This window comes from Aliiglaciecola sp. NS0011-25, assembly GCF_040370605.1.
In the GTDB taxonomy this organism is placed as follows: Bacteria; Pseudomonadota; Gammaproteobacteria; order Enterobacterales; family Alteromonadaceae; genus Aliiglaciecola; species Aliiglaciecola lipolytica_A.
In genome coordinates, this window is the sequence record NZ_BAABWR010000016.1 from 1 (window position 1) to 57,671 (window position 57,671).

Annotated in this window: 55 protein-coding genes (1 of these 55 running past the window's edge); 36 read left to right on the top strand and 19 right to left on the bottom strand. The window is 41.3% G+C overall.

Going from position 1 to position 57,671, the window contains the following annotated elements; genetic code table 11:
- The 6 genes from ABWV72_RS14350 to secF all read left to right on the top strand — a co-directional run.
- On the top strand, positions 1–191 hold a 191-nt coding region (locus ABWV72_RS14350), incomplete at its 5' end, for a hypothetical protein (RefSeq protein WP_353371365.1).
- 9 nt (positions 192–200) lie between these two features.
- The gene (gene queA / locus ABWV72_RS14355; RefSeq protein ID WP_353371367.1) at positions 201–1,241 is read left to right on the top strand and encodes a tRNA preQ1(34) S-adenosylmethionine ribosyltransferase-isomerase QueA; all 1,041 of its coding nucleotides are present in this window, start codon (positions 201–203) and stop codon (positions 1,239–1,241) included.
- A gap of 171 nt (positions 1,242–1,412) precedes the next feature.
- A complete protein-coding gene (gene tgt, locus ABWV72_RS14360) occupies positions 1,413–2,525 on the top strand; it encodes a tRNA guanosine(34) transglycosylase Tgt (protein WP_216050023.1) in 1,113 nt (370 codons plus the stop codon).
- Positions 2,526–2,546: 21 nt separating this feature from the next.
- A complete protein-coding gene (yajC, locus tag ABWV72_RS14365) occupies positions 2,547–2,879 on the top strand; it encodes a preprotein translocase subunit YajC (RefSeq protein ID WP_216050024.1) in 333 nt (110 codons plus the stop codon).
- A gap of 61 nt (positions 2,880–2,940) precedes the next feature.
- Positions 2,941–4,785 (top strand): protein translocase subunit SecD, encoded by a 1,845-nt coding sequence (secD, locus tag ABWV72_RS14370; protein WP_216050025.1) that lies wholly within the window; start codon positions 2,941–2,943, stop codon positions 4,783–4,785.
- 9 nt (positions 4,786–4,794) lie between these two features.
- A complete protein-coding gene (gene secF / locus ABWV72_RS14375; protein ID WP_216050026.1) occupies positions 4,795–5,736 on the top strand; it encodes a protein translocase subunit SecF in 942 nt (313 codons plus the stop codon).
- Positions 5,737–6,009: 273 nt separating this feature from the next.
- On the opposite strand, the gene suhB is transcribed toward secF, so the two are convergent.
- Together suhB and ABWV72_RS14385 are read right to left on the bottom strand one after the other, a co-directional pair.
- Positions 6,010–6,783, bottom strand: coding sequence for an inositol-1-monophosphatase (gene suhB / locus ABWV72_RS14380; protein WP_353371371.1), 774 nt, complete (start codon positions 6,781–6,783; stop codon positions 6,010–6,012).
- 133 nt (positions 6,784–6,916) lie between these two features.
- On the bottom strand, positions 6,917–9,424 hold the full coding sequence (locus tag ABWV72_RS14385; protein WP_353371373.1) for a PilZ domain-containing protein: 2,508 nt from the start codon (positions 9,422–9,424) through the stop codon (positions 6,917–6,919).
- A gap of 137 nt (positions 9,425–9,561) precedes the next feature.
- On the opposite strand from ABWV72_RS14385, the gene radA reads away from it, so the two are divergent.
- Entirely contained in the window at positions 9,562–10,926 is a 1,365-nt protein-coding gene (gene radA / locus ABWV72_RS14390) for a DNA repair protein RadA (RefSeq protein ID WP_353371375.1), read from the top strand.
- Positions 10,927–10,942: 16 nt separating this feature from the next.
- Here the strand turns inward: radA and ABWV72_RS14395 are convergent, their stop codons facing one another.
- From ABWV72_RS14395 to ettA, 3 genes are all read right to left on the bottom strand, one after another.
- Positions 10,943–11,821 (bottom strand): GGDEF domain-containing response regulator, encoded by an 879-nt coding sequence (locus tag ABWV72_RS14395; protein ID WP_353371377.1) that lies wholly within the window; start codon positions 11,819–11,821, stop codon positions 10,943–10,945.
- Between the two features lie 163 nt (positions 11,822–11,984).
- Positions 11,985–12,338 carry a PilZ domain-containing protein gene (locus ABWV72_RS14400; RefSeq protein WP_216050031.1) on the bottom strand — a complete coding sequence of 118 codons (354 nt, stop codon included), beginning with the start codon at positions 12,336–12,338 and terminating at the stop codon, positions 11,985–11,987.
- A gap of 115 nt (positions 12,339–12,453) precedes the next feature.
- Complete coding sequence (gene ettA, locus ABWV72_RS14405) at positions 12,454–14,121, bottom strand: energy-dependent translational throttle protein EttA (protein ID WP_216050032.1); 1,668 nt, start codon at positions 14,119–14,121, stop codon at positions 12,454–12,456.
- A 212-nt stretch (positions 14,122–14,333) separates the two neighbouring features.
- On the opposite strand from ettA, the gene ABWV72_RS14410 reads away from it, so the two are divergent.
- From ABWV72_RS14410 to ABWV72_RS14420, 3 genes are all read left to right on the top strand, one after another.
- Positions 14,334–15,326 carry a Gfo/Idh/MocA family protein gene (locus tag ABWV72_RS14410; protein WP_353371380.1) on the top strand — a complete coding sequence of 331 codons (993 nt, stop codon included), beginning with the start codon at positions 14,334–14,336 and terminating at the stop codon, positions 15,324–15,326.
- A gap of 219 nt (positions 15,327–15,545) precedes the next feature.
- Positions 15,546–16,802: a serine hydroxymethyltransferase gene (glyA, locus tag ABWV72_RS14415; RefSeq protein ID WP_216050034.1), complete on the top strand. Its 1,257-nt coding sequence runs from the start codon at positions 15,546–15,548 to the stop codon at positions 16,800–16,802.
- 142 nt (positions 16,803–16,944) lie between these two features.
- Positions 16,945–17,343 (top strand): rhodanese-like domain-containing protein, encoded by a 399-nt coding sequence (locus ABWV72_RS14420; RefSeq protein WP_303499513.1) that lies wholly within the window; start codon positions 16,945–16,947, stop codon positions 17,341–17,343.
- Between the two features lie 15 nt (positions 17,344–17,358).
- Here ABWV72_RS14420 and ABWV72_RS14425 read toward each other — a convergent pair whose 3' ends face one another.
- Positions 17,359–17,832: a DUF6265 family protein gene (locus tag ABWV72_RS14425; RefSeq protein ID WP_303499512.1), complete on the bottom strand. Its 474-nt coding sequence runs from the start codon at positions 17,830–17,832 to the stop codon at positions 17,359–17,361.
- Between the two features lie 68 nt (positions 17,833–17,900).
- On the opposite strand from ABWV72_RS14425, the gene nrdR reads away from it, so the two are divergent.
- The 8 genes from nrdR (at position 17,901) to ABWV72_RS14465 (ending at position 23,784) form a co-directional block, all read left to right on the top strand.
- Positions 17,901–18,356: a transcriptional regulator NrdR gene (gene nrdR, locus ABWV72_RS14430; RefSeq protein ID WP_216050037.1), complete on the top strand. Its 456-nt coding sequence runs from the start codon at positions 17,901–17,903 to the stop codon at positions 18,354–18,356.
- A gap of 32 nt (positions 18,357–18,388) precedes the next feature.
- Entirely contained in the window at positions 18,389–19,510 is a 1,122-nt protein-coding gene (gene ribD, locus ABWV72_RS14435) for a bifunctional diaminohydroxyphosphoribosylaminopyrimidine deaminase/5-amino-6-(5-phosphoribosylamino)uracil reductase RibD (protein WP_353371383.1), read from the top strand.
- 39 nt (positions 19,511–19,549) lie between these two features.
- A complete protein-coding gene (locus tag ABWV72_RS14440) occupies positions 19,550–20,212 on the top strand; it encodes a riboflavin synthase (protein ID WP_216050039.1) in 663 nt (220 codons plus the stop codon).
- A gap of 48 nt (positions 20,213–20,260) precedes the next feature.
- Positions 20,261–21,358, top strand: a complete 1,098-nt coding sequence (gene ribBA / locus ABWV72_RS14445) for a bifunctional 3,4-dihydroxy-2-butanone-4-phosphate synthase/GTP cyclohydrolase II (RefSeq protein WP_303499510.1) — start codon at positions 20,261–20,263, stop codon at positions 21,356–21,358.
- A 65-nt stretch (positions 21,359–21,423) separates the two neighbouring features.
- Positions 21,424–21,897 (top strand): 6,7-dimethyl-8-ribityllumazine synthase, encoded by a 474-nt coding sequence (gene ribH, locus ABWV72_RS14450; protein WP_008845708.1) that lies wholly within the window; start codon positions 21,424–21,426, stop codon positions 21,895–21,897.
- A gap of 3 nt (positions 21,898–21,900) precedes the next feature.
- Positions 21,901–22,332 (top strand): transcription antitermination factor NusB, encoded by a 432-nt coding sequence (nusB, locus tag ABWV72_RS14455; RefSeq protein WP_216050041.1) that lies wholly within the window; start codon positions 21,901–21,903, stop codon positions 22,330–22,332.
- Position 22,333: 1 nt separating this feature from the next.
- Complete coding sequence (thiL, locus tag ABWV72_RS14460; RefSeq protein WP_216050042.1) at positions 22,334–23,299, top strand: thiamine-phosphate kinase; 966 nt, start codon at positions 22,334–22,336, stop codon at positions 23,297–23,299.
- The gene (locus tag ABWV72_RS14465) at positions 23,296–23,784 is read left to right on the top strand and encodes a phosphatidylglycerophosphatase A family protein (protein ID WP_303499506.1); all 489 of its coding nucleotides are present in this window, start codon (positions 23,296–23,298) and stop codon (positions 23,782–23,784) included. Before thiL ends, ABWV72_RS14465 begins: the two co-directional genes overlap by 4 nt.
- Positions 23,785–23,928: 144 nt before the next feature.
- On the opposite strand, the gene dxs is transcribed toward ABWV72_RS14465, so the two are convergent.
- The 3 genes from dxs to ABWV72_RS14480 are packed head-to-tail and all read right to left on the bottom strand — an operon-like array spanning position 23,929 to position 26,971.
- Positions 23,929–25,791: a 1-deoxy-D-xylulose-5-phosphate synthase gene (dxs, locus tag ABWV72_RS14470; RefSeq protein ID WP_342807278.1), complete on the bottom strand. Its 1,863-nt coding sequence runs from the start codon at positions 25,789–25,791 to the stop codon at positions 23,929–23,931.
- 38 nt (positions 25,792–25,829) lie between these two features.
- Positions 25,830–26,723 (bottom strand): (2E,6E)-farnesyl diphosphate synthase, encoded by an 894-nt coding sequence (ispA, locus tag ABWV72_RS14475; protein WP_216050045.1) that lies wholly within the window; start codon positions 26,721–26,723, stop codon positions 25,830–25,832.
- Positions 26,720–26,971, bottom strand: a complete 252-nt coding sequence (locus tag ABWV72_RS14480) for an exodeoxyribonuclease VII small subunit (RefSeq protein ID WP_216050046.1) — start codon at positions 26,969–26,971, stop codon at positions 26,720–26,722. The genes ispA and ABWV72_RS14480 overlap by 4 nt, the downstream gene beginning before the upstream one ends.
- Before the next feature lie 313 nt (positions 26,972–27,284).
- Here ABWV72_RS14480 and pomA point away from each other — a divergent pair, with 313 nt between their 5' ends.
- Complete coding sequence (gene pomA, locus ABWV72_RS14485; RefSeq protein WP_216050047.1) at positions 27,285–28,049, top strand: flagellar motor protein PomA; 765 nt, start codon at positions 27,285–27,287, stop codon at positions 28,047–28,049.
- 3 nt (positions 28,050–28,052) lie between these two features.
- Positions 28,053–28,982: a flagellar motor protein MotB gene (locus ABWV72_RS14490; RefSeq protein WP_216050048.1), complete on the top strand. Its 930-nt coding sequence runs from the start codon at positions 28,053–28,055 to the stop codon at positions 28,980–28,982.
- Positions 28,983–29,008: 26 nt separating this feature from the next.
- Here the strand turns inward: ABWV72_RS14490 and ABWV72_RS14495 are convergent, their stop codons facing one another.
- Genes ABWV72_RS14495 through ABWV72_RS14525 form a run of 7 tightly spaced genes read right to left on the bottom strand, consistent with a single transcriptional unit; the run spans position 29,009 to position 34,489 of the window.
- Entirely contained in the window at positions 29,009–29,557 is a 549-nt protein-coding gene (locus ABWV72_RS14495) for a DUF3833 domain-containing protein (protein ID WP_342807280.1), read from the bottom strand.
- A gap of 2 nt (positions 29,558–29,559) precedes the next feature.
- Complete coding sequence (locus ABWV72_RS14500; protein WP_252729369.1) at positions 29,560–30,015, bottom strand: chalcone isomerase family protein; 456 nt, start codon at positions 30,013–30,015, stop codon at positions 29,560–29,562.
- A 54-nt stretch (positions 30,016–30,069) separates the two neighbouring features.
- A complete protein-coding gene (locus ABWV72_RS14505; protein WP_216050050.1) occupies positions 30,070–31,323 on the bottom strand; it encodes an SAM-dependent methyltransferase in 1,254 nt (417 codons plus the stop codon).
- Entirely contained in the window at positions 31,313–32,056 is a 744-nt protein-coding gene (locus ABWV72_RS14510) for a DUF1365 domain-containing protein (RefSeq protein ID WP_216050051.1), read from the bottom strand. The genes ABWV72_RS14505 and ABWV72_RS14510 overlap by 11 nt, the downstream gene beginning before the upstream one ends.
- The gene (locus tag ABWV72_RS14515) at positions 32,056–33,345 is read right to left on the bottom strand and encodes an NAD(P)/FAD-dependent oxidoreductase (RefSeq protein WP_353371390.1); all 1,290 of its coding nucleotides are present in this window, start codon (positions 33,343–33,345) and stop codon (positions 32,056–32,058) included. The genes ABWV72_RS14510 and ABWV72_RS14515 overlap by 1 nt, the downstream gene beginning before the upstream one ends.
- A complete protein-coding gene (locus tag ABWV72_RS14520) occupies positions 33,342–34,070 on the bottom strand; it encodes an SDR family NAD(P)-dependent oxidoreductase (protein ID WP_353371392.1) in 729 nt (242 codons plus the stop codon). Before ABWV72_RS14520 ends, ABWV72_RS14515 begins: the two co-directional genes overlap by 4 nt.
- On the bottom strand, positions 34,067–34,489 hold the full coding sequence (locus ABWV72_RS14525; protein ID WP_216050054.1) for a nuclear transport factor 2 family protein: 423 nt from the start codon (positions 34,487–34,489) through the stop codon (positions 34,067–34,069). The genes ABWV72_RS14520 and ABWV72_RS14525 overlap by 4 nt, the downstream gene beginning before the upstream one ends.
- A gap of 182 nt (positions 34,490–34,671) precedes the next feature.
- Here ABWV72_RS14525 and ABWV72_RS14530 point away from each other — a divergent pair, with 182 nt between their 5' ends.
- From ABWV72_RS14530 to ABWV72_RS14540, 3 genes are read left to right on the top strand one after another with little or no spacing between them, the layout of a single operon-like run.
- Positions 34,672–35,253, top strand: coding sequence for an LON peptidase substrate-binding domain-containing protein (locus ABWV72_RS14530; protein WP_216050055.1), 582 nt, complete (start codon positions 34,672–34,674; stop codon positions 35,251–35,253).
- A 56-nt stretch (positions 35,254–35,309) separates the two neighbouring features.
- On the top strand, positions 35,310–35,924 hold the full coding sequence (locus ABWV72_RS14535; protein ID WP_216050056.1) for a sigma-70 family RNA polymerase sigma factor: 615 nt from the start codon (positions 35,310–35,312) through the stop codon (positions 35,922–35,924).
- Positions 35,917–36,588 carry a ChrR family anti-sigma-E factor gene (locus ABWV72_RS14540; protein ID WP_353371396.1) on the top strand — a complete coding sequence of 224 codons (672 nt, stop codon included), beginning with the start codon at positions 35,917–35,919 and terminating at the stop codon, positions 36,586–36,588. The genes ABWV72_RS14535 and ABWV72_RS14540 overlap by 8 nt, the downstream gene beginning before the upstream one ends.
- A gap of 95 nt (positions 36,589–36,683) precedes the next feature.
- Here ABWV72_RS14540 and ABWV72_RS14545 read toward each other — a convergent pair whose 3' ends face one another.
- The gene (locus tag ABWV72_RS14545; RefSeq protein ID WP_216050058.1) at positions 36,684–37,451 is read right to left on the bottom strand and encodes an outer membrane protein assembly factor BamD; all 768 of its coding nucleotides are present in this window, start codon (positions 37,449–37,451) and stop codon (positions 36,684–36,686) included.
- 232 nt (positions 37,452–37,683) lie between these two features.
- Between ABWV72_RS14545 and rluD the strand changes: the two genes are divergently transcribed.
- The 3 genes from rluD to clpB all read left to right on the top strand — a co-directional run bounded on the left by rluD (position 37,684) and on the right by clpB (position 42,182).
- On the top strand, positions 37,684–38,667 hold the full coding sequence (gene rluD, locus ABWV72_RS14550) for a 23S rRNA pseudouridine(1911/1915/1917) synthase RluD (protein WP_216050059.1): 984 nt from the start codon (positions 37,684–37,686) through the stop codon (positions 38,665–38,667).
- Positions 38,660–39,415, top strand: a complete 756-nt coding sequence (gene pgeF, locus ABWV72_RS14555; protein ID WP_216050060.1) for a peptidoglycan editing factor PgeF — start codon at positions 38,660–38,662, stop codon at positions 39,413–39,415. Before rluD ends, pgeF begins: the two co-directional genes overlap by 8 nt.
- Positions 39,416–39,611: 196 nt before the next feature.
- Positions 39,612–42,182 (top strand): ATP-dependent chaperone ClpB, encoded by a 2,571-nt coding sequence (clpB, locus tag ABWV72_RS14560; RefSeq protein WP_216050061.1) that lies wholly within the window; start codon positions 39,612–39,614, stop codon positions 42,180–42,182.
- 111 nt (positions 42,183–42,293) lie between these two features.
- On the opposite strand, the gene prsT is transcribed toward clpB, so the two are convergent.
- Positions 42,294–45,059 carry an XrtA/PEP-CTERM system TPR-repeat protein PrsT gene (gene prsT, locus ABWV72_RS14565; protein ID WP_353371399.1) on the bottom strand — a complete coding sequence of 922 codons (2,766 nt, stop codon included), beginning with the start codon at positions 45,057–45,059 and terminating at the stop codon, positions 42,294–42,296.
- A 201-nt stretch (positions 45,060–45,260) separates the two neighbouring features.
- Positions 45,261–46,061: an exosortase-dependent surface protein XDP1 gene (gene xdp1, locus ABWV72_RS14570; RefSeq protein WP_216050063.1), complete on the bottom strand. Its 801-nt coding sequence runs from the start codon at positions 46,059–46,061 to the stop codon at positions 45,261–45,263.
- 457 nt (positions 46,062–46,518) lie between these two features.
- Between xdp1 and pssA the strand changes: the two genes are divergently transcribed.
- The 10 genes from pssA to ABWV72_RS14620 all read left to right on the top strand — a co-directional run.
- Entirely contained in the window at positions 46,519–47,313 is a 795-nt protein-coding gene (gene pssA / locus ABWV72_RS14575; RefSeq protein WP_216050064.1) for a CDP-diacylglycerol--serine O-phosphatidyltransferase, read from the top strand.
- Positions 47,314–47,517: 204 nt separating this feature from the next.
- On the top strand, positions 47,518–48,111 hold the full coding sequence (locus ABWV72_RS14580; protein WP_342807292.1) for a PEP-CTERM sorting domain-containing protein: 594 nt from the start codon (positions 47,518–47,520) through the stop codon (positions 48,109–48,111).
- A 296-nt stretch (positions 48,112–48,407) separates the two neighbouring features.
- Entirely contained in the window at positions 48,408–50,504 is a 2,097-nt protein-coding gene (gene flhA, locus ABWV72_RS14585; RefSeq protein ID WP_342807294.1) for a flagellar biosynthesis protein FlhA, read from the top strand.
- Positions 50,505–50,558: 54 nt separating this feature from the next.
- Complete coding sequence (flhF, locus tag ABWV72_RS14590; protein ID WP_342807296.1) at positions 50,559–51,917, top strand: flagellar biosynthesis GTPase FlhF; 1,359 nt, start codon at positions 50,559–50,561, stop codon at positions 51,915–51,917.
- Positions 51,914–52,780: a MinD/ParA family protein gene (locus ABWV72_RS14595; RefSeq protein WP_216050067.1), complete on the top strand. Its 867-nt coding sequence runs from the start codon at positions 51,914–51,916 to the stop codon at positions 52,778–52,780. Before flhF ends, ABWV72_RS14595 begins: the two co-directional genes overlap by 4 nt.
- Positions 52,777–53,508 carry an RNA polymerase sigma factor FliA gene (locus ABWV72_RS14600; RefSeq protein WP_216050068.1) on the top strand — a complete coding sequence of 244 codons (732 nt, stop codon included), beginning with the start codon at positions 52,777–52,779 and terminating at the stop codon, positions 53,506–53,508. Before ABWV72_RS14595 ends, ABWV72_RS14600 begins: the two co-directional genes overlap by 4 nt.
- A 38-nt stretch (positions 53,509–53,546) precedes the next feature.
- Complete coding sequence (cheY, locus tag ABWV72_RS14605) at positions 53,547–53,930, top strand: chemotaxis response regulator CheY (RefSeq protein WP_216050069.1); 384 nt, start codon at positions 53,547–53,549, stop codon at positions 53,928–53,930.
- A 34-nt stretch (positions 53,931–53,964) separates the two neighbouring features.
- Positions 53,965–54,732 carry a protein phosphatase CheZ gene (locus tag ABWV72_RS14610; RefSeq protein WP_353371404.1) on the top strand — a complete coding sequence of 256 codons (768 nt, stop codon included), beginning with the start codon at positions 53,965–53,967 and terminating at the stop codon, positions 54,730–54,732.
- 13 nt (positions 54,733–54,745) lie between these two features.
- Entirely contained in the window at positions 54,746–56,944 is a 2,199-nt protein-coding gene (locus tag ABWV72_RS14615) for a chemotaxis protein CheA (RefSeq protein WP_353371406.1), read from the top strand.
- Between the two features lie 32 nt (positions 56,945–56,976).
- On the top strand, positions 56,977–57,671 hold the 5' portion of the coding sequence (locus ABWV72_RS14620) for a protein-glutamate methylesterase/protein-glutamine glutaminase (protein ID WP_303499480.1). It continues 457 nt past the right edge of the window; the window shows 695 of its 1,152 coding nt (coding positions 1–695); it begins with the start codon at positions 56,977–56,979; its stop codon lies off the right edge, out of view.

The window sequence follows — 57,671 nt, forward strand, 5'->3', positions numbered from 1 at the left end:
AACACACAAAAAAAAGCCCAGCTAGGGCTGCTGAGCAAAAAACTATGTTTGGGAGAAACATCGAAATCTTTAATGTGATTATAATTTATACTATGACGGCTATAACTCAAGGGAAGCAGGGTATAGAGAAAGCGTTGCAGGTATATTTTTTAATACGTAAAATAATTAATATTAACTTACAGTTGGGCTAACCAAACTTCATGAAACTATCTGATTTCCATTTTGATTTACCTGAGCGGCTAATCGCTCGATACCCTACAGAACAAAGAACCGCCAGTAAATTACTGTGTTTAGATGGTAAGAATGGAGGTTTAAAACACACTCATTTTTCTACTTTCATCGATTTTATAGATGAAGGTGATTTACTTATTTTTAATAATACCCGAGTGATCCCCGCGCGTTTGTTAGGGAAAAAGTCAACCGGCGGAAAAGTAGAAGTGTTGGTTGAGCGAATTATCGATGAAAATACGGTTTTAGCCCATGTTAAATCTAGTAAGTCACCAAAACCGGGAGCGCTTCTAATATTAGAAGAACATATTCAAATGGAAATGGTGACTCGTCATGAGCAATTATTCGAATTAAACGTTGTAAATGATGAACCTGTGCTCAGTTTACTGGAAAAGTTTGGGCATATGCCGCTTCCACCTTATATCGATCGACCCGATGAAGATTCAGATAAAGAACGTTATCAGACCGTTTACTCTGAAAAACCTGGTGCCGTTGCTGCGCCTACGGCAGGCCTGCACTTTGATGAAGCAACTATCGAGGCGCTAAAACAAAAAGGTGTAAATACTGCTTTTGTTACGCTGCACGTAGGGGCGGGTACCTTTCAACCAGTGCGCGTCGATAATATTCAAGATCATCATATGCATTCTGAATATGCAGAAGTCGCTCAAGATGTTGTCGATGCAATTAACGAAACTAAATCAAAAGGCAAACGTGTTATTGCCGTGGGAACTACATCTGTTCGTTCATTGGAGTCTGCCGCTGCTGCAACCATTAAAAAAGGTAAACCATTAACAGCCTTTTTTGAAGATACCGATATCTTTATTTATCCCGGTTATCAATTCGAAATAGTGGATGCCATGTTGACCAACTTCCATTTACCAGAGTCAACCTTAATTATGTTGATTAGTGCTTTTGCTGGTAGAGAAAACGTGATGAATGCTTATCAGCAAGCAATTACTAACGAATATCGGTTTTTTAGTTACGGTGATGCTATGTTTATCGAAAAATCTTAGCTGTTACTGTTGAAATTTGAGATATAAATCCTTCCTTTTCGCTTATTAATGTAACTTTCAAGCTGAAATCTCCCTTAGATGATTTCAGCTTGCTCATTATTCCTTTATAATCCCCGCTGTTTTTCAGCACTGGACTGTTTTCCGGTATGCAGAAATTTTAAAAGGTTAAAAATGAAATTTGAATTAGATACAACCGATGGTAAAGCTCGCCGCGGTAGATTAGTGTTTGACCGAGGCATTGTTGAAACGCCTGCATTTATGCCCGTGGGCACCTATGGCACGGTTAAAGGCATGACACCGGAAGAGCTAGAAGAAACCGGTGCACATATTTGTCTAGGTAATACCTTTCATTTGATGTTACGTCCTGGTACTGAAATCATGAAGCAACATGGTGATTTACATGACTTTATGCATTGGGATAAGCCGATTCTGACTGACAGTGGCGGCTTTCAAGTATTTAGTTTGGGAGATTTACGTAAAATCACTGAAGAAGGTGTGACTTTTAGATCACCAATTAATGGCGAGAAAATTCTCCTTACTCCTGAAAAATCCATGGAAGTACAACGGGATTTGGGTTCCGATATCGTTATGATTTTTGACGAATGTACCCCTTATCCAGCCACTGAACCTGAAGCTCGACGTTCAATGGAATTGTCCTTACGCTGGGCTAAACGCAGCAAACAGGCCCATGAAGGTAACCCGTCGGCATTATTCGGTATTATTCAAGGCGGTATGTACGAAGGTCTGCGGGATCAATCTTTGAAAGGTCTTGAAGATATCGGTTTCGATGGTTATGCCATCGGCGGATTATCTGTTGGCGAGCCGAAAGAGGATATGATTCGTGTTTTGGATCATACCGCAGATAAAATACCTGCTGAAAAGCCACGTTATTTAATGGGTGTAGGGCGACCAGAAGACATTGTTGAAGCCGTACGACGTGGAATTGACATGTTCGATTGTGTTATGCCTACACGTAACGCGCGCAATGGTCATTTATTTGTTACCGATGGTGTCATTAAGATACGTAACGCGAAACATAAAACAGATACAGGGCCTTTAGATGAGAAATGTGACTGTTATACTTGTAAAAATTATTCACGGTCATATTTACATCACTTGGACAAATGTAATGAGATACTCGGTGCAAGATTAAACACCATTCATAACTTGCGTTACTATCAAAGAGTTATGCAAGGTTTACGTGATGCCATTGCTGAACAAAAACTTGATCAGTTTGTTGAACAATTTTACGCACAAAAAGACATGCCGGTACCGGCTTTATAACTAAAAATATATGAGGAATTTATGAGTTTTTTTATTTCTAATGCTTATGCACAAGACGCTGGCGCACAAGGCGGTGGCTTTGAAATGCTTATTTTATTGGGTGTTTTCGGATTAATCTTCTATTTCATGCTGTATCGTCCACAGGCGAAACGGGTTAAAGAACATAAAAACCTAGTTGCCTCTATTGGTAAAGGTGACGAAGTCCTTACTCAAGGCGGTATGGTTGGCAAAGTTTCAAAAGTTTCTGAAGAAAAGGACTTTATTGAGATTTCGTTAAATGACAGTACAAATATCGTGATTCAAAAAGGCGCAGTTACAGCTGTGCTACCTAAAGGTACAATGAAATCAATCTAACTAAATTGAAAACGGCAAACGGTAGTTTGCCTTTTTCGTTTAAGTAGGAAAGGAATAGCAAGTGTTAAATAAAACTCCCCTGTGGAAGTACATTTTAGTGTTGATGGTCGTTGCCGTTTGCGCGTTATACGCTTCCCCTAATCTTTATGGTGAAGATTATGCAGTGCAAATATCTGCTGGTCGTGATGCAGTTCTAGATTTGTCTTTGGTAGATAAAGTCAATCAAGACTTAGCCGATGCAGGTATCGAAAAAAAGTCGATTGTACTTGAAAATGAGCAAATATTGGTTCGTCTTTACGATGACAGTGCACAAAGATTAGCTAATGAAACCCTCGCCGAATCACTAGGCAAAGACTACACAGTAGCGATGAATTTAGCCCCTGATACTCCTGATTGGTTGGACAGCTTAGGCGGTACACCAATGAAATTAGGTCTAGATTTACGTGGTGGTGTTCACTTTTTGATGGAAGTGGATATGAACTCTGTAATCACCAAGTCATTGACAGACATGGAAGGGGATTTTAAAACCTCTTTACGTGAAGAGAAGATTCGTTATTCACGAGTGAGTATTGTCGATGAATCTGTTCATGTGCGTTTTCGTGATCAAGAAACATTAGAAAAAGCCGAATTTTTCCTCAGAAATCGCAATCGTGATATTACTGTTGTTGATCAAGGTGATTTGATTTTAGTGGCCAAAATGTCAGAGCAGAAACTGTCTGAGATTCGGGATTATGCAGTAAAACAAAATATCACCATAATGCGCAACAGGGTAAACCAACTTGGTGTTGCTGAACCGGTTATTCAGCGTCAAGGTGCAGATCGCATTGTTGTTCAATTACCCGGTATTCAAGATACGGCTCGGGCAAAAGAAATATTAAATGCCACAGCTACCCTAGAATTTAAAATGCTAGATCAAGAGCATGACATTCGTGATGCTTTAAATGGTCGTATTCCTCCAGGTTCTGAAATTGTAGAAGACCAACAAGGTGTTCCACAATTACTACTTAAAAAAGTGATGTTAGAAGGTAGCCATATCATTGATGCGAATGCTGGTGTCGATGAATACGGTATGCCAAAAGTATCCATTTCTTTAGATTCTGCTGGTGGCAGTAAAATGTCTTTGGCGACTAAAGGTAATATTGGTAAGCCAATGGCAACCGTATTTATTGAATATCAAGCAACTGGCGAGAAAAATGAGAAAGGCAAACTAATATTTGTTCCTGAGAGAGAAGTCGTCAGTGTTGCTACTATTCGCGCTCAATTAGGCAGTCGCTTTGAAATTACCGGCCTAGACTCACCCAAAGAAGCTCGTGACTTGTCATTGCTTTTACGGGCGGGGGCTTTGATAGCACCTATTTCCATCGTCGAAGAACGCACGGTAGGTCCAAGTTTAGGACAAGAAAATATCAATCTTGGCATGCAAGCCATCCTTTGGGGCTTTAGTTTAGTACTGTCATTCATGCTGTTTTACTACCGCGCGTTTGGTTTGGTTGCAAACGTTGCACTAGCAGCGAACTTAGTGATGATTGTTGGTGTGATGTCAATGATACCTGGGGCAACTTTGACTCTACCAGGAATGGCTGGAATTGTATTAACAGTTGGTATGGCTGTAGATGCTAATGTCTTGATCTTTGAAAGGATACGGGAAGAAATGCGCGAGGGCAGAAGTCCTCAACAAGCCATTCATCATGGTTATGACAGCGCATTTTCAACTATCTTGGATGCGAATATAACCACCTTCATTGCTGCTATCATCTTATTCGCAGTAGGTACTGGTCCAATTAAAGGCTTCTCTATCACGTTAATGATAGGTATAGCTACTTCGATGTTTACAGCCATTATTCTAACCCGTGTGATAGTGAACGGTGTTTGGGGTGGTAGACGTCTTCAGAAATTGTCGATTTAGGAGCGGGACATGCGATTTTTTAAATTAAAAGAAAGTATTGATTTTATGTCAATGCGCATTCCCGCCATGATTATATCGGGAATACTCATTATTGGTTCATTGGTATCTTTAGGGGTTAATCAGCTTAATTGGGGATTAGATTTCACCGGCGGTACATTGATTGAAGTAGGCTACGATAAACCTGCAGAATTAAACCAAATTCGACAGCAACTCGAAGCTGCAGATTTTGGTGACGCCATTGTGCAAAACTTTGGTAGTAGTGAAGATGTGTTGATCCGTCTAGCTCCTCGTGAAGGTGTAAAAGCTGAAGAAGTGGGCGATCAGGTTCTTAGCACTTTACGTGCAGGCGGTGATAACGTTGACATGCGCCGGATTGAGTTTGTTGGGCCAAATGTGGGGGAAGAACTGACAGAGCAGGGCGGTCTTGCAATGTTAGTCGCGTTGATCTGTATTCTGATTTACGTGGCTATGCGATTTGAGTGGCGATTTGCATTGGGTTCAGTTATCGCTTTGGCCCACGATGTCATTTTAACCTTGGGTTTATTCTCGGTATTGCAGCTTGAATTTGACCTAACGGTTATGGCTGCGGTATTGGCGGTTATCGGTTATTCATTGAATGATACTATTGTTGTTTCGGATCGTATCCGTGAAAACTTCCGTAAAATTCGTAAAGGTGAGCCGATCGATATCATTAATACATCTTTGACGCAGACCCTTAACCGCACAATTATTACTTCATTAACCACTATTTTAGTATTAATGGCGTTATTTTATAAAGGTGGGGCATTGATACATGGTTTTGCAACGGCGTTATTGTTTGGTGTGATAATCGGTACTTATTCTTCAATTTATGTGGCAAGTCTGGTGGCATTAATGCTGGGAATAAGTCGCGAAGATTTAATGCCTACAGTAGTAGAAAAAGAAGGTGCGGATCTAGACCCTCTTCCTTAGTCTTTTCTGTTTCGAAAGCCGGGTTTATCCCGGCTTTTTTATGCCTCAAATTTAGCTGCCAGCGTCGCGATTATTTCCATACATGTAAAGGTAAGGTATTCAGCCTTTAAACGACAGATGAAGGGGGAACATCTACTCAGTTACATGGCTGAACGCGGCTGGGGGTATATGAGGTTTAATAAACTCAAGCCATTAAAAAAGGAAGCTAAGCGCTTCCTTTTCACATAGATAAAAGACCAAACTATAACAATCTTTTAGTCAATACAGCGGCAACTATTTCAAATGTCTTACCAATGACTGAACAACACGAGGGTTACCCGCGACTATTTCGCCTTTATCAAGGGGATCGTTTCCGCCTTTATAATCGGTAACTAATCCACCAGATTCACGCACTAAGAGTTCACCCGCGGCAACATCCCAAGGTTTGATACCACGCTCCCAGTAACCATCGTAACGGCCGGCAGCAACATACGCTAAATCCAATGCGGCAGAACCACAACGGCGCACATCACCACACTGTTTAAAAATATTTGAAAAACGCTGAATGGCATCGTCTGAAGTTTCTTTCGTTTTAAAAGGGAAAGCCGTCGCTAGCACAGTATTGTTTAAGTCTTTTGCTTTTCCGGTACGAATTCTGAAACCATTTAATTGTGCTCCGGCCCCTTTACTTGCAGTAAAAAGTTCACCGCGAATTGGATCAAATACCACTGCCTGATCGATTCGGCCTTTGTGCATGAGTGCTATTGAAACGGCAAAGTGAGGAATGCCTTTGATAAAATTAGTAGTACCGTCGAGTGGGTCAATGATCCATTTAAATTCGTCACTGCCTTCAACTATGCCGCCTTCTTCACCTAGAAATGAGTGTTCTGGGAAAGATTGCTGAATTTTTTCAATAATGACTTTTTCGGCTTCTTTGTCGATTTTGGTGACAAAGTCGTTCTCACCTTTTTTTTCTAACAACAAATCATTACGATTTTCAAAACCACGAGTTATCACATTTCCAGCAGCGCGAGCAGCGCGCACCGCAATATTCAGCATAGGATGCATAAGTTACCACCAATTTTTAAAAGAACGGACGAGCAGTCTTGAACAATTATCACTTTCAAAACCGCACAAAATTTCGCCGCGCAGTCTACCAGTTTTACCTGCAGATGCAATCAAATTCTAGTATTAGTGTCGGCTAGGCCTTTAACAAATCTTCGATTTTGTCGGAATTTACCTTGTGATAAGCCGGCATCTGTTGGTTATCAAAAATCTGTTGCTGGCTAAAGTTATGTCGAATCATCACTTCGTCGGTGACATCGATCAAATCACCTACGCCAATAATATTCCAAAGTTGTTCTTCGAGTATTTTGGCACGATGTATTGCGTAAATACCTACGTAACTAATTTCTGCTTGCAATCGTTCAATATCAGGCCGTCCTGCTCTGGCTAAAAATACTTTAACCGCTATAAATTGGCCCGATTCGCGTGCTTGATTAATGAAGTTTTTGCGTTCTTTATCACCATGAAACTGATCTGAAAAACGGCTCTTAATTGCCTCATTGATGAATTCACGGCTTGGGTCGAAGGCAACAAATATTTCTCGCATTACAGGTTTGTTATTTGTTTTGATCTTTTTCAAGGTGTACTGAATAAAGTCGAGTTCAACGCCGTAAGTTGAATATAAAAAATGCATATTGTATTGGCCGCTTTCAGCATCAAAAGCCAATAGATTATTTAACCGACTATTCGGATTGCTAGTAACTATCGCATCAGGTAGAAAATCAATCCCTTCTTTACGGATAAAAAAGGCGGTATTGAGCACATTCTTAGCAAACAGATTGCGCAATGCTGAGCCCATCCCTGGAATTTCCTCTTCTTCACTATGGGCCTTTAATTTGCCTCGGTTATTGCGTATCAGCTCGTCAAAAAAGCGTTGTGCCGTCTTGTTAACCGAATCTACTACAGCTTGTAAATGCAGTACGTTTCGATCGTATGAAATGCCTTTCACTTTGTATGGTAAGTTGGCAAGGTTAAATTTTTTGGTGACATTTTGTAGTAGCGGGAAACTGAGTTTCACGAGATCGTTTTCTTCGCCATGGAAAAAGTCATTCAACTCAACGCGCATTCCTCGTGTAGACACATCTTCACTGCTTCCTTCGATGGTCATGTCACCAAAATTTAATTGCACTTTTGTGCGCAGTTGATAGCGAGTTTCTTTGCGTTGGTTATGGTATTTAAATCGAAACATTTGCACCGCTGGTGGCAGTTTGTTTCGAGGATGCCCAAACACTTTAAGCTGTGATATTTCGCCACGGCGAATGGGGATTTTTTCGTAATTTTGGGTGCCCACTTCATCGGTTATATCTGTTAATAGGGCGATATGTCTGACATTTTTAAGGCGCGACATTAATCTTGGTGCCGGTGGATGATTTTGACGCTTCACAGCACTGCTGACAGTGTCGGGCAAAGACAGTGGCATGTGTACCTGATTTAAATCTAGGTTTGTAATTTGTAATTTGAAAACCCGCCAACTGGCTTTTCTGCCGCCATAACCAATGAAAACCTTCATTAAATCAGGACGCTCAAACAATTCTTCTTGGGTGGCTGAATAAAAGTAAACTTTGTCATCTTTAACGTGATTAAAAGAATACACAATGGTTTCCTGAAAGTGCTCAGGCAAGGTTAACAGCCGTGCAATACGTTGATGTCCTAAAACATAACCTAAACGCAGCTCAAATAACTCATCGCTCCAGTAATATAATGGGTCTTTATTACTGTCATTAATTAATGCGTATTTGGGAACATAGATATTGTTTATTTTTTCGATATAAATCGGCACAGAGGTGACATTGGGAATGAAATACTGCTCGTAGGTTTTTAAATGTATCGCCGTGAGCGTGTTGTCCATATTTACTTTATAGCGACGTTTATTGCCATGGATAAACTTTTCAAAAAAATCTTTAAAGGAGTGGGGAGCATGCTCATCATTCTTCTGTAATGAAATACGTTGTTCGCGCTGACTGTTTTCTACATCGACTATGTTGTAACCAACCCCAACCTTCCGATCAATAGTGTATTCGCCTTCCAAGCCTCTGAATTGGACTGTTATACGTTCGCCAACTTTGAACAGATGTTCGTTGGCTACTTTCACTTTTAAACCACTCACTGAAACGTCAATGGTAGTCGCTTGGATGCTCTTATTCAACTCGGTAAACAACTCAATATTCACCGCAAAATTCATCCGCTCTTCACTGCGTTTTGCATATTCACCAAAGCGCAGAACTTCAGCATGGTGGGGTTTTCGTTCTTCTACTACGACCCCTTCTTTCTCAGCTTCTTCTCTTTGCTTTTGATAAATAACTCGATAACTGTTTTCGGTATTTTTGACCGCCTCATAAACGCCCATGGTATACTCACCAAAAAGCCGTACCTGCTTTTCGAACACATCAATGGCAGTATCATCTAGAAAGTGGGTTTTATCTTGATAGGTAAATTCTCGACAGTCACCGGCCACTTGTCCTCTGAGATCGATAAGCCGCAGGCAGGGGCGGGATAGGCGCTTTAATTCCATTTTAATTAAAAAACGTTTTTGTTTGGGGATGCCTGAAGCCACCTGCGATAGAACCTGATTAAATTCAGGTTCATTTATCATTGGTTTTAACTGTTCTATAATGTCGTGGTACTTTTCTAAATCTTGACTCATGCCAATCAAATGTTCGCTATGGTTAAGGCGTCGTTATGATATTCTTTTATCGGCAACGAATAAATAACCTTTGATCCCAACTTACCGGTTTAGTTGATTTACTCAACTAGCCCTAATTTAATGTAGTTCAACAACTTATGGCTAAACGTAAAATTGCTTTTGTATGTACCGATTGTGGAGCAGAGTTCCCTCGCTGGCAAGGACAATGTAACGATTGTCAGGCATGGAACACTATTTCTGAAGTGGTTCTCAGTTCTGACAAACATTCACCAGAACGAAATTTAAAAGGTTATGCAGGGCAAACTCATGCCAAGGTCGAAACCTTAGATAAAATAGACTTACAAGCGCTGCCGCGCTTTAGTGCTGGTTTTAAAGAGCTAGACCGAGTACTCGGAGGCGGTGTTGTGCCTGGTGCAGCAATGCTTATTGGTGGTTCTCCTGGAGCGGGTAAAAGTACCTTATTATTGCAAGTAATGTGTCACTTGGCTCAAGGACGGAATACGCTTTATGTGACCGGCGAAGAATCGTTGCAACAAGTTGCGATGCGCGCTCAACGTTTAGGATTACCTACTTCGAAATTAAAAGTGCTAGCCGAAACCAATGTCGAAACGATTTGTGAATTAGCATTAGTACATAAACCAGACATCATGGTGATTGACTCTATACAGGTTATGCATGTGAGTGATATTCAATCTGCACCGGGCAGTGTTTCTCAGGTGCGCGAAAGTGCAGCTTTTCTCACACGTTTTGCTAAACAACATCACATTGCCATGTTTTTAGTGGGGCATGTAACCAAAGAAGGCAATTTGGCAGGCCCTAAGGTATTGGAACACTGCATTGACTGTTCAATGATGCTCGAAGGCGAAAGTGATAGCCGATACCGAACATTACGAGGTAATAAAAATCGTTTTGGCGCAGTAAATGAGTTGGGTGTGTTCGCGATGACAGATAAGGGATTGAAAGAAGTAAGCAATCCATCTGCCATCTTCTTGAGTCGCGAAGAGCAACAATCACCAGGCAGCATTGTAATGGTGGTTTGGGAAGGAACCCGTCCTTTGTTGGTGGAGATTCAGGCGTTGGTCGATTATTCTCAAATGGCAAATCCTAAACGTATCGCGGTGGGCACTGAAGCTAATCGTTTGGCTATGTTACTTGCGGTTTTACATCGACACGGCAACGTGCAAATGAATGATCAAGATGTGTTTGTCAATGTCGTCGGAGGGGTGCGTATAGCCGAAACCAGTGTCGATTTAGCCCTGTTGTTGGCAATGATATCCAGTTTTAGGAATCATACTCTATCGCGAGAGCTTATTGCGTTTGGTGAGGTAGGGTTAGCGGGCGAAATACGTCCGGTACCAAATGGAACTGAACGTATTCAAGAGGCTGCCAAACATGGCTTTAAGCGAGCAATCGTACCTAAAGGAAACAAACCTAAACAGGTGATTCCGGGCATTGAAGTCGTAGCGGTTTCGCGATTATCTGAAGCATTAGAGGCGTTATAGTGGAGTCTATGCAGGCCTACTCAATAATGAATTGATCACGGCCTGCATCTTTCGCTGCATATAATTTTTGATCTGCTTTTTGGATAAGTTCATTCGGGGTTAGATCCTGAGGAGAAAGACAGATACCGCCTGCACTGATTGTTATCCGACTAAAACTCGATAGCTTATGTGGTAAATTCAAGTTTCGAACAGCGTTAAGCATGCTATCGGCAATATATTGTACGCCGCTCAAATCAGTATGAGGCAGCACTATCGCAAATTCCTCGCCTCCGTATCTGGCTAGACAGTCTGTGGGACGTTTTAAAACTTTACCCAATGCATCTGCTACTGCCCGTAAACAATAATCTCCCTTGATATGACCGTAAGTGTCGTTATAAAGCTTAAAATTATCGATATCGATTAGGATTAATCCAATATGATGTTTCATTCGCGTGCACAGCTTCATCTGATTGCCCAAAAAGCCATCAAAATAGTGTCGATTTTGCACCTCTGTTAATCCATCGACAGTAGCCAATCGCGTAAGTTTATCCGCCATTAATTTAGCGGCTAAATGTGAATTGACTCTATGCCGCAGTGTGGTCACAGAAAAAGGTTTGGTTATAAAGTCGGTGCATCCTGCTTCCCAGCATTCATCTTCTGCTTCTGGCGAGTTGTGGGAGCTAACAAAAATGATCGGGATCTCTTGCGTGCTTTCGCTTTCTTTTAGCTTTCTACACGCAGTCAAACCGTCCATAACGGGCATGTTGATATCCATCAATATGATGTCAGGTAGCCTATGGCTGCAAAAGTCTAAAGCTTCTTGCCCAGAGGCTGCATGATGGGTTATAAAATTATCTGAAAGCGCTTTAGCTGCAATTAATGCACTAATTGGTTCATCTTCCACTATCAGAATCAAAACTTTCTCTTTTTCAAATAATTTGTCAACTACTTTGAAGATAACTCAAACTCCTGTCTTAAGCTTTTCAACAAAACACTTATATAAAGTTCGTTTTTGAGCTGGGTATGTTAAGTACCAAGAGTGTACATAAAATTTATACTAATGTTTATTATACTTAGGATTAAGAAACCAAAGAAGTTATGTCTCTTTGCAGCAGTGAAGCATCACCTAAATTTAGTTCAACTAACCTGCGTAAATCTGAAATGCTGTCTATGTCCATACATTTAATATGAAAGCCTAAACAATGATTTGCACAATGCACGATTTCACCAAACATTTTAATTACTTGGTTAGTTCCTTCGATCTCTATATTGAGTTCAAATTCTTGCTCTAGGTCAGCCTCAAATTCATCGGGATATCCAATAAGTGCGCCATTTAAAGAAATATCAATAATGCTAGTTTGCCAATGACGATTTTGTTGGAACAAAATGGCTGGCGCTGAAAAATCAACGCGGTTAAATTGACGTTTTTCCATAGTAAGTCCCAAAGTTGCCATCAATGGCCATAGTTAAGCATAAAAAGCGTGTGAATGCGCCCAAGATTTTACCCGGACACATCATTCACACACTGATATTCGCGCGTCTAACTGACTATTTACTGATTTTCTTGTATTTAAGTCTGTGGGGTTCTACCACATCTTCTCCAAGGGTTTCTTTTAACCAAGCTTCGTAATCGGTGTAATTACCTTCATAGAAGTTGATTTTTCCCTCATCACGGTAATCCATAATGTGAGTGGCCACTCTGTCTAGAAACCAACGGTCATGGGAAATAACCATAGCACAACCAGGGAATTCCAAAATTGCATTTTCCAAGGCTCTCAAGGTTTCAACATCTAGGTCGTTGGTTGGTTCATCTAACAGAAGTACGTTGCCACCTGCTTTAAGCAATTTCGCTAAATGAACTCGATTACGTTCACCACCAGAGAGATCTTTAATAAATTTCTGTTGGTCAGTACCTTTAAAGTTAAAACGACTACAATATGCTCGACTGTTTAGTTCGAAATTACCAATTCGGATAATATCCGAGTCATCGGATATCTCTTTGTAAACGGTGTTTTTCTCGTTCATATGATCGCGAAACTGTTCGACACTTGCCAGTTGCACTGTATCGCCTAAAACGATTTCTCCCGAATCCGGCTGCTCTTGTCCGGTGAGCATACGAAACAGGGTTGATTTACCTGCACCGTTAGGGCCAATAATGCCGACAATCGCGCCTTTTGGCATGCTAAAAGATAAATTATCGATTAACAGTCGATCTCCATAAGACTTAGATAACCCCGTAACTTCAATAACTTTGTCGCCTAGCCGCTCACCGGGCGGAATAAACAACTCATTGGTTTCATTACGCTTCTGGTAATCACCAGTGGTCAATTCGTCAAACCTAGCCATTCTTGCTTTGCTTTTGGCTTGACGGCCTTTGGGGTTTGAACGAACCCACTCTAATTCTTGTTTAATGGATTTTTGACGGGCGCTTTCTGTGCGCTCTTCTTGGGCAAGACGCTGGTCTTTTTGTTCAAGCCAAGAGGAGTAATTACCTTCCCACGGAATACCTTCGCCGCGGTCAAGTTCTAATATCCAACCTGCGACATTATCAAGGAAGTAGCGGTCATGGGTAATCGCCACTACTGTGCCTTCATAGTCGTGTAAGAAACGCTCGAGCCAAGCGACTGATTCAGCATCCAAGTGGTTAGTAGGCTCATCAAGAAGCAGCATGTCAGGCTTTTCTAATAATAACCGACACAGAGCCACTCGTCGTCTTTCACCACCAGACAATTTACTTACATCTGCATCCCAAGGTGGTAGACGAAGTGCATCTGCAGCTCGTTCTAAAGAATTCTCCAGATTATGGCCGTCTTTGGCTTGAATTATTGCTTCTAATTGGCCTTGTTCTTTTGCCAAGGCATCGAAGTCTGCGTTTTCTTCTGCATATTCAGCGTAGACTTCATCTAAGCGTTTAATAGCGTGGGCAACGTCTGCAACGGCTTCTTCAATATTACCGCGCACATCTTTACTTTCATCTAATTGGGGTTCTTGGGGGAGGTAGCCAATTTTTAGCTCTGGAGAAGGCCTAGCTTCCCCTTCTATATCTTTGTCAATTCCAGCCATAATGCGCAGTAATGTTGATTTACCTGCGCCGTTTAAACCTAAAACGCCAATTTTAGCGCCCGGGAAAAAACTCAATGAAATGTTTTTAAGTATGTGTCTATTGGGTGGGACAATCTTGCCCACTCTGTGCATGCTATATACGTATTGTGCCATAGTACCGATTTAATAAAGGGTAAAACATTAGTGTAATCCAGACCGAGCCACAGTCCAATGCTGATGTGATATTTTTTGCCACAGATTACGGTATTTGCTGATAAGTACTAGTTAGTTGAATCGTTTTCGTGTTTAAAACTATCGCTTTGCCCCTTGTATTTTTATTTACCTTCTGCAGAATAAATTTAACGGAAATGAAATTAGGAATAGTTATGTTGAATTGGGGTCTTATTGGACCAGGGGTCATAGCCCATCAATTTGCTACGGCACTAGCAAGTTCGGTTCAAGGAATATTATATGCTGTGGCAAGTCGAAATATTGATCGTGCCAAAGCGTTTGCAGAGCAATATCGCGCGCCTGTGACATTTGATGATTATCACGCTTTAATTGCCGATCCAAACGTTGATGTGGTCTACATTGCCACTCCACATTCCCATCATTTTCCGTTAGCCAAAGCGTGCCTAATGGCTGGGAAACACGTGTTGATGGAGAAACCGCTTACGGTAAATGCCCAGCAAACTAAGCAATTGATAAGTCTTTCTCAACAACATCAATGTGTATTTCAAGAGGCTATGTGGAGCCGCTTCATGCCGTGCTTTGAACAGGTTAAAGAGTGGATAGAACAACAACAAATTGGTGAGGTTGAATATATTACTTCGCAAATTGGTTTTGCTTTTTCAGACCTAGAAAATCACCGTATATCCGATCCTGCGTTGGCTGGCGGAGCCTTATTGGACCTGGGAATTTACAGTGTTAGTTTGAGTCAGTATTTGTTAGCCGAAAATCCATCTGAGATACAGGCAACAGCCAAAATAAACAAAGATGGAATTGATCACAATACAGCGGTGAATTTAACTTATCCGTCCGGCGTCATTAGTCAATTTACCTGTACCATGGCTGCCCAATGCTCCAATGTTATGAGCATTCATGGAAAAGATGGTTACATTTCTTTGCCGGCATATTTTTGGAACGGACGGCAAGCGCAATTATTCAAAAATGAAAAATTGCAACAAACCTTGGATTTCCCTCATCCAGTTAATGGCTTTGAATATCAAATCGAATCAACCATGGAGTCAATATTACTGGGGCGTTCTTGCGATTCTAGAATGAACCATGCAGACAGTCTCAGTGTGATGCTCACCTTAGATGCGATTCGCCAACAAATAAATCTAAGGTTTCCAGAATTTATCGAGTCTGTTGATTAAATATTCAGCCGTATTTGGGCAACAGTTTAGATTCTCGTAAATAATCACAATAGCCCTCTCTAACAGGTATAAATTATACTTAAGGGTTTGGATCATTTTTCAGTAAAAGTATGTACAAAACGATCAAAATGACTAGAATAAGCGCTCATTTTTTATCCCTGCGAAGGTGAAATTATGCGTTATCACCTGAACGTTGTGCCGAGTTGTTGAGGAGACACCATGCTGAAACGTAACATGAATATTGCTGACTTTGACCCCGAGTTATACGATGCGATCGTAAAAGAAACTCAACGCCAAGAGCATCACATCGAGCTTATTGCCTCGGAAAATTATTGTAGTCCGCGAGTTTTGGAAGCCCAAGGTTCTCAACTTACCAACAAATACGCAGAAGGATACCCTCACAAGCGTTACTACGGTGGATGTGAGTATGTTGATATCGCAGAAGATTTAGCGATTGAGCGAGCCAAACAGCTATTTGGTGCTGAGTATGCCAATGTACAACCGCATTCAGGATCGCAAGCAAACTCTGCTGTCTTTATGGCGTTACTTGACGCTGGGGATACCGTTCTAGGAATGAGTCTAGCTCATGGTGGACACCTTACTCACGGTGCACATGTTAGCTTTTCAGGCAAAACCTATAATGCTGTTCAGTATGGTCTAAATGAAGCGACTGGCGAAATTGATATGCAGCAAGTGGAAGATTTAGCACTTGAGCATAAACCGAAAATGATTATTGGTGGCTTCTCTGCATATTCAGGTATTGTTGATTGGCAGAAGTTCCGTGAGATTGCCGATAAAGTGGGTGCTTTCTTGTTGGTTGATATGGCGCATGTTGCTGGTTTGGTGGCTGCTGGGATTTATCCTAATCCATTACCCCATGCACATGTCGTAACCACTACTACCCATAAAACGTTAGCTGGTCCTCGTGGTGGATTGATTCTATCTGCTTGTGGTGACGAAACTATTTACAAAAAATTGAATAGTTCTGTATTTCCGGGTAATCAAGGTGGTCCTTTGTGTCACGTGATTGCAGCAAAAGCAGTTGCCTTTAAAGAAGCCCTAGAACCAGAATTTAAAGAATATCAAAAGCAAGTTGTCGTAAATGCCAAAGCTATGGTTAGCGTAATGCAAGAGCGTGGCTATAAAATTGTTTCGGATGGAACAGATAACCATCTGTTTTTGTTGGATTTAATTGATAAAGATATTACTGGTAAAGATGCCGATGCTGCATTGGGTAGTGCCAATATCACAGTCAACAAAAATTCGGTACCAAATGATCCTCGCTCTCCTTTTGTAACCAGTGGCTTGCGTATTGGCTCTCCAGCAATTACCCGTCGCGGGTTTGGCGAACAGGAAGCTAAACAAGTGGCAAATTGGATTAGTGATGTGCTTGATGATATTGAAAGTGCGGAAACTATTGCTAGAGTTAAAAAAGAAGTGATTGAATTATGTGAGAAATTCCCCGTTTACGGTTAATTTCTAACACTCTGCTACATATAGCCGCTGTTTATCAGCGGCTTTTTTTGTCTTAGAATCATCGAATATTGGCTTACTAGCTACTTTGCCTTTGCCCTTAAGTTGCTGATAATAAAACTCACTTTTGTTAGAGGAGTAATATATGTCATCAGTAGTATCACGAATACCTGCCGCGTCAGCTGACATCGCAAAGGCCCATTTTGCACACTTATTAAGTTTAGAAACGGATTGTTGGGATACACATTTTGCCATCAGCAATAACCGTCAAGATTTTGTGTTGTTGGATGTGCGAAGTTTAGTGCTTTTCAAACAAGGCCATTTACCCAACGCGATAAACTTACCCCACAAAAACATCAACTCTGAGACAATCCAAACTTACCCTAATGAAACCTTATTTGTGGTGTATTGTGCTGGCCCTCATTGCAATGGCGCTGACAAGGCCGCTCTTAAATTAGCTGAATTGGGGCGACCAGTGAAAAAACTCATTGGTGGGGTAACTGGTTGGTTAGACGAAGGATTTGAATTAGTCACTGAAGAGTAAATCACTGGCCAAAGACTAATTGGCACTTGGTTTTAATTGGTAGTGCACCTTAAACCCTCTGCCATTGTTACCTGATACATTTACTAACAGGGTGTTTTCCGTACGTAAATATTCTATTTGCTTTGGAAAATCGTGATTTGGATTTTCAAAGGTAACGGTATTTGCTGTGCAGTTTTTCGCTCTAAAGGCCACTGGTAAGCTATTGTGGCCAACTTTTGCTAAATAAAATATCTCTGTTTGCATTTGTACTAAACGCATACTTTCTTGTTGCTGGAGTTTTCCTGATGCATCTCGGCTGCTGCCTGTTCCTGTTAAGGTGTCGTCGCTTATTTTCAACCAACTTTCTTGGGTATTGCCATCAGGCGTCGTTTGCCAGTTCCCCACAAGCCATTGCAGTTGGGTTAGGGAAACACATTTCGAATCAGCAGCCTCTACGTGCGCATTAAATATAATTATCACTATTGATAATAGATAAATTAGACGTTGCATATATCACCTTTTGACTTTTTTATGCTAGTTTAGCGAGCATCTGTAGATAGTGAAAAGAAAATAAGTCTATGTTTTGTCCTTTCTGCTCTGAACAAGAAACTAAAGTTATCGATTCCCGATTGGTTGCCGAAGGTCATCAGGTGCGCCGCAGACGAGAGTGCACCGCTTGTCATGAGCGCTTTACTACCTTTGAAATTGCAGAGTTAGTGATGCCTAGAGTGGTTAAGCGCGACGGTTCAAGAGAGCCGTTTAATGAAGATAAATTGCGCGCTGGTTTATTGCGAGCATTAGAGAAACGCCCCGTAAGCACTGAAAAAGTGGAACATTGTATTAGTCAGTTGAAGTCATCTTTGCGCGCAACAGGAGAGCGGGAAATTAGCAGCGAATTCTTGGGCAGCTTGATCATGGATGCGCTCAAAGAGCTAGATAAAGTCGCCTACGTGCGTTTTGCATCGGTTTACCGTTCATTCGAAGATATTCGTGAGTTTGGTGAAGAAATTGCCAAATTAGGTGAAAAGCCTTAATTTTTTTATCCGCTTAGCGAAATTGGTACAAAATGTCTGCCTATAATTTTTCAAATTTAGACCATCATTTGATGAGCATCGCTCTAAAGTTGGCCAGCAAAGGTCAATTTACTACGACACCAAATCCCAATGTCGGCTGTGTTATTGCGAATCAAAATGGGGATGTACTAGGTCAAGGATGGCACCATAAAGCAGGCACTCCTCATGCTGAAGTACATGCTCTTAAACAAGCAGGTGACAAAGCACTAGGCGCGACCGCTTATGTTACTTTAGAGCCTTGTAGTCATTTTGGCAAAACTCCTCCTTGCGCTGATGCGTTAATTTACGCCGGTGTGAAACGTGTGGTTGCTGCTATGGTTGATCCCAACCCGAAGGTCGCGGGAAGTGGATTAAAACGTTTATCTGAACAAGGTATCGATGTCTCCCATGGTCTAATGACAGAGCAGGCTGAACTATTAAATCGCGGTTTTATAAAACGGATGAAATATAATCGTCCGTGGCTCACAGTGAAACTAGCCGCAAGCCTTGATGGTAAAACAGCATTAGCGAATGGTCATAGTCAATGGATTACAGGGGCGGCGGCGCGCTCTGATGTGCAAGAACATCGAGCTAGGAGCTGCGCCATATTGTCTGGTTCCGGAACGGTTTTAGCCGATAATCCAAGTCTAAATGTAAGATATAACGAATTAAGTCATGCCAAAACGTGGATAACTGAATCTGAACTTCGGCAACCCCTGCGAATTATTTTAGATGGTAAAAACCAACTTACTGATAATTTAAAAATGTTTGATCTTGATGGTCGAAATCTAATTATAAATCGCAAACATAACCCTTCAATAAGAGCCAGCGTAGAACAAGTCCAAATAAATAGCCTAGGCAATAAACTTGATTTACAGGCCATGTTACAAATTTTGTCTGAAAGACAATTAAATGAAGTTTGGGTAGAGGCTGGTGGCCGGCTTGCAGGGGCGTTAGTTCAACAAGACTTAGTTGATGAGTTGATTTTATATCAAGCGCCCAAACTATTGGGGGATAAAGGTCAAAATTTGTTTGTGATGGATGAACTGACACAAATGAATCAAGCTAAAATGTTACGATGGTCCACTGTTCGTATGGTCGGTAATGATTTGAAAATGGTCGCACATTTTAAATAACTGACTCAATTGAAATTTTTGCAAATATCGGATGACAAAATGTTTACTGGAATAATAGAAGATGTAGGTCATATCGCAAAATTGCAACCCAAGGGTGATGATATTCGCCTTACCGTTGCAGTGAATAAGTTAGATATGTCAGACGTGGCATTAGGTGACAGTATCGCCACCAATGGTGTGTGTTTAACCGTTGTGGATTTTTCAGATAAACATTACAGCGTTGATGTCTCTCCTGAAACCATCAAACGTTCTGGTTTTGCTAACTACACTGTGGGCGACAAAGTAAACCTTGAGAAAGCCATGCAGGCAAGCTCTCGCTTTGGCGGCCATATTGTCAGTGGTCATGTGGATGGTGTGGGAAAAATCGTGGCCATTAATCCGATTGACCGTTGGTTAGAAATCTGGATTCAAGCACCCGATGAATTAGCTAAATACATATCTGAAAAAGGCTCCATTACAATTGATGGTGTTAGCTTAACTGTCAATGATGTGGATGGAGCTAAGTTTATGCTCACGTTAATTCCACATACCTTACAAGAAACAATTATCGGTAATTACCAAGTTGGAAGTTTAGTTAATCTAGAAGTGGACTTGATTGCTCGCTATCTGGAGCGTTTGATATTAGGTGATAAAGCCGCACACAGTCAGAATAAATCAGGCATAGATCTGCAATTTTTGGCTGAAAACGGCTATTTGAAGTAAACCAAATTTAATCTATTAAAATACACAAAATACAGAGTACCCTACACAATGGCATTACATAGCATCGAAGAAATAATCGAAGACATCAAACAGGGCAAAATGGTGATTCTGATGGATGATGAAGATCGTGAAAATGAAGGCGATCTGATTATGGCCGCAGAATATGCGACTCCTGAGGCTATCAATTTTATGGTCACCCATGCTCGAGGCTTGGTGTGTTTGCCAATGACAGCAGAACGCTGTCAGCATTTGAATTTACCATTAATGGTCGATAACAATAGTGCCCAATTTTCTACTAATTTCACCGTTTCAATTGAAGCCGCTAAGGGAGTTACTACTGGGATTTCTGCGGCGGATCGAGCGCAAACTATTTTGGCTGCCGTCAACAAAAATGCAAAAGCAGAAGATATTGTTCAGCCTGGCCATATTTTTCCGTTAATTGCCAAAGAGGGTGGTGTACTCAATAGAGCGGGCCACACTGAAGCAGGAGTAGACTTAGCAAGATTAGCTGGTGCAGAACCTGCTTCGGTTATCGTCGAAATCTTAAATGAAGATGGCACTATGGCACGAAGACCTGAACTAGAATTATTTGCTGAAAAGCATAATTTGAAAATGGGTACCATTGCCGATTTAATCGAATATAGAAACCTCAATGAAACGACCATAGAACAAGTCGCTAGTTGCAAATTGCCCACTCGCTACGGCGAGTTTGATTTACATACCTTTAAAGATGTCATTGATGACCAAGTGCATTTTGCTTTATGTAAAGGCAAAATCGACAGTGACAATCCTACCTTGGTTAGAGTGCACTTACATAATACGTTTAACGATTTATTTGCATCTGAACGCTCTGCCCAGCGCAGCATGGGGTTGCACGAGGCGATGCAAAAAATCGCCGATGAAGGAGGCGTTTTGGTGCTATTGGGTAAGCAAGAAGATCTGATTGCGCAGGTAAAACAATTTGAAGCCGAAGATCAAGGCAGAAGTGCGGCTGCAGCTAAATATCAAGGCACTTCACGAACCGTTGGAGTGGGAAGTCAAATTCTCGCTACCCTAGGGGTGCGTAAGATGCGTTTGCTAAGCAAACCTAAGAAATATCACGCCTTATCGGGTTTTGGTCTAGAAGTTGTAGATTACGTATATTAATCCATTTGGGTTTCCATGGCGTTGTGCTATAATCCGCGCCGTTTTTCTTACAGGGCTTCACAAACATGAATATCATTGAAGGTAATGTTCGCGCAACCGGCAAAAAGTTTGCGCTGGTTGTATCTCGGTTTAACAGTTTTGTTGTTGAGAGCTTAGTTGACGGGGCATTAGACACTCTAGAACGTGTGGGTGAAGTGAGTGATCAAGACATTACTTTGGTTCGAGTTCCCGGTGCTTATGAGCTTCCCATCGTAGCTAAAAAATTAGCTGAGCAAAAAAAATACGATGCTATTATTGCCTTAGGTGCTGTTATCCGTGGCGGTACCCCCCATTTTGATTTTGTTGCTGGCGAATGTAATAAAGGTCTAGCACAGGTTTCATTGGAATACGGCATACCGGTTTCTTTCGGTGTAATCACTACTGACAGCATTGAACAAGCAATCGAACGTTCAGGCACCAAAGCAGGTAACAAGGGCGCTGATGCGGCCATGGGTGCACTGGAAATGGTAAATGTCATCGCGCAAATTGAAGAGGCATAATCCGTGAAGCCATCTGCACGTAGAAAAGCAAGAGAGCTTGCGGTACAAGCCGTTTACTCTTGGCAAATGAGCAAAAACCCAGTGGAGCAAATCGAACTGGGAATTGCCACAAGCACAAATATGGAAAAAGTCGATATGGCTTATTTCCAAGAATTGTTGCGAAATGTTGTCAAAGATAGTGAAAACCTTGATAAAACGATCAAACCATACCTTGGGCGTTTACCAGAAGAACTTGATGTGGTGGAAAAAGCTATTCTGCGCATTGCAACCTATGAACTTACCGCACGTATTGATGTCCCTTACAAGGTAGTGATAAACGAAGCTATCGAATTGGCGAAATCTTTCGGTGCGGACGAAAGCCATAAGTTTGTAAACGGTGTGCTTGATAAAGCAATTAAAACCCTCAGAAAACACGAATTATCTTCAAAAGAGTAACGTGAAAGAATTTGATATTATTGATCGCTTTTTTAAACAAGAGCGAGAGTCGCGTAAAGACGTAATTCAGGGCATTGGGGATGATTGTGCAATCACTCGTGTGCCTGAAGGCCTTAACCTTGCCATCACCACTGATACATTAATTAGTGGCGTGCACTTTCCCGTGGATACGCCACCTGAAGCGATTGCGCATAAAGCATTGGCGGTTAATTTAAGTGATCTGGCGGCTATGGGGGCGGAACCAGCTTGGTTTAGTTTGTCCCTATCTCTCCCTAATATAGACGAAGCTTGGTTAGAGGCTTTTTCACAATCCCTATTTGAAGTATCTAAATATTACTCAATACAATTAATTGGCGGTGATACTGTACAAGGTCCATTGGCAATTACCATTACAGCTCAAGGCTTTGTTCCGAATGAACATGCGTTAATGCGCAGCACTGCTAAACCTGGCGACTTAGTATATGTTACTGGCACCATAGGTGATGCAGGAGCCGGACTAGATATTAAATTGGGCAAACTCGATAGTTCTGAACTTGCTGCTAATTACCTTTTAAACCGACTGAATTATCCTGCACCAAGATTGCTGGCTGGAACGGCGTTACGACGCACGGCAAGCTCTTGTATTGATATATCTGACGGCCTAGTGCAAGACCTGCAACATATTCTTAATGCATCTGAATGTGGTGCTAAAATCCACGTGAAAAATCTTCCCTTATCAGTGGCCCTCAAAGAAACGGTCGATTTAGAGCAAGCAATCCAATATGCACTCAGTTCAGGTGATGACTATGAGCTTTTGTTTACTGTTAATGAAGAACAAAAGGGCAATTTAGAAACTGCTTTGGCTAACGCAAATATTAATGCAACTTGCATTGGTCAACTTACCGGCGTAAAACGAAAGCTTGAATTGGTTTTTGATGATGAGCCTTATGAGCAACAGGGTGCATGTTTTGAGCACTTTAGCGTTTGAACGCTGAACAACGAAGCCGAGTTACGCTGAGTAACCCAGCACATTTTTTGGCTTTAGGAGCAGGGTCAGGCCTTGCCTCTAAAATGCCTGGAACATTTGGTACCCTTGCTGCTGTACCACTTGTTTGCTTGCTGCTAGAAACCGTCTCCTTGAATGTTTATCTATTTCTATGTCTGATAGCCAGTGTTGCCGGTATCTGGATTTGCGGCAAAACTGCCGATGATATGGGTGTACACGATGATTCATCTATCGTTTGGGATGAAGTGGCAGGCATGATGATTACTATGATTGCGGTGCCTTTGAGCTGGCAGACTATGCTGGTGGGGTTTGTATTGTTCCGTGTTTTCGATATTCTCAAACCATGGCCAATAAGCTACTTAGATAAACATGTTCACGGTGGTTTTGGTATTATGGCCGACGATGTGTTGGCGGGAATCGCTGCTTTTGCTAGTCTACATTTGTTACTGCACTTCGGGGTTCTATAGCTCGTTACTTTTAACGTCTTGTTCTTCCACTATTTCCAGCTTCTATAAATTTATCTGAATCTTTGCCGCCACTGTCACTTAGCTTATAAGACCCTAGCAATATCAAATGACTGGCTAATTAAATAGCCAGTTAAAAGTCAGTGATTAGTCTAAAAATTCTCTTACTTTGGCAACAATACCAGCACCGTCTAACTGCAACTCTTTATACATCTCTTGTTGCGTTCCTTGCATGATGAACTCATCAGGTAAGCCTATTTGCAGTAACTTGCTCGTGTACTTTTGACTGAGTAAATATTCTGCCACTGCACTGCCTGCACCACCCGTAATTGCGCCATCTTCAAGGCTTACAAATAGCTCAAAATCCTTGGCTAATGAATCGATTATGTTGCTATCCAAAGGTTTTACAAAGCGCATATCTACCATAGTCGCTCCTAATTCTTCCGCCGCTTCAATAGCATAGGGCAGCAAGGTACCGAAATTCAAAATAGCTACTTTATTACCATGTCTGAGCGTCCGCGATTGACCAATTTTAATTTCGCTCATGGTTTTTTCAATTTTAGCACCAACCCCAGTACCTCGCGGATAACGTACCGCCGCGGGTTGATTTAGTTTGTGGCCGGTGTACAGCATTTGACGGCACTCGTTCTCGTCAGAAGGGGCCATAATAATTAAGTTCGGAATACAGCGCATAAAGGGGATATCAAAAGCGCCCTGATGGGTTGGACCATCGGCACCGACCAAACCAGCGCGGTCTACGGCAAAAAGCACCGGAAGGTTTTGCAATGCTACGTCATGAATTAACTGATCATAAGCTCGTTGTAAGAATGTTGAATAAATTGCTACAACTGGATTGAGACCTTCTTTGGCTAAACCTGCTGCGAAGGTCACTGAATGTTGTTCGGCAATGGCCACATCAAAGTACTGTTCTGGAAATTCTTGAGAGAATTTGACCATACCCGAGCCTTCACGCATTGCCGGAGTGATGGCCATCAATTTTGAGTCCAAAGCGGCCATATCACATAACCATTCGCCAAATACGTTTGAAAAAGTAGGACCACTGGGAGCTGATTTTGGTAAGCCATTGTCTGCAGGGTTGAACTTAGGCACGGCATGAAATTTAATCGGATCTTTTTCCGCTAACTCAAATCCTTTGCCTTTTTTGGTTACCACATGAAGAATTTGTGGGCCTTTAATATTTCGCATGTTACGTAAGGTTTCAACAACCCCTTTCACATCGTGGCCGTCGATAGGACCGATATAATTAAATCCAAGCTCTTCAAATATGGTGCCTGGAACCACCATACCTTTTATATGTTCTTCTGCTCGACTGGCAAATTCTTTTATAGGCGGTACATTGCTTAATAATTTTTTGCCGCCATCGCGAATCGAATTGAAGAAGTTTCCCGTTAACAGGCGCGCTAAATGACTATTGAGTGCGCCAACATTTTCTGAAATCGACATTTCGTTATCGTTCAGAATAACCAACACATCTTTATTGATGTCTCCGCCATGGTTTAGAGCTTCAAAGGCCATACCTGCGGTCATAGCGCCATCACCAATTACCGCGACTACCTTACGATCTTTACCTTCTTTTTCAGCAGCCACAGCCATGCCCAGGGCTGCGCTTATTGACGTTGAAGAGTGACCTACAGCAAAGGTATCGTATTCGCTTTCTAACGGCCAAGGAAACGGATGTAGGCCATCTTTTTGACGAATGGTCGTCATTAGTTCTCGACGACCTGTCAGAATTTTATGGGGATAAGCCTGATGACCCACATCCCAGATGAGGCGATCAAAAGGTGTGTTATAAACATAATGAAGTGCGACCGTTAGCTCAACAGTGCCTAGTCCAGAAGCGAAATGCCCACTACTTTTACTGACGCACGACAAAAGGTATTGACGCAATTCATCTGCACACTGTCTTAATTGTTCTTGTGGAAGTTTACGCAAATCTTCAGGCGTATTGGCCTTTGCCAAGATAGGATAGTGAGCTAAATCAAGTGTCATGTTTTGCCTAGTATTATTTATGTTTGTGGCTTGCGAGTCTAAAAACGTCGATTAACAACAAAATCGGAAAATTCGCGTAATAACGTTGTATTGTATGGCAAAGCGTCTAATGCGTGAAGTGCTTGTTGATGAAGTTGCTGCAAATATGTTTTTGCACCTTCTAATCCCAACAACGAAGGGTAGGTGGATTTGTTCTGAGCTTGATCAGAACCTTGCGGTTTACCAATCACCTTGGAGTCACCTATTATATCTAAAATATCGTCTTGAACCTGAAAAGCTAGGCCTAAAGCTTCACTATATTGATCAAGCAGTTGACTCACTTCTGGAGCAAGATCTTCGGCCAAAATTGTGGCCATGGAAACCGATACTTTAAACAATGCACCTGTCTTGAGATTATGCAGTTGTTGCAACTCTGATTGGGAAATCGGTTTATTGGTGGCTGCTAAATCAAGGGCTTGCCCAGCACACATACCGTGAATTCCAGAAGCTTGAGAGAGCAATTTAACCAGCTTCAACTGTTTAATTGGATTGTTTATCGCAGAATCTGCTGAGCTAAGTACATCAAAGGCGAGAGTTTGCAATGCGTCACCGGCCAAAATAGCAGTTGCTTCATCAAACGCAATGTGACAGGTCGGCTTACCCCGCCTCAGTTCATCATCATCCATCGCAGGTAAGTCATCATGGATCAGCGAATAGGCATGAATACATTCAACTGCAAAGGCTGGCACATCCAATTTATCTATAGAAACACCCAGCATTTCACCAGTAGCATAAACCAAAAATGGTCGTGTTCGTTTTCCGCCATTGAGTAATGCGTATTGCATCGCTTGTGTTAAGCGTGTCGCAGGGGACGAATGCTCGACAAAATATTGATTGAGTAAATTGTCAATGCGCAGGTGAAAGCGCTTTTGGTTTTGAACTAAAGCGGTCACTCATCTATCCGTTGTTGGTCTAGCTCCTGAAGCACATCTTCTTGATCTTGTTGCATCAAAATCTGCACTCTTTGTTCAGCCGCTTTGAGCATTTTTTGGCTATTTCGAGCAAGTGATATGCCCCTTTCAAACTTAGCTAATGCTTGTTCTAAAGGAATATCTCCCTGTTCCATTTCTGCAACCAGTTGCTCTAATTCCTGCATTGTGTCTTCAAACGAATTGTCACTTAGTTCGTTGTCTTTACTCATCTGGTACAGTGTCCTTAATAGCGAATATTTTAAAAGTTGGGAACGATACCTGAGGCACCATTTTTGGTCAATGGATTTTACTCCACCTAGGTACATAGCGGGCAATAAACTTGATAATTTTAGTAGTTCATTTGTGCCAAACTGTAATTGTATATGCTATGTTTTCCTATAACTTGGATATAACTCCTTTAGAATCGGCTTCAACAGTCGATAAAATGGAATAATTCAGTGACTTATCCGGGTAAATACCTTAAAAAGAGTAAGGTATTCGGGTCTTTTTTCGATTAGCTTATCGAATCCTTGGGAGGACAATGTGGATTTAGCGACCCTTATAGGTATGCTTGGTGCAATCGGTTTCGTCGTCATGGCCATGGTTATGGGTGGCGACATTAGTATGTTTATGAACGTGCCATCTATCCTTATTGTATTTGGTGGTACATTGTTTGTGGTGCTATCTCAGTACACACTTGGGCAGTTTTTCGGTGCGGGTAAAATCGGCGGAAAAGCATTCATGTTTAAGATTGAATCGCCTGACGACCTAATTCAGAAAATTGTAGAAATGGCTGATGCAGCTAGAAAAGGTGGCTTTTTGGCCCTTGAAGAAGCTGAAATAGAAAATGCATTCATGCAAAAAGGCGTCGATATGTTGGTAGATGGCCACGATGTCGATGTGGTCAGAGATACCCTTGCTAAAGACATTGCGATGACCACTGAACGTCACGAGTTTGGTGCCACAATTTACAAAGGTATGGGAGACGTTGCTCCTGCAATGGGCATGATCGGTACTTTAATTGGCTTGGTTGCTATGCTTTCTAACATGGATGATCCAAAAGCAATTGGACCCGCAATGGCAGTGGCACTATTAACCACCCTATATGGCGCTTTTTTTGCGAATGTTATTTGTTTGCCGATGTCAGTTAAATTGCTAAACCGTGCGAACGAAGAAAAACTTAATCAAAGCCTGGTGTTAGACGGCATAATAGGTATCGCAGACGGACAAAATCCAAGAGTTATCGAAGGAATATTGAAAAGTTATCTTGCTGCGAATAAGCGCGGTGCGGCGACAGAGGAAGAATAGTCAATGGCAGAGCAAGAATGCCCAAAATGTCCTCCTGAAGGACTCCCTGCGTGGATGGGGACTTTTGCGGACTTAATGTCTCTGCTGATGTGTTTCTTTGTGCTGTTGCTGGCCTTTTCTGAAATGGATGTGCTTAAATTTAAGCAAATTGCCGGTTCAATGAAATTCGCTTTTGGTGTGCAGAATAAAATTGAAGTCAAAGATATTCCTAAAGGTACCAGTGTTATTGCCATGGAATTTCGACCTGGCAGACCAGATCCCACACCCATCGAAAATATCCAGCAGCAAACTGTTGATATGACCCAAGAAATGTTGGAATTCCAAGCCGGCGATGAAGATTCTGCTGGCGGACGGCAAAAACAACGGGGTGAACAACGAGGTGGGGCAGCACAACAAACCGCTACTGACCAGTCGTCGTCTTCTGCTCAACAACAATCTAGTCAAGAACAAACTAACGAGTTGATGAAAAAAGTCGCTCAACAATTACAAAAACAAATATTAGATGGTTCTATTGAAATGGAATCTTTAGGCCAGCAAATTATCATAAGGATCCGTGAGAATGGATCGTTTTCCGCGGGATCTGCCTTTCTACAACCCCAATTTCGTCCCATTTTGAAGACGATTGGTGAATTACTTGCAGATGTTCCAGGTGAGATAGAGATTTCTGGCCACAGTGACAGTCAGCAAATATCCAATGAGTTATATCGCTCTAACTGGGATTTATCCGCACAAAGGGCGGTTGCTGTAGCAGAAGAAATTAGAAAAGCTGACGGTTTTGATGAGCAACGCATGTTGGTGGTAGGGAAGGCGGATACCGCGCCATTGTCGACCAATGAAAACGCTGGAGACAGAGGTCGTAATCGCCGCGTAGAAATTGCTATTAACCAAGGTAAACCTATGTATTCAAAACCCATTTCGGTTATCGAGCCTTAAGGGTGATGCTAACCTAACTCCCTAGGTTATTGGCATTTCCTAAGCGGCTCAGTTTTATCAAAGAAGATGGAAATTTCTGCCACTCCGATACCTAATTTACTCATATACGAACGATTCATCATGCGCTTTTCATCCAACATGTACATCCAATCATCTACTTTCAGATCAAACTCTGAATCATCTACAGGCACTCTGAGTGTATAGTGCCAATTGAAACTCATACCATTAGCTTCGCCACTTGCTTGGCCAATTACATCACCTGCAGACCCTGTGACAGTGCCGTCTTGCTGAATATTAAGTTGCCACTGTCTGATTTGCGTTTCGCCATCTGCATAGTAAAACGTTTCGTGTAATTTTCCGCTATCACCTTGCCAAGTGCCAATGATGTCAACACAAAAACGACGAGTCGTTTTGTTATTGATATCTTGCACAATTCCCCACGCGGTTACATTGCCTGAAAAATACTCTTTTAGTTTAAATTCTGGTGTGGTTCCTTGATAATCATCGACCGAGGATGAACACCCAGATAAACCGACCATTGCAGCGCAAACCGCTGTGTATTGAATAAAGTTCATCGTTAACCTCCAATCAGTTGTTTACGAAGTTTGGGGTAACTGCAGTTTTCGTCGAGCCATATGGCCAGAAAACTCGGTCCAAATTTGGGGTCTTGTATCACTCCAATGAGATCATCATTAAAAAAGAATTGGCTGTGACCATTCGCATTGACCTTCAAGGTCAGTACGTCATTTTTTTTGATATTCGGCCAAATTGAATCAAGCTCATCCAGCCAATTTCGAATATTCTGCGAGGAATAACCTAGTTTTTGCCATTCCTGTTCTGTGCGCTCCAATAAGTCTTCACTTTTTATTGCACGTAAGTATTTTATTTGCAGTGCCAATGGCAGGTTATCAGCAGCATATTCTCCATTCTTGCTATAAAGAGTTGAGAAATAAATATCGAAAAAGAATACCTCTAGTTTGGCAGAACCGACTTTCGTCAGTCCTGTTATTGGATTAGCCATTACTATATTCATTGTGTTACTGCTCACCATCAATATGAAAAAAAATCCCAAAGTTTTTAACATCGGCTATCTGATTACTTGTCCGATGAAAGACGGCTTACTTAGCACTAACTGCACTGTTGAAATGGTGCGTTCTAAAAATCCTCCTTCACAATAACTAAAATAATAACGCCACATTCGCATAAACCTTTCGTCATATCCTTCTTTAGCGAGCACTTCACGTTTGTCTAAGAAGCGCTGATGCCAGTGATTGATGGTTTTTGCATAATCTAGTCCGATATCATGTGAATCGCGGATCATCATGTCGCTGTATAGTTTTAAGTGCCGGTTTAGCTCATATTGAGAAGGTAGAAATCCTCCCGGAAATATATGTTTTTGAATAAAGTCCACGTCTTTACTGTAACTTTCGTAACGACGATCATCTATGGTGATGGATTGCAGCAGCATCAAACCATCTTTTTTTAGTAGTGAAGAACACTTTTCAAAGAAATTAGGCAAGTACTCTTTGCCCACCGCTTCAATCATCTCTATGGAAACCAGTTTATCGTACTGACCTGTTAACACTCGGTAGTCTTGCTTTAGCAAAGTGATACGACTTGTCAGATTTTCCTTAGCTACCCATTGTTGCGCATAATCAAATTGTTCATCAGAAATAGTTGTTGTAGTGACTTTGCAACCGTAATGTTTAGCTGCAAATATGGCCAAACCACCCCAGCCCGTACCGATTTCCAAAAGGTGATCATTTTCATTGAGTTGCAATTTGTCACAAATCGCTTTGAGTTTAAGTTGTTGGGCTTGTTCCAAGCTAATATCTTGGGTTGGATAAATAGCCGCGGAATACATCATACTGTTATCTAAAAACTGGGTATAAAGCCTATTCCCTAAATCATAATGTGCTGAGATATTCTTTTTGGCTTGATGTTTAGAGTTTTTATTTTTTAAATGACTAATCTGACGAAGTGGAGTGGCTATCCATCTCATTTTTGCTTCCCAAGCATCCAGCATAGGCAAATTGCGCGCGAAGATTCGAATCACATCGGTCAAATTTGGCGTTTCCCACAAATTATCCGTGTAGGTTTCACCCGAAGCGACGCTACCTCCAAATAGTAATTTTTTGTATGCTTTTAAGTCGAGAAAGTTAATTTCGGCGTGAAGATCTGAATTTGCATCGCCAAACCTGTCAACTAAGACTCCGTGTTCTTTTATGGTCATCATACCTTCAGGTATCTGACTGAAAATTTTGAGCAAAATATTTCTGCAAATTCGATCTGTGGTGGATAACGTTTCAGTCTGAGTCAGGGTGTTTTCACTATTTAACATCTGCTTTTTTTTCCTTATTGCCAGGATGACCATAAAAAGGCACACCTTTAACAAACAATTTCAATGCTTGCCAATAAATACCGACAACGGTTTTTATTGTCATACTTGGGATATTTAGTAGTACGCGTAAAAGGTGTTTTGAGTTCAATGGTTCACGAACAAGATTGAGATTTGCTTGAAAGTGCTTCTGCTCTTTAAAGCAGCTAAGTGACAATGTGAGTCTTTTGCTAGGTTGCTTAACGTTCCATTTATACTGCATATCTAAGGGATTAAATGGAGAAACATGAAATTCTTTGTCACAGTCTTGTTGGACCGCTAAATCAACCAAATAGTGATGTCTTTCGTTCCAAGGTGTATTGCTCACCTCAGCAAGTAGATGACTAAATGTGCCATCTGGTTGTTGTAAATAATAAAAATTGACTGGGCTAAAATACAAGCCAAACATACGCAGTTGGCCTAACAAAAATACCTTTCCAGACAGTGGCTTTTGCGCTAATTCAGACATACGTTGTATCACCGATGACTTTAAATCATCTTGTGGATTACCTAAAAAATCTGAACGCTTAAACCTAACCACTGAAAAACGATTGGTAGAAAAGCCTTTTACGTTTTCGCAAAGCTCGTCTATTTCATCTAAGTTGAGCCAAAACATAAATATTTTATAGTTAAAGGCATGCTTTTTCGGAAGGTGTCGCGCATGAAAAACGTTGCCAATATATAGCGCACTGTCCATTAGAGTTCAGCCCCAAATCGACTACACACATCTAAAGCACTGCGCACGCCGTCTTCATGAAAACCGTTATACCAATAAGCACCGCAAAAATGCATGCCCGCCACGCCACAAATCTCAGATCTTCGGGATTGTGCCTTGGCGCTTTGCAAACTAAATTGAGGATGATGGTATTCGAACTGTTTTAAAATTTTATCAGGGGCGATATGCTCACTATTATTCAGTGTCACGCAAAAAGTATGTTCCGACTCTAGGCGTTGTAAAATATTCATGTTGTAAGTGAGTGATGTTGGTTCTTGTTCCTCGTCAGGACCACCTTTGAGTAAATAATTCCAACTCGCCCAAGCCAATCTGCGCTTCGGCAATACAGAGGTATCAGTGTGCAATACCACTTCATTGGGACTGTAGGGCATAGCCGATAAAATATCTTGTTGTGCAACAGAAGGGTTTTTAATCATTTTTAGCGCCTGATCACTATGACAGGCAAATATCACTTCATCGAATTCAAAGTTGCTGTTACTTAGATCCCCATCGACTGCCGCCAATGTAATACGATATTTGCCATCTACATATTCCACTTGACTAATAGGACTGTTCAATAGAATTTTGTCCCTGAAACCTTCTGTTAATGGATTTATATATTCTCTGGAGCCACCAATGATGGTGTACCATTGTGGTCTGTCAGTGATATTTAATAACCCATGGTTATTGAAAAATTGTAAAAAGAACGCGAGCTGAAAGCCTTTAATATCTTGCAACGTTGCTGACCAAATCGCAGCGCACATAGGTAAAATATAGTTGTGATTAAAATCTTCGCTAAATTTATGTTGAATTAAAAACTCGCCCAGAGTGATATCGCCAATTTGTTCGGGCGTTTGTTCACTAAAAAGTTGTTTACATAATTTATTGAAGCGCAATATGTCGCGGACAATTCGGTGAAATTTAGGACGAAGAATATTTCTTCGTTGGGCGAATAGACTATTAATTGTATTGCCGTTGTATTCTAAGTTTTCACTCAGGTTTTTCACACTGAAACTCATTTCTGTGGGTTGACCTGCCACCCCGATTTTTGCAAGTAGCTTAATAAAGTTAGGATAAGTCCAATCGTTGTAGACTATAAACCCAGTGTCTATGGCGTAACTTTTTCCGGCTACATCAACATCTACAGTGGCGGTGTGGCCGCCAATGTAGTTATTGGCTTCGAACACGGTAATGTCGAACTTTTCATGGAGTAAATGGCCACATGTCATGCCAGAAATGCCGCTTCCAATAATCGCGATTCGCTTTTTCATTCAGTATCCTGAGTATTCTTCATTTTGCTGCTTATTTTAAATTTCGCCCATGCAGGAAAAAGATTTAAAAAACGTAAGATAAAACTTAATTTTTTGGGGAAATAAATGCTTGAATGGCGCTGTTCAATTCCCACTAATAAGGCATCAGCAGCCTCATTGACGCTAATTTTCATTGGCATTTCGAAATCATTTTTATCCGTTAATGGTGTTTCTACAAAGCCTGGAGAAGCGCTCTGAATGAGGATGTTTTTGGGAGCTAGGTCAACTTGCATACTCTTACTGAAGTAGTGTAAGGCTGCTTTACTGGCACCATATGCTTGACTGCGAGTGAAGGGCAGCAATCTCGCTAAACTATCCACAATCACTATTTGCTGTGGTGGACTGCTCGCTTTGATTAGTGAAGCAGTGCAATTTACGACACCCATGAAATTGACGTCAAACACCCGTTTAAACAATGCCACTTCAAAGCAATCTATATCGACATATTCGCACACACCTGCGTTTAGCACCGCGATATCTGGATACACGTTTTGCAAAGCGTCAGCAACTTGCTGTTGATTCGCTATATCGAATTTGAGTGTCGATATATTGTCGTATTTCGCCAGCGCTTCTAACGCGTCTTGATTTCGTCCGCAAGCAATTACCTTGTAATTTTTTTGTGCACACAAAAGCGTGAGCGCTTTACCAATGCCAGATGTTGCGCCTGTGATTAAAATTGTTTTCATGAGACTAACCTTCGTTTAAGTGCCCTGATAATATGTTTTAGCAGCGGGACTTGCTCATAAATCATCTCTCCCAAGTCGTAATAATCTCGGTGGAATACAATCTTATCGTTAGCGCTTTTTAAGTGACTAATACCGTCAACTTCAAATTCTTTCCCCGAATTTAGCTGGGGGTGCACTATTCTCATTTTCCAGGTTACGAAAATATCACCCTCAACCTCAGTGATATGTTGAATCAAACAGTCACATTTTGATGTGTTAGTAAGTAAATTTTCAAAGTAATCTTTTATACATTTAAGCCCTTGATGTTGGCTAAGCGGGTCTATCAAAGTTGCTTCGGGAGCATATACATCGCCCAAGTGAGCAATTGATTGCAACGACAAGTTTCGGTAAAAATTTTCGAACTTTTTCAATACACTCATGATCAATACTTTCTGTTAGCTCATAGTTAGGTTTACTCGACCCAGTTTCATTGGGATCATATTTAGACTAAAAATAGTCTAGTTTGTGGTGAACTTCGGTGAACGATGAAATTTCAGATTATTTGGATCTAATTTGCTTTGCCTAGCGTAGATGTTAGTGATGAATAATTAGGAACAGCAAATTGGCTTCTGAAACCTTTACTTCTCCATTGTTTCCATTGTCTGCACATATATTGCCAGGTGGCGTAATGTCATTACGTATTTTTGAACCCAGATATATTCGAATGGTAAAAGAGGCTTGTGCTGAACAATCTGGCTTCGTTATTAGTATGCTCAATTCAATGGGTGACAAAACATCAAACCAACATATGTATCCAATTGGGACTTATGTCACAGTTGAAGACTTTGATTTATTGGAAGATGGCTTGCTGGGTATCACTGTCAAGGGCCATTCTTGTGTATGTATAGAATCAGTTGAGACGGCAAAGGACGATCTCAGAATCGGACAGTGCCGCTGGCAAGAAAACTGGACATCTTCGGCAGTTGAAACTCGAAATATCGATGTAGATTTAAAATTAAAAGAAATTTTCGATAAATACCCAGAAGTTCAAGCGCTTTACCCTAACCCCAAATTCGACGATCCGGTTTGGGTGGTTTATCGCTGGTTAGAACTTCTCCCTGTCGATGCAGATCAGAAACAAACCTTTTTACAGCAGAAAGATTGTCTAGCAGCCTTGGAATTTTTATCACAACTGGTAAAGTGATCCTTATCTATTTGAATGCGTATAAATTGAAATAATTTGATTTCAGGAAAGTACGCATGCTGGTCGGAATTCCATTGCAGTCGAAAAATGCAAATATACCCACACCTAAAGAATGTGCTAAAGAAATGTCTGAGCACTTGGTTACAGTGGCTGAAATGCGCTGTAAGCGTTCGTTCGCTGAAGTATTTAATTACTTCGCACCTAGGCTTAGATCTTATTGCTTGAAACAAACAGGAAACGAAGCGCTGGCGATGGAGTTAGTGCAAGACACTATGTCTAATGTTTGGCAAAAAGCGCATTTATTCAATGCTGAAAAAGGTTCCCCTTCGACATGGATTTTTACTATAGCTAGAAATCTACGATTTGACATGTTGCGCAAACAACAAAACCGCAAGGAAGACATCTGTTCAGACGACTTGTGGCCAGTGTTGTGCGAGCATACAGCGGATGTCAACGAGGTTTCGCTGGAACAGCAAATGACCATGCAACAAATAAATACCATGTTCGAATCTCTTCCAGAAAAGCAGAAAGTGGTTATTGAAGCCATTTATATTGAGGGCAAATCTCAACAAGAGGTTGCTTCACAGCTAGATATTCCTTTGGGGACTGTGAAGTCTCGTACAAGGTTGGCGTTACAACGATTGAAAGAGTTGATTAAAGACGATGATTAATTTCCACCCAACTCAGCAGCAGTTGAGCGATTTTGCTCAAGGCTTAAGTGCTCCAGCGTTGTCGCTGGTGATTTCCGCCCATGCTGACATGTGCCCACAATGTAAAAGGCAAATTTCTCAGTTAGAAAGTGCATCTGCGAAAATACTTGTTGAGCAACCTTTTGATAGAATGGCTGAACAACCCACTGATTTTGCATCTATGTTAGCTGAAATTACCTGTTTACCCGCTGCTGAGGGGCCGAGCAATATCTCTCAATCCCATCAGATAGAATTAGATGGTCGCAAATTTTCTGTCCCCAGAGCTTTGAAACGCTATGTTGAAAAGACCGGTAATTGGTCACATCTATTGGGAAACCTTTGGCAAGCTCCCGTTGATTTAGGTCCCATAGGTAAAGCTAATTTTATTTTTATGCAAAAACAGGGGCGGGTGCCGGAACACACTCACAGAGGAACAGAACTGACCTTGGTGATTGATGGTGAGTTTAGTGACGGTATTTCACATTATGATACGGGTGACTTTATTCTGATGAATAGCGAAAATACTCACGCGCCATATTCTGAAGCCAGTGAAGGCTGTTTGGTGTTTACCATTGTTGATGCGCCCTTGCACTTCACATCTGGTATCGCACGTTTGCTTAATCCCTTTAGTCACTTGTTTTTCTAGGTATAATCCTAACAATCCATAAAAAAAACGCGCTGGCAATTATTGTCAGCGCGTTTTTTAATGATTTAAATTAATTAGTACGTTAGATTTATCTATTAGCTAACGTAGCGACTGTCTGGATAATTGAGTCTCAAGGTTTTTAACGCATTATTTTTTAATTCTTCAAGTTCCAGTTGGTCATAACATTCAACCATTATCTCTAATGCATTTTGAATTTCACTAGAATCAGGGAAGTATTCAAGCACGTATCTGCCACGATTTGCAGCAGCAACATAAGCTTCTCTGCGCATATAAAAACGTGCAACGGCGATTTCATACTTGGCTAAACGATTTTTAATAAACACCATGCGCTTTTTAGCATCAGCAGCGTATTTACTATCGGGAAATTTATTAATTAAACGGCGAAAATCAGAAAATGCTTCTCGTGAACGGCTCGGGTCTCGATCTGAGCGATCAATGCCAACCAGTTCTTGGAAAAGGTTTTTATCAGCATCTAAATTAGTTAAACCACGCATATATAGTGCATAATCCACATCTGAGTGATTAGGATTGAGTCGCACAAATCTATCAATAGTGGCAATAGCTTCATCTGTTTTACCTACTTTATAATAAGAGTAAATCAGATCTAATTGCACTTGGTGTGAATGTGGTCCAAAAGGGAAACGAGAATCAAGTGTACTTAATATTTCCGTCGCAACGTTGAAATTACCTTGCGACATACTTTCTTTTGCTTGATCATACAGCGCACTTTCGCTTCTGTTCCCAATTAAAATATCTTCATCATCAGGTGAAGAAGAACAGCCATACATAGTGGCAACAGAAAGCAGAATGATTAGTTTGTAGAATGAATTTTTAAATGTCATGTTACTCTTATTCTATACAGGGATTTAGCAGGCGTTAAAAAATCCGCTAAACTTTGTTTTCAGTAATCCATCGATCCGAGGCATTCTACCCTAGGGATCCATGGGATGCACGTTTTGTTATAAATCACCTAATCGTGATATCTGGCGTTTGCATTTGTACCCGCATAATGTGAATTATATCGCCAGTTGCGGGAAATTATATTTTTATAGATCTTTAAGGACACAATTTTACATGCCCAGCGATCCTCAAGCGATAAAACTCTCTACAGATGTACCAGAAACATTAATTGGTAAACGGTTAGATCAAGCTTTAGCCGAATTGTTCCCTGATTATTCACGATCTCGCTTAAAAGAATGGATTTTAGCCGGAAGTGTCAGTCTAAATGGGACTGTGTGCGATAAACCAAGAGAAAAAGTATTTGGTGGTGAGCAAGTATCCATAGACGCCACGTTGCAGGTGCAAGAAAATCATGTGGCGCAAGATATCGAATTAAATATAGTGTATGAAGACGAACATATATTAGTGATTAACAAACCAACGGATCTTGTTGTTCATCCTGGAGCCGGAAATGCAGACGGCACAATATTAAACGCTCTGCTTAGCCACGCACCAGAGGTCGCTAGTGTTCCAAGAGCTGGTATTGTTCATCGCCTCGACAAAGATACAACAGGCCTTATGGTCGTTGCCAAAACAGTTCCTGCCCAGACTCATTTGGTTGAACAACTTCAAGCTCGCGAAATTAGTCGAGAATATGAAGCTGTGGTCTATGGCACTATGGTCGCTGGTGGTATCGTTGATGCTCCGATTGGGCGACATCCGACTAAACGTACCAGTATGGCTGTCCGTGAAACCGGTAAACCAGCGGTCACTCATTATCGTATTAAACAGAAATATCGCGCCCATACGCACCTAAGACTAAAATTAGAAACCGGCCGTACCCACCAAATTCGCGTCCATATGTCCCATTTGCGATATCCGTTAGTTGGAGATGTGTTATATGGCGGCAGACCACGTTTACCTAAAGCCTGTTCTGAAGATATGATTAACATGTTAAGAGGATTTAAACGCCAAGCATTGCACGCTATTCAATTGGAACTATCTCATCCTACAACAGGTGAGTGGATGAGTTGGCAGGCTCCTTTACCAGATGACATGGTGGAACTACTATCTGTTCTCAAAGAAGATACCAAGGAACATGGATTTGCCGATGACTGAAGCTGTGTTATCAAGCCCAATTCGGACGCCTCATTGGACTTTGCCTGAAGGTGTTAAGGCTTTTTATACCACACGTAAAATGGGAGTTAGCCAGCCCCCATACGAGAGTAATAATTTGGCAATGCATGTTGGCGATAATCCAGCTGATGTGCAGTTTAATCGAGATGCATTGCCATGTGCAGACTCGGTGGCTTGGTTAACGCAAGTACACGGAATTCGATGTATTCGTATTACAAAAGATTATTTTTTACCTCTAGAAGTTGCCAAAGCCGACGCCAGTTTTACCACTGAAAGAAAAAGTGTATGCGCTGTGATGACTGCTGATTGTATGCCAATTCTTGTGGCGAATACTGCCGGCACTTGTGTGGCGGCCATTCACGCTGGCTGGCGCGGTTTAGCCAATGGTATTATTGAAAACACAATTGCTGCGATGAATTGTGAGCCTGGTGCTTTGACGGTTTGGGTCGGCCCGCATATTTCGCAACGACATTTCCAAGTATCTGAGGATTTGAGGAAAGTATTTGCTCAGTATCCTGAAGCATTTGTTAAAGATACGGAAAAGGGAAAATACTTGTGTAGTTTAGCCCAAATAGCCCGTGAAAAGTGTCATTCAATAGGTGTGGGTAGTTTTGTAGAAAGTGGTATATGTACTTATGTTCATCATGGCGACTTCTACTCTCATCGGTATGCCCAACATCACGGCCAAGCTCAGACAGGTCGATTTGTATGCGGTATTTATTTACAGTAATTGTAATTTGAGTTGCTATAAATTCAGTAGCTTTTTTTTCCTAAATCCAACTTTAGGCCTTATTCCAAATTAAAATCGCAATTCTCTCGCGTTTATCGACAATTTACTGATCTAGATCAATCATTAATCATTCCTTACCTTGAATTGGTTACTAAAAGTACCCATTAAGTTGGTAAATCAATTTTGAGGAAATTTTATGCGATTAGATAGATTTACCAGTAAATTTCAGATGGCAATCTCTGACGCACAATCGATTGCATTGGGCCGAGACCATCAATATATCGATCCTGTCCATTTAATGACAGCTTTGCTTAATCAACAAGGTGGTTCAATTCGCTCGTTGTTTGATAGCGTGGGAGCTAACGTTAATGGTTTACGCTCATCCCTAGCAGAGGCAATTGATAGATTGCCCAGAGTAGAAGGGATTGGCGGCGATGTGCAATTGAGCAAAGACTCCATTGTACTGTTGAACCTGAGCGATAAAATCGCCCAGAAACGTAAAGACGAATACATTAGTTCTGAAGTGTTTGTGTTAGCTGCATTAGAAGATAAAGGCAAACTAGGCGATATTCTTCGTCAGCTAGGCATTACCCAATCACAAATCGAGAAAGGCATTGAAACCATGCGAGGTGGTCAAAAAGTGACCGATCCGAATGCCGAAGATGTCCGTCAAGCGTTGGAAAAATACACTACAGATCTTACTGAACGAGCAGAGCAGGGCAAACTGGATCCAGTGATAGGTAGAGATGACGAGATACGCCGTACTATCCAAGTTTTACAACGACGTACCAAAAACAACCCTGTATTAATCGGTGAGCCTGGCGTGGGTAAAACCGCTATCGTAGAAGGTTTAGCACAGCGGATTATTAATTCTGAAGTGCCTGAAGGATTGAAAAATAAGCGTGTGCTATCTCTGGATATGGGCGCACTTATCGCAGGAGCAAAATTTAGAGGTGAATTTGAAGAGCGCTTAAAAGCAGTGCTAAATGAACTGTCTAAAGAAGAAGGTCGGGTGATCTTATTCATCGACGAGTTGCACACTATGGTCGGCGCGGGTAAAGGCGAAGGCGCGATGGACGCTGGTAATATGCTCAAACCTGCTTTGGCGCGAGGGGAATTACACTGCGTTGGCGCAACGACATTAGATGAGTATCGTCAATACATTGAAAAAGACGCTGCTTTAGAGCGACGTTTCCAAAAAGTCATTGTCGATCAACCTAGTGTTGAGGACACCATTGCGATCTTACGTGGGCTCAAAGAACGTTATGAATTGCACCATTCTGTTGATATTACTGATCCGGCAATTGTCGCAGCAGCGTCGTTATCGCATCGCTATATTTCGGATCGACAGTTACCAGATAAAGCGATTGATTTGATTGATGAAGCTGCCTCCAGTATTCGTATGCAGATGGATTCTAAACCAGAGGACATGGATCGTTTAGAACGTAGAATAATTCAATTAAAGCTAGAAGAGCAGGCGCTATCTAAAGAAAAAGATGATGCCAGTCATAAACGCCTAGAACTAATTGAATTGGAGCGTGAACAATTAGAAAACAAATTTTCTGAGTTTGAAGCCATTTGGAATGCTGAAAAAAGTGCGATGCAAGGTACACAGCACATTAAATCTGAACTTGAGCAAGCTAAATTAGATATGGAAATAGCGCGTCGGGCTTCTGATCTTAATCGCATGTCAGAATTACAATACGGCCGCATTCCTGAACTTGAACTGAAATTAGAACAAGCATCAGAAGCGGAGCAAACAGAAACTCAGTTGTTAAAAAATAAAGTGACTGAAAACGAAATCGCGGATGTGTTATCGCGCTGGACAGGCATTCCCGTCAACAAAATGCTTGAAGGGGAAAAAGACAAGCTGTTGCGCATGGAAGAAGCCTTGCAAAGTCGAGTGATTGGTCAAACAGAAGCGGTGAACGCAGTGAGTAACGCTATACGACGTTCTCGCGCCGGATTGTCTGATCCCAGTCGACCTATAGGTTCATTTTTGTTCTTAGGCCCTACCGGTGTAGGTAAAACAGAGCTATGTAAAGCCCTTGCTAACTTTATGTTTGATACTGAGCAAGCAATGGTGCGTATCGATATGTCAGAATTTATGGAAAAACACTCGGTTTCCCGTTTAGTGGGTGCGCCTCCAGGGTATGTCGGTTATGAAGAAGGTGGATACTTGACCGAAGCGGTAAGAAGAAAACCTTACTCAGTCATATTGTTGGATGAAGTTGAAAAAGCGCATCCAGATGTGTTCAACATTTTATTGCAAGTACTGGATGATGGTCGTCTAACCGATGGTCAAGGTCGAACTGTTGATTTTAAAAATACGGTCATAATCATGACCTCGAATATTGGTTCTGATGTAATTCAAGACAAACATCAAGAGAGTCAGTATTCCGAAATGAAAAATATGGTAATGCAGATCGTTGAGCAACAATTTAGACCTGAATTCATAAACCGTATTGATGATGTAGTGGTGTTTCATCCACTTGGTTTGGAACAAATCAAAGCTATCGCTAAGATACAGTTACAGTCTTTACGTCAGCGTCTACTTGAAAAAGGCTTTGAACTTGATTTGTCGCCAGCAGCTCTGGAAAAAATCGCTGAGGCTGGTTTTGATCCTGTATACGGAGCAAGACCGCTTAAACGAGCAATTCAGATGGAGATTGAAAATCCGCTAGCACAACGGCTGCTAGCAGGAGAGATTCAGGCTGAAAGTACTATTCGAATCGATATGGATGGTGATTCATTGAAGATTAGTTAAACCGAGAATTTGGGTACAGCATTGTTGTTGCTATACCCATTGTAAGGCCGTTTATTAAAACGCCGACTACTATTTGAAGTCGGCGTTTTTTATTTACTTCAAACGATGATTTTAGAGTTTTTCTAACAACGCTTTAGCTTGCTTCTTTTCGATGAAATCCTGATCAGAAGATAGGGCTCTTTGCAAAGAAGCTTTAGCTTCACCTGTTCTTCCTAGCTTTTGCAAAGTGAAGGCTAAGTGATATTGATTAGAAGGCGAATTAGAATTCATTGCAAAAGATTTACGCAATATCGTTAGTCCTTCTTCATGTTTGCCTTGTAATGTTTTGATCCATCCTTGGGTATCATAAATTGCCGCATTTTCTGCTCCAAGGGCTAGTGCTTCTTCGATATATTGGTTCGCTTTAGTCAAATCTTTATTAACATAAATGTTAGCTAAGTTATTGAACATATAAGCTTTGTTCGGTAAATCTTGAATTTTTATTAATTTCTCATAATGCTTCGAAGCTTCTTCAAAACGATTCAGATTAAGCAAAAAGTCCGCAAACATACTACGATGGAAATGCGCTTCGGGATTTTGTTGTAAAAACTCAGTAGTAAAATGCTCAAACTTGTCACTGTTAATGCCTCTGGAAGCTAACTGGTATAATTTAAACATTGCAGTGCGGTTTAAATTATTGACCTCTAGGGCAAGTAAATAGTGTTCAAATGCCGCATCCAAGTTGTCGTTAGCCACATTCACATCTCCAGCCAAGATCAACAATCTTGAATCATTAGGATGGGTCTGTAACCATTTACTGACCATATCATTAGCTTTATTCAAGTCGTTGCTGGCTAAATGTAGGCGAATGTACTCAGTGGCAAGAAACAAACTATCAGGATGTATTGCGGAAGCATCAGCGATGCTCTGTTTCGCATCATCAAAAAGCCCCGCTTTAAACTGAAGTTTACTTAACTCAACCAAACCTACAGCATCATCTTTAACCAAATAATGAATCTTTTTAATTTCTCGCGCCGCTCGGTCAATTTGCTTCAACGCAATATATAACTCCACTCGACGCATTTGATAAACGGCCATATCAGGTTCAGTTTTAATTGCGACGTTTAATTGCCTAATTGCTTTTTCAAGCTCACCTTGTTGAGTATAAATAGTGGCCAGCAATTCTAGAGCGGTTAAATTATTAATGTCTTTCTGTAATACCCGCTCTAAATTCTTCTCTGCCTCATCGCTCATGTTTGCATTAAATTGGCAGCGAGCTAACAGGGTTAAAATCCGCACATTGTCGGGTTGAATAGTGTTGAGCTTTTCGACAATCTGCAGTGCTGTCTGATGTTCACCACGGGAGCTTAATAGGTTGGCTTTGTTAAATTGTGCAGAGAAATGTTCAGGGTTAATGGCAAGTGCTTGGTCTAAATATTGTTCAGCTACTGCTGGGTTACCTAGGCGAATTTGAATGCCAGCTTTTAAATTCAAAAAGTCGATATTTTCAGGAACCGCTTGTAGCAGTTTATCGGCAATTTCATCCGCTTCGTTTAGCCTACCCATATCCATTAATAATTCACTGCGCAGAATAACAAAACGAAGATTTGTTTGCGCATATTCGGATTGGTCTAATCTGGTTAAAGCATCTTCGAGTTTGCCTCTCGACTTTAGGGTTTTAATTTCCAATAATTCAACATTTGGATTTTCTGGATACTGGCGTTTTAATTTCCCAGATATTTCCACCGCTTTAAATGCTTTATCGTTAGCTAAATATAATTCGGCAAGTAACAGAGCATTATCTAGCTTCTCCATGAGTTTACTTTCATGACGCTGCATAACTTCTAAAGCAAGTTTAGGATCATTCAGTTTTAAATGAGTTTGCGCCAGCAGTGCGATAGCTTCGATGTTATCTGGCACGAAATTAAGATATTGAATGAAAAATGTTTTGGCTTGCAAATAGTTCTGTAAGGCAAAAGCGGATAAAGCACTGACGTAAAACAAAGATGGATCATCTTGCAAACTTTCTTCACTAAGTCCTGCTAGTTGAGAGCTTAATTTTTCTAATTCTTTTGCGGCATCGTCACTTAATTGATTTTTCGCTAATAACCAAGCTTTTAATAACATTCCAGTCGGATCGCCGGGGGTCTGTTGCAAAATTTCGTCCAATAACTGCTTGGCTGAATCTATATCTTGGTTTTGCAGATAAGCACTTACTAACGAACGTTTTATAATAGGATCATCAACGTCAAGTGCGTAACTCTGTTTATAGTAAGTTATGGCTTCTGGCATATCTTTTTGGAAAAGATACAAATCTCCTTTGATACGCAATGTTTGAGCGTTGGTGGGTTCTAGCGCAAGTGATAATTCTATGTAAGACAGAGCTTTGTCAAACTGCTCATCTCGTATTTCAAGTGACGCAAGCGCATTGAGTGTGCGTATATTGGCTGGATCATTCTTTAATGCTAATTCATAACCTTTGCGTGCAGCGTCGATATTTTTAAGGTTTAAGTGGGCGGTGGCGACAATAATTTGCCAATCGTTTCGGCTCTTAGGAGTGAGGTTATTGAATTGACTATCAATGATTTTTTCGTTTTGCTTGGTATAAAGCCAAACCTTACCGAGGGTATCTACTATTAAACTGGGATCTGCTCCCATGGCTAATGCTTCTTCGAGTACTTCCTCTGATTCATACATATAACCACTGATTAACAGTACTTTACCCATGAGTATTTTAGCGGGTAGGCTATCTTCGTTTTGTTGTAAGCTGTTTTTCAAATGGATATAAGCAGTTTCAAAATCTTTATCTTCAAATGAAGCCAGAGCTTTTTCGTAAAATTCACTGCTGGTTTGTGCGATAACCTGGCTACTTACTAAAAGAAAAGCAGCTAAGGACATTTTTCTGGCCAGTTTCACCACGTATGATCTCTCTATAATTATGTAACTATGAATTGCTATCATTTTGCATTACAAGATACCGCAAAGCGCACATACTTTATACTGTTAGCGGATAAATTACTGCGCACTGCTGCGTTGATAATGTCAGATTTTAGACATAAAAAAAGACGGCGAACCGTCTTTTTGTCACAATATATTTGTCTAGACTGACATTTTACGTCTGAATATTGCTGCCACACCCGCTAAAAATAACGCAAATGTTGCTGGTTCAGGAACTTGTGTTTGACCTTCACCTTTGCGGGTTGTGATGTTTTTCAGTTTAATCGCATCATAGTAACTGTCTTCCGCATTGCCAGAAAAAACAGAGTTATACACACCCACTAACCAATATTTTGATTCAAAACCTGGGGCAATGGTTGCCGTGTTTGTGCCAATGTTGAACTTGTCGGTTTGATATCCCCAACCTTCAGATAACAAATCACTCCACTTGGTATCCGAAGAAAATGGAGTAGTACCGAGATCTTTCGTACCAGTGTAACCAACGATACTGACATCTGAATCATTACTATACCAACCGGCTTGAACGCTGGTTAACTCTACAGCAGTATCAAATTCAAATAACACCATGTCATAGTCACGCCATCCGTCGTTACTACCTTTGTTATCTATCGCGTGATGCGGAGAAGAGTCACCTTCATCGTTATTCACTGCACCTAGACCTGAACTGTAACGTTTTAACTGGGCGCTCTCAATGTACGGGTCTCTGTCATAAGAGACATTGCTAGAATTACATTCTGGACCAGAGAGACAGTCGTCGTTGCCGCTTGATGACCAAGCACTTACCGTCATACCAATAGTGCCAGAAGTATAGCTGAGTGAATTAGAACCCCAACTTCCACCAGAACTGAAATTCCAATTCTGAGTTTCATACGTGGTCGTGCTTGCTGAAGCAAAACCTGTGACCGCTAATGCGAAAAATCCTGCTAAAACTTTATTAACCATAACTAATATTCCTACATCTTCCAACCTAAAGGCCGAGACCTTCACTGGAATGAGTTAAGCAAAAAACAAACCAACTATTGTAAGTGTATTGTAAACAACAGCTTAAGTGCTTTTTCGGTAATATTTCCCCAGGTCAATTTGTCTCCCTGTAAAAATAATGGACAGTAAAAAACTTACCTGTTTCCAGATGGCGACATGGTAAGATTTTATCGTTCTAATCTTTCTCAAAGCCAGTATACCGCGAGATTAAAGGGAGTTATGTATGACTTTCGTAGCATAGGTATTTTGAGATATAAGCGTTTACTTATAAAGGAAATGCTCAAATAGGAAACATTTTTCAAAAAGAAACAGTATATTTGCGCAAAGAAGCGTTAAAATTAGTCCGTGCAAGGGTGTGTATGATTTTGAGCTAATTCAGGATTATGCTATCTTGTGCGCTCATTTTGAAGGGGGAATAATGTCGGATTCTAAACGTAAAGGTATTTATTTGTTACCGAACTTGCTGACAACGGCTGGTCTGTTTTCGGGTTTTTATGCTGTAGTCGCATCGATGAACGGTCGATTTGAAGCCGCGGCAGTGGCGATTTTTGTGGCCATGATATTTGATGGCCTAGATGGTCGAGTTGCGCGCATGACAAATACCCAAAGCGAATTTGGTGCTGAATACGATTCTATGGCCGATATGGTGTCTTTCGGAATGGCGCCGGCTCTTGTTGCTTACAATTGGGGCTTAACCGATTTAGGTAAAGTTGGCTGGTTGGCTGCCTTTATTTATGTGGCGGGTGCTGCATTAAGACTGGCAAGGTTTAACACCCAACTAGGTGTGGCGGATAAACGTTTTTTCCAAGGCTTAGCAAGTCCCGCTGCGGCTGCATTGGTTGCCGGAATGGTCTGGGTTGGCGTTGAATACGACGTCGATGGCAAAGATTTCGGTCTAGTAGTTGCTGTGTTAACGGGCTTAGCTGGATTATTAATGGTAAGTAACTTCAAATATAACTCGTTTAAAGAAGTTGACTGGCACGGCAAGGTACCTTTTGTTGGACTTTTAATTGTGATGTTAATTTTCATCATTGTTGCCACGGCGCCTTCTTTAGTGTTGTTTATAGTGTTTGCCCTCTATGCGTTAGCAGGACCTATAAATACGTTTCGAAGTGTTGATAAAGTGCGCCTTGAAGATGTAGTTGGGGATCGTGAAGAGTCTGATTGTGATTTCGACGATACACCCAAAAAATCGACTGAAGACGATAAATAATCGAGCAACTAAGTGTCAAAAAATTTAACGATCTCAATAGGCTTATTTTGTTACGTAATAATAAATTACTGATTCATATAATAAAAATAAGTTGGTTCAGTAATTGCTTTACTTAATTGCTGAGGTCGCACTGTTTAGTTTGTGACCGAAATATAACAATAAAAATGAACGAAATCGTTTAAAACAATAATAAGGTTCACTAGTATGAAGTATTTGAAAAAAGTTTTGCTCGCAACAGGTCTTATTGCCACTACACTGGGAATGTCTCTTTCAGCAAATGCTGGCGCAATTATTCAACAAGATATCTATGCAGATGTTTTGTACTCTGATTTTAATCCATATGGCATTGATTTAGGTCCGCAGATGATTGGTACTGTTACGTACAATACTGAAGACGCGGATGGGGCCGGTTTTTTAAGTACAGCAGAAGTTAACTTAACGCTAGGCTCTTTGTCTTTAACAATGGATGACAGCGAATCTGTTCAGTTTGATCAGCCCATTGTTGCTGGAATCAATCCTTTTGATCCCACTGCTGGTCTAGACTTCATGATTGAAGTTTTTAACTTGTTTGGCGACATGCCAGATTACGTTTTGACGTTAGATATCGGTAATTATGAAGGTTTAGTTACAATTGATGAGATTGTTTATGACATAAATGGGGATGTTGAAGAAGTATTCTTAGATGCGCTAGGCTATACAACACTTGGCGCCGTAACATACGTTCCAGAGCCTTCAGCATTAGTTCTTATGCTTGCTGGTTTAGGTTTACTAGTACGCAGAAAAGTGGCTGCTAAGTAAATTTATTCTCTCGTTTTAAAAAACCTGGCGTCAGCCAGGTTTTTTTATGTCTGTTAATATATTCACCTGTATACCGATTTGTCCTATTTCTGCTTTTTTGTTGATTTCCATTATTTTATTGCGGAGCAGTTTAATTTGTCCTCAGGCTTATTCACTAAGCGTGATAGAGCGGAGTAGAGTGGCTTTAATTTCGTAAACTCATTTTCTAGTAAAGAACGTCAATTTACAGTCATTTCAGTTTTGGCGCGCTTGTTGCAATTCCACATATTATATTAATAACCGTCAAAAATTTGTTTATGGAACTTGCAGGTTACCTCAATCGGGTAGACAAAAATCAGGTAAAAAGCTTTATGAATGGGGTCGGCGCTCCAATCGTAGTGCTAGCCATAATGGGCATGGTTATTCTGCCGATGCCGGCATTTCTATTAGATATACTCTTTAGTTTCAATATTGCATTATCACTTATGGTGATTTTGGTATCTGTGTTTACCAATAAGCCCGTTGATTTTGGTATTTTTCCTTTAGTACTGTTAGTTGCCACTGTATTACGCCTTGCCTTAAATGTCGCTTCCACGCGAATTGTCTTGTTGGAAGGGCATGAAGGTGGAGATTCCGCTGGTAAAGTAATACAGGCATTTGGGGAAGTGGTTATTGGTGGTAATTACGCTGTGGGTATAGTGGTGTTTGCTATCCTACTGATTATCAATTTTAAAGTGGTAACTGCTGGTGCAGGACGTATTTCAGAAGTAAGTGCTCGTTTTACCTTGGACGCGATGCCCGGTAAACAGATGGCGATAGATGCCGATTTGAACGCCGGTTATATTGATCAAGATGAAGCCAGAAAAAGACGTTCGGAAATTACCAGTGAAGCCGATTTTTACGGCTCAATGGACGGTGCTTCTAAATTTGTTAAAGGTGACGCCGTTGCTGGTTTGTTCATTATGCTTATCAACATTGTTGGTGGTTTATTCATTGGTATTATTCAACATGACTTAGCCTTTGGCGAAGCCATTGAAATATATACGATTTTAACCATTGGTGATGGTTTAGTTGCGCAAATACCTTCGTTATTACTTTCCGTGGCTACGGCGATTATTGTTACCCGCGAAAATGACTCTCAAGAAATGGGTCAGGAAATGAGACGCCAACTAGGTAACCAAAAAGCGCTTTATGTTACCTCCGCGATTTTATTCGTGATGGGTATAGTGCCAGGTATGCCACACATAGCATTTCTTGGTTTTAGTGCATTTGTAGCGGCAGTTGCTTACTACAATTTCTGGAACGCCAAGAAGCAGGCTGCTGAACCGCAAGTATTGGAAAATACGCCGGAACAAAGCCAGCCGCAAGAGATTAAAGAGCTTGGTTGGGATGATGTGCAGCATGTCGACACCATAGGTTTAGAAGTGGGTTATCGCTTAATTCCTTTAGTTGATAAAACTCAAGGTGGTGAGCTTCTCACCCGGATTAAAGGCGTTCGTAAAAAATTGTCTCAAGAGTTGGGATTTTTAATTCCACCTGTGCATATCCGTGACAACTTAGATTTAAACCCCAATAGCTATACCATTTCTATGCTAGGAGTTACGGTTGGGGATGCCGAGATTAGTCATGACGATGAATTAGCGATTAATCCAGGGCAGGTTTTCGGAAAACTAGAGGGCAAGGCAACACGAGACCCAGCCTTTGGTTTAGAAGCCGTTTGGATCCGCCCTCAACAACGTGAACACGCACAAACTTTAGGGTACACAGTAGTAGATGCGGCAACAGTGGTTGCTACACACCTTAGCCAGTTACTAACTAATAATGCGTATCAGCTACTTGGACATGAAGAGGTTCAACAACTCCTCGATATGTTAGCTAAAAACAGTCCTAAGTTGGTTGAAGGTTTGGTACCGGAAGTCTTGCCGTTAAGTACAGTGGTAAAAGTATTGCAAACCTTGCTATATGAAGGCGTTCCTATTCGAGATATGCGCAGTATTGTGCAAACGTTATGTGAATATGGTCCTAAAACTCAAGATCCTGATGTGTTGGTATCTGCCGTTAGAATATCGTTAAAACGTTTAATCGTGCAGGAGATTAATAACAACGAACAAGAGTTGCCGGTTATTACCCTAGCACCTGACTTGGAACAAATGCTCCATCAATCTTTACAAGCTGGTGGAGAAGACGGCGCCGGTATTGAACCTGGCTTAGCTGAAAAATTACAAAACTCGTTGTCTGAAGCTTCGCAACAAAGAGAATTAGAAGGTGAGCCAGCCGTATTATTAACATCAGGCATGCTCAGACCTGTGTTATCAAAATTCTTCAAACATTCAGTGATGGGCTTGCACGTTTTATCTTATCAAGAAATTCCAAGTGACAAACAAATTCGAATTGTAAGTGCTGTGGGTCAATAAAATGGCGCAGACTAATTTATATAAACTAGACCAGATGCTTCTTTGGGGGGCAATGTGAAAATTAGACGTTTTATCGGAAAAGACATGCGCGATGCGCTTAACCAAGTAAAAAAAGAACTTGGCGGTGATGCGGTCATTATGTCCAACAAGAAGACTTCGGAAGGAATCGAAATTGTTGCTGCGTACGATCAAGCAAAACCTGAAGCTGTTACGGAACCTAATCAACGAATTAAGCATTCTGGTATTAATAAACAGCCAACTGCAACTGCGCATCCTGGACGACAAGCTACTACAGCAAACTTTAATCAACCACAAAGCCTGCGAGCAGCACAACAAAAAGTGCCGAGTCTGAGTGAAATTATTGGCGACTCGGGGCCAGATAGCCTGCGTGAGTTACTCGAAAAACAAGCCGCCGCAGCCGTGCCAACGTCACAAAATGAAGCTAATAGTCATGAGGTAAAAACGGCACAGGCTGAAGACGTTTCGAATTCTGCCATTAGTGAAATAAAAAATGAGTTAAATTCGCTGCGCAATGTACTTCAATTTCAAGTTTCTGGTTTGCTAAAACAACAACGTCAAAGTGCTCATCCTATGCACGGGTATTTAACCTCAAGACTGATTGAAATGGGCATTAGCAGTCACATTGCCGATGACATAGTCTCTTATACTCCCGAAAACGCAGATGAAAGGCAGGCTTGGTTATTTTTACTTAAACTATTGTCTAATCGTATCCAAACCACTGGCAATGCTATTCTGGCCGACAAAGGTGTTGTTGCATTAGTTGGTCCCACAGGGACAGGAAAAACCACAACCATAGCCAAATTGGCGGCCAGAGCAGCGCAAAAGTATGGCGCTGACCAAATCGCGATGGTAACAATTGATTCCTATCGTATAGCGGCGTTTGAACAATTGGCGACTTATGGAAAAATTATTGGCTGTAACGTAAAAAAAGCGCAAAATGCGGAAGAATTGTCAGATATACTCTTCCAACTGCGTAACAAGCGATTGGTTTTAATAGATACTGCAGGTTTTGGTCAAAGAGATTCTCGACTAATCAAGCAGTTAGATACCTTAAATCAGCATTCATGTGCTAATATCAAGAAGTATGTTGTGATTCAAGCCAATGCACAATACAAAGTGCTGCAGCATACTTTGAGTGCATTTAGCAATATTGATTTGCAGGGATGTATTTTAACCAAGCTCGATGAGAGTTATAGTCTCGGAGAAGCGTTAAGTGTGGCAATTGAACATAAGTTAGCCGTTAGTTATTTGACGGATGGACAACGAGTCCCTGAAGATATTAAAGTTGCAGACGCAAAGTTTTTAATCTCTGCAGCGGCTAAGCTTTATAAAAAATATGGTTTGATTCATACTGCTAAGCCAGAACTAAACAAATCGGCATTAGCAATATGATTGACGACCAAGCGAGTAGCTTAAGACGAATGAATCAATCTCGATTAATCAAAGTGATTGCGGTAACCGGTGGTAAAGGTGGGGTCGGTAAAACGAACATTACCTTAAACACGGCTATCTCGATGGCTAAAATGGGCAAGCGCGTCATGGTGTTAGATGCCGACTTAGGGTTGGCAAACGTCGACGTCATGTTAGGCTTGCGAGTAGAAAAAAACTTATCCCATGTTTTATCTGGTGAATGTACGCTGGATGAAGTTTTAGTTGTGGGCCCTCATGGGGTATTGATTGCACCGGCAACCTCCGGAACACAATCAATGACCGAACTCAGCCCCACTGAACATGCAGGACTAATTCGCGCGTTTAGTGAGTTGCGTACCAATATAGATGTGCTTATTGTAGACACGGCTGCGGGCATATCAGATATGGTGCTCAGTTTTTCCAGAGCATCACAAGATATAATGATGGTTGTCTGTGATGAACCCACCTCTTTAACTGATGCATACGCGTTGATCAAACTACTGAACAGAGAACACGGCGTGTTTCGCTTTAAGATCGTTGCCAACATGGTACGTAACATGCGCGAAGGACAAGAGTTATTTGCAAAGTTATCTAAAGTGACTAACCGTTTCTTAGATGTTGCTTTAGAGCTAGTAGCAACGGTTCCTTACGATGAGAATATTCGTAAGTCAGTTCGAAAACAAAAAGCAATTGTAGATGCATTTCCAGGATCGCCAGCTTCTATCGCTATTAAAGGCCTTGCAGAAAAAGCAATGCATTGGCCAATTCCCAACCAACCTGGTGGACACTTAGAGTTTTTCTTAGAACAACTTGTCGCCGAAAAAGTGGTAGGTGGACAAAGGTGATTAGAAAGGCAGCAGCTTATCAACAACAAGCCGATTTGGCTCAACTTGTAGAAAGACATGCTTCCTTGGTTAAGCGAATTGCCCATCATTTATTAGCCAGATTACCTGCCAGTGTATTAGTGGATGATCTAATTCAATCTGGAATGATTGGATTGCTCGAGGCCGCAAAAAACTTCGATGGCTCAAAAGGCGCAAGTTTCGAAACTTTTGCAGGTATCCGTATCCGCGGAGCCATGCTTGATGAAATTCGCAAAGGCGACTGGACACCCAGATCTGTGCATAAAAATGGCAGAGCAATTACCCAAGCAATTAATCAAGTAGAACGTGAAACGGGCAGAGATGCTAGAGATATAGATATCGCGGAAAAGTTAGAAGTAAGCCTACCCGAATACCATCAGATGTTGAATGAAGTCAACGCTGGAAAAATTATCGGTATTGAAGATTTAGGTATTACCGAAGATGTGATTACCACTGAGCAAAATAAAGGTAGTGACACGCCTTTTCAGGATTTACTACAAGGTTCATTTCAAAAAGCATTAGCACATGCTATTACTACTTTGCCGGAACGAGAAGCAATCGTACTGTCATTGTATTATGATGAGGAGTTGAATCTCAGAGAAATTGGCGAGGTACTCGAAGTTAGCGAGTCCAGAGTCAGCCAAATTCACAGCCAAGCAATGTTAAAATTGAAAAGCAAAATGCAATCTTGGCGAGTTAACGAAGAATAATAAAACACCATTTGATTTAATCCTCATTGGAGGCAGTTTTGGATAAAAATATGAAAATCCTCGTTGTTGATGACTTTTCAACGATGAGACGCATCATCAAAAATTTACTTAAAGACTTAGGTTACACAAGCGTTCAAGAAGCCGATGATGGCAGCACTGCGTTACCTATGTTGCAACAAGGTGATTTTGATTTTGTAGTAACAGACTGGAATATGCCAGGCATGCAAGGAATTGACTTGCTTAGAGCCATTCGTGCAGATGATAGTTTAAAGCATTTACCAGTTTTAATGGTAACGGCTGAAGCGAAAAAAGAACAAATTGTGGCGGCAGCTCAGGCTGGAGTGAACGGTTATGTTGTTAAGCCTTTTACGGCGGCTACGCTTAAAGAGAAGCTAGACAAGATTTTTGAGAGACTGGGTTAAGATTTAACCTGTGTTGAAAATTAGGAGTGTCTAAATGACCGGCTCTAATAAAGCTCCAATGTCTCTTGATGACGCTAAAAAATTAGTTGAATTGCTGGAAAGCGGAGATAACCAAGTTGCTAGCGAATTGCTCGAAGAAGCCTCTTTAACCAATTCTGTTGAATTATTTGCAGAGGTGGGCAAATTAACCCGCCAGCTCCATGACTCTCTGAATAGTTTTCAACTTGATGATCGCATTTCGAATTTAGCCAATGAAGAAATACCTGATGCGCAAAGTCGCCTGAACTATGTTATAGAAACGACCGAAAAAGCGGCTAACACAACGATGGATGCCGTGGAAGCAAGTATGCCTATTGCTGAAAAGCTGCATACAGGTATTAATAATTTGCTCCCCGAGTGGAAAAAGTTGATGACTAGGCAGTTACAACTTGGCGAATTTAAATCTCTTTGCTCGGACTTAGATGGATTATTAGAACAGTCATCTAAAGACACCGAACAATTAACTGCATTCTTAACAGATATATTGATGGCACAGGGGTATCAAGATATCACTGGCCAAGTTATTCGCAGAGTTATCGAATTGGTGAAAGAAGTTGAAGACAGTTTAGTGCATATGTTGACTGTTTTTGGTGCTTCTGAAACAAGTTCGTTAATTTCAAAAGCAGATGAAAATGCTCATAAATCTAAAGCTGAGTCCGATACAGTGAAAGCTGAAGGTCCAATCATTGATGCTGAAATACGCGATGATGTGGTGTCCAATCAGGACGATGTAGATGATTTATTATCTAGCTTAGGGTTTTAAGAGGAACTTATTCATGTCTTTTGAAGTTGACGAGGATATTCTACAAGACTTTCTAGTTGAGGCAGGTGAATTATTAGAGCAACTGCAAGAGCAGCTTGTTGATCTTGAAAACAATCCAGAAGATTCTGATTTGTTGAATGCGATATTCCGCGGTTACCACACAGTAAAAGGTGGCGCTGGATTCTTATCACTTACAGAATTAGTCGATATTTGCCATGGTGCTGAGAATGTCTTCGATACCATGCGTAATGGACAACGCACTCTGACGCCAGAGTTAATGGATGTTATTTTACAAGCCACAGATGTGGTTGTGCAGATGTTCGAGGATGTCAAAAAACGCGAGCCACTTGAAGCTGCCGCCCCTGAACTCTTAGAAACGTTACATCGATTGAGTAAACCTGAATCAAAAGATGAGTCAAGTGTAGAACCCCCAGCGGCCTTTGAAGCGCCTCAAGAGATAGTCGAGACCGACTCTAGTGCAGAGTCGAACGACGACATGGAAGACATCACTGAAGACGAATTTGAAGCTCTATTGGATGAACTGCATGGTACAGCTAAGTCAACGCCTGCAGAAGTTACTCCCCCCGCCGACTTAATCACTGGTGCCAGTGATGAAGATATTACTGACGATGAATTTGAAGCCTTACTTGATCAACTTCACGGTGAAGGTGGCTTCTCAAACGATAAATTTGAAGCAGTCCAGCCAGCTCCAGAGCCGACGCCAGAACCAGTGAGTGCCTCACCAGAAGAGACCTCTGATTCTGAAGATATTACAGATGATGAGTTTGAAGCATTGTTAGATCAATTGCATGGTGAAGGGAAAGGACCTGCTGTAAAAGCGCAAGCTTCAGCGCCAACACATACACCAGCGCCGACGCCGACGCCAACACCAGTGCCTTCACCTGCACCAGCGCCAAAACAGTCATCAATACAGCCACCACCTCCAGCAGCCAAAGCAGAAGTGGCTGTAAAACCAGCAAATTCGCCAGCAGCTGCCAAGGCTGTCGTCAAAAAAGATGACAAAAAACCAGTAGCCAGTGCCCAGGGTGAAACAACAGTAAGAGTCGATACCAAGCGCCTAGATCAGATCATGAATATGGTTGGTGAACTGGTATTGGTTAGGAACAGACTGTTAAGTTTAGGTGTTAATATCAATGATGAAAGCATGACCAAAGCGATTGCGAATCTTGATGTTGTGACAGGTGACTTGCAAGGCGCGGTGATGAAAACGCGCATGCAACCTATTAAGAAAGTCTTTGGTCGCTTTCCCAGAGTAGTGCGAGATCTGGCACGTAGTCTCAAAAAAGAAATTTCTTTGGTCCTTGAGGGTGAAGAAACAGATTTAGATAAGAATTTAGTCGAAGCTTTGGCAGATCCCTTGGTTCATTTGGTTCGAAACTCAGTCGATCATGGAATCGAAATGCCAGATGAACGCTTGGCTGCAGGTAAACCGTCACTAGGCACTGTAAAGCTCGCTGCGTCTCAGGAAGGGGATCATATACTGCTTACCATTGAAGATGATGGTAAAGGCATGGATCCCGATAAGTTAAAAGATATTGCCATAAGTCGAGGTGTGTTAGACGCTGACGCGGCGGCTCGAATGTCGGATGAAGAAGCGTTCAATCTCATTTTTGCTCCAGGATTTTCCACTAAAACAGAGATATCTGATATTTCTGGACGTGGTGTTGGCATGGATGTGGTGAAAACCAAGATTAACCAGCTTAATGGCACGGTTAATATCAATTCCGAATTGGGTAAAGGCACACGCTTAGAAATCAAAGTACCACTGACGTTAGCTATCCTGCCGACATTAATGATTATTGTTGGAGAGCAAACGTTTGCACTACCTTTAGGTGCGGTAAACGAAATTATTAATATGGACTTGAGCAAAACCAATACGGTTGATAGTCAATTGACTATGATTGTTCGTTCTAAAGCCATTCCGCTTTTTTATCTTCGAGACTGGTTGCGAAAAGAACCTGGAACGGTGGATAAAAATCAAGGTCATGTGGTCGTCGTGCAAATAGGCACCCAGCAAGTCGGCTTTGTTGTTGATGGCTTAATAGGGCAAGAAGAAGTGGTTATTAAGCCCCTAGATGCGCTTCTACAAGGTACCCCTGGCATGGCTGGCGCTACAATTACAAGTGATGGCGGGATTGCCTTAATTCTTGATATTCCAAGCTTATTAAAGCGATACGCTAAAAAGAAATAATAACCAAATTCATAAGAGGACGCTTTTTCGCGATGGCATACAGGGTATTAGTAGTTGACGACTCAAGTTTTTTTTGCCGACGCGTAAAAGATATCCTAAATCAAGATCGTCTGTTGGAAGTCATTGGTATTGCTCGAAACGGTGAAGAAGCCATTAAAATGGTGACTGAGCTAAAACCCGACGTTGTCACTATGGACGTTGAAATGCCAGTAATGGATGGCATTACCGCGGTCAAGCGTATCATGCAAATTCAGCCTTTACCGATTCTAATGTTTTCGTCGTTGACATCTGATGGCGCGAAAGCAACCTTAGACGCGTTAGATGCTGGAGCCTTGGACTTTTTACCTAAAAAGTTTGAAGACATTGCCAGAAATAGCAAAGAGTCTGTTGAATTGTTGCAAAATAGGGTACGGACTCTTGCTGCAAAGCGTGGACTTGTGGCAAGACGTTATTCAACAGCCTCGAAAACAGCCTTTAATTCTCCCGGAACCACGGCAAAAACCCAAATATTTATGCGAAGTTCAAGTGTTGCCGTTGCACCGGCGGCATCGCAAACTGATGTTAAAGAGTCATTTTCAACTATTCGCCGTTCATCAGGTAAACGTTACGAACTATTAGCAATTGGTACTTCTACTGGGGGACCAGTGGCTTTACAGAAGATACTTACTGAACTGCCTGAAACATTTCCACATCCGATTATTCTTGTACAACATATGCCCGGTAGTTT

Bases quoted from the DNA above. Each gene is read 5' to 3' on its own strand.
- queA (WP_353371367.1), top strand. From the start codon at position 201: ATGAAACTATCTGATTTCCATTTTGATTTACCTGAGCGGCTAATCGCT.
- tgt (WP_216050023.1), top strand. From the start codon at position 1,413: ATGAAATTTGAATTAGATACAACCGATGGTAAAGCTCGCCGCGGTAGA.
- yajC (WP_216050024.1), top strand. From the start codon at position 2,547: ATGAGTTTTTTTATTTCTAATGCTTATGCACAAGACGCTGGCGCACAA.
- secF (WP_216050026.1), top strand. From the start codon at position 4,795: ATGCGATTTTTTAAATTAAAAGAAAGTATTGATTTTATGTCAATGCGC.
- suhB (WP_353371371.1), bottom strand. From the start codon at position 6,783: ATGCATCCTATGCTGAATATTGCGGTGCGCGCTGCTCGCGCTGCTGGA.
- ABWV72_RS14385 (WP_353371373.1), bottom strand. From the start codon at position 9,424: ATGAGTCAAGATTTAGAAAAGTACCACGACATTATAGAACAGTTAAAA.
- radA (WP_353371375.1), top strand. From the start codon at position 9,562: ATGGCTAAACGTAAAATTGCTTTTGTATGTACCGATTGTGGAGCAGAG.
- ABWV72_RS14400 (WP_216050031.1), bottom strand. From the start codon at position 12,338: ATGGAAAAACGTCAATTTAACCGCGTTGATTTTTCAGCGCCAGCCATT.
- ettA (WP_216050032.1), bottom strand. From the start codon at position 14,121: ATGGCACAATACGTATATAGCATGCACAGAGTGGGCAAGATTGTCCCA.
- ABWV72_RS14410 (WP_353371380.1), top strand. From the start codon at position 14,334: ATGTTGAATTGGGGTCTTATTGGACCAGGGGTCATAGCCCATCAATTT.
- glyA (WP_216050034.1), top strand. From the start codon at position 15,546: ATGCTGAAACGTAACATGAATATTGCTGACTTTGACCCCGAGTTATAC.
- ABWV72_RS14420 (WP_303499513.1), top strand. From the start codon at position 16,945: ATGTCATCAGTAGTATCACGAATACCTGCCGCGTCAGCTGACATCGCA.
- ABWV72_RS14425 (WP_303499512.1), bottom strand. From the start codon at position 17,832: ATGCAACGTCTAATTTATCTATTATCAATAGTGATAATTATATTTAAT.
- nrdR (WP_216050037.1), top strand. From the start codon at position 17,901: ATGTTTTGTCCTTTCTGCTCTGAACAAGAAACTAAAGTTATCGATTCC.
- ribD (WP_353371383.1), top strand. From the start codon at position 18,389: ATGTCTGCCTATAATTTTTCAAATTTAGACCATCATTTGATGAGCATC.
- ABWV72_RS14440 (WP_216050039.1), top strand. From the start codon at position 19,550: ATGTTTACTGGAATAATAGAAGATGTAGGTCATATCGCAAAATTGCAA.
- ribBA (WP_303499510.1), top strand. From the start codon at position 20,261: ATGGCATTACATAGCATCGAAGAAATAATCGAAGACATCAAACAGGGC.
- ribH (WP_008845708.1), top strand. From the start codon at position 21,424: ATGAATATCATTGAAGGTAATGTTCGCGCAACCGGCAAAAAGTTTGCG.
- dxs (WP_342807278.1), bottom strand. From the start codon at position 25,791: ATGACACTTGATTTAGCTCACTATCCTATCTTGGCAAAGGCCAATACG.
- ABWV72_RS14480 (WP_216050046.1), bottom strand. From the start codon at position 26,971: ATGAGTAAAGACAACGAACTAAGTGACAATTCGTTTGAAGACACAATG.
- ABWV72_RS14490 (WP_216050048.1), top strand. From the start codon at position 28,053: ATGGCAGAGCAAGAATGCCCAAAATGTCCTCCTGAAGGACTCCCTGCG.
- ABWV72_RS14495 (WP_342807280.1), bottom strand. From the start codon at position 29,557: ATGAACTTTATTCAATACACAGCGGTTTGCGCTGCAATGGTCGGTTTA.
- ABWV72_RS14500 (WP_252729369.1), bottom strand. From the start codon at position 30,015: ATGAATATAGTAATGGCTAATCCAATAACAGGACTGACGAAAGTCGGT.
- ABWV72_RS14505 (WP_216050050.1), bottom strand. From the start codon at position 31,323: ATGTTAAATAGTGAAAACACCCTGACTCAGACTGAAACGTTATCCACC.
- ABWV72_RS14510 (WP_216050051.1), bottom strand. From the start codon at position 32,056: ATGGACAGTGCGCTATATATTGGCAACGTTTTTCATGCGCGACACCTT.
- ABWV72_RS14515 (WP_353371390.1), bottom strand. From the start codon at position 33,345: ATGAAAAAGCGAATCGCGATTATTGGAAGCGGCATTTCTGGCATGACA.
- ABWV72_RS14520 (WP_353371392.1), bottom strand. From the start codon at position 34,070: ATGAAAACAATTTTAATCACAGGCGCAACATCTGGCATTGGTAAAGCG.
- ABWV72_RS14525 (WP_216050054.1), bottom strand. From the start codon at position 34,489: ATGAGTGTATTGAAAAAGTTCGAAAATTTTTACCGAAACTTGTCGTTG.
- ABWV72_RS14535 (WP_216050056.1), top strand. From the start codon at position 35,310: ATGCTGGTCGGAATTCCATTGCAGTCGAAAAATGCAAATATACCCACA.
- ABWV72_RS14540 (WP_353371396.1), top strand. From the start codon at position 35,917: ATGATTAATTTCCACCCAACTCAGCAGCAGTTGAGCGATTTTGCTCAA.
- ABWV72_RS14545 (WP_216050058.1), bottom strand. From the start codon at position 37,451: ATGACATTTAAAAATTCATTCTACAAACTAATCATTCTGCTTTCTGTT.
- rluD (WP_216050059.1), top strand. From the start codon at position 37,684: ATGCCCAGCGATCCTCAAGCGATAAAACTCTCTACAGATGTACCAGAA.
- pgeF (WP_216050060.1), top strand. From the start codon at position 38,660: ATGACTGAAGCTGTGTTATCAAGCCCAATTCGGACGCCTCATTGGACT.
- clpB (WP_216050061.1), top strand. From the start codon at position 39,612: ATGCGATTAGATAGATTTACCAGTAAATTTCAGATGGCAATCTCTGAC.
- prsT (WP_353371399.1), bottom strand. From the start codon at position 45,059: ATGTCCTTAGCTGCTTTTCTTTTAGTAAGTAGCCAGGTTATCGCACAA.
- xdp1 (WP_216050063.1), bottom strand. From the start codon at position 46,061: ATGGTTAATAAAGTTTTAGCAGGATTTTTCGCATTAGCGGTCACAGGT.
- pssA (WP_216050064.1), top strand. From the start codon at position 46,519: ATGTCGGATTCTAAACGTAAAGGTATTTATTTGTTACCGAACTTGCTG.
- ABWV72_RS14580 (WP_342807292.1), top strand. From the start codon at position 47,518: ATGAAGTATTTGAAAAAAGTTTTGCTCGCAACAGGTCTTATTGCCACT.
- flhA (WP_342807294.1), top strand. From the start codon at position 48,408: ATGGAACTTGCAGGTTACCTCAATCGGGTAGACAAAAATCAGGTAAAA.
- ABWV72_RS14595 (WP_216050067.1), top strand. From the start codon at position 51,914: ATGATTGACGACCAAGCGAGTAGCTTAAGACGAATGAATCAATCTCGA.
- ABWV72_RS14610 (WP_353371404.1), top strand. From the start codon at position 53,965: ATGACCGGCTCTAATAAAGCTCCAATGTCTCTTGATGACGCTAAAAAA.
- ABWV72_RS14615 (WP_353371406.1), top strand. From the start codon at position 54,746: ATGTCTTTTGAAGTTGACGAGGATATTCTACAAGACTTTCTAGTTGAG.